At 63.1% G+C, this 54,706-nt stretch carries 56 protein-coding genes and 1 pseudogene (2 of these 57 cut by a window edge); 31 read left to right on the forward strand and 26 right to left on the reverse strand.

All coding sequences use genetic code 11. The features are described from left to right. Window positions 1-125: the 3' end of a DMT family transporter gene (locus C8N32_RS00280; protein ID WP_107890470.1), read on the forward strand. The gene continues 790 nt to the left of window position 1, outside the view; 125 of the gene's 915 nt are visible here — the last part of the coding sequence; the start codon falls outside the window, past its left edge; the stop codon is at window positions 123-125. A gap of 72 nt (window positions 126-197) precedes the next feature. Further along, on the forward strand, window positions 198-434 hold the full coding sequence (locus C8N32_RS00285; protein ID WP_107890471.1) for an HP1242/YdcH family protein: 237 nt from the start codon (window positions 198-200) through the stop codon (window positions 432-434). A gap of 3 nt (window positions 435-437) precedes the next feature. On the opposite strand, the gene C8N32_RS00290 is transcribed toward C8N32_RS00285, so the two are convergent. The 3 genes from C8N32_RS00290 to C8N32_RS00300 all read right to left on the reverse strand — a co-directional run bounded on the left by C8N32_RS00290 (window position 438) and on the right by C8N32_RS00300 (window position 3,657). Next, window positions 438-905, reverse strand: coding sequence for an SRPBCC family protein (locus C8N32_RS00290; protein WP_107890472.1), 468 nt, complete (start codon window positions 903-905; stop codon window positions 438-440). A gap of 52 nt (window positions 906-957) precedes the next feature. Next, window positions 958-2,361 (reverse strand): helix-turn-helix domain-containing protein, encoded by a 1,404-nt coding sequence (locus tag C8N32_RS00295; RefSeq protein WP_107890473.1) that lies wholly within the window; start codon window positions 2,359-2,361, stop codon window positions 958-960. 66 nt (window positions 2,362-2,427) lie between these two features. Then, complete coding sequence (locus C8N32_RS00300) at window positions 2,428-3,657, reverse strand: multidrug effflux MFS transporter (RefSeq protein ID WP_107890474.1); 1,230 nt, start codon at window positions 3,655-3,657, stop codon at window positions 2,428-2,430. 180 nt (window positions 3,658-3,837) lie between these two features. On the opposite strand from C8N32_RS00300, the gene C8N32_RS00305 reads away from it, so the two are divergent. The 7 genes from C8N32_RS00305 (at window position 3,838) to C8N32_RS00330 (ending at window position 9,497) form a co-directional block, all read left to right on the forward strand. Continuing rightward, complete coding sequence (locus C8N32_RS00305) at window positions 3,838-5,370, forward strand: acyl-CoA carboxylase subunit beta (protein ID WP_107890475.1); 1,533 nt, start codon at window positions 3,838-3,840, stop codon at window positions 5,368-5,370. Beyond that, complete coding sequence (locus C8N32_RS00310; protein ID WP_107890476.1) at window positions 5,370-5,717, forward strand: hypothetical protein; 348 nt, start codon at window positions 5,370-5,372, stop codon at window positions 5,715-5,717. Before C8N32_RS00305 ends, C8N32_RS00310 begins: the two co-directional genes overlap by 1 nt. Continuing rightward, the gene (locus tag C8N32_RS00315) at window positions 5,714-6,112 is read left to right on the forward strand and encodes a RidA family protein (RefSeq protein ID WP_107890477.1); all 399 of its coding nucleotides are present in this window, start codon (window positions 5,714-5,716) and stop codon (window positions 6,110-6,112) included. Before C8N32_RS00310 ends, C8N32_RS00315 begins: the two co-directional genes overlap by 4 nt. A 184-nt stretch (window positions 6,113-6,296) precedes the next feature. Then, window positions 6,297-6,425 carry a hypothetical protein gene (locus C8N32_RS15435; RefSeq protein ID WP_274610754.1) on the forward strand — a complete coding sequence of 43 codons (129 nt, stop codon included), beginning with the start codon at window positions 6,297-6,299 and terminating at the stop codon, window positions 6,423-6,425. A gap of 60 nt (window positions 6,426-6,485) precedes the next feature. Beyond that, the gene (locus C8N32_RS00320) at window positions 6,486-6,842 is read left to right on the forward strand and encodes a hypothetical protein (protein WP_107890478.1); all 357 of its coding nucleotides are present in this window, start codon (window positions 6,486-6,488) and stop codon (window positions 6,840-6,842) included. 325 nt (window positions 6,843-7,167) lie between these two features. Continuing rightward, window positions 7,168-7,365, forward strand: a complete 198-nt coding sequence (locus tag C8N32_RS00325; protein ID WP_107890479.1) for a hypothetical protein — start codon at window positions 7,168-7,170, stop codon at window positions 7,363-7,365. A 131-nt stretch (window positions 7,366-7,496) separates the two neighbouring features. Continuing rightward, entirely contained in the window at window positions 7,497-9,497 is a 2,001-nt protein-coding gene (locus C8N32_RS00330) for an acetyl-CoA carboxylase biotin carboxylase subunit (protein WP_107890480.1), read from the forward strand. 71 nt (window positions 9,498-9,568) lie between these two features. Here C8N32_RS00330 and C8N32_RS00335 read toward each other — a convergent pair whose 3' ends face one another. Next, complete coding sequence (locus C8N32_RS00335) at window positions 9,569-10,033, reverse strand: DUF4174 domain-containing protein (RefSeq protein ID WP_107890481.1); 465 nt, start codon at window positions 10,031-10,033, stop codon at window positions 9,569-9,571. Window positions 10,034-10,128: 95 nt separating this feature from the next. Between C8N32_RS00335 and scpA the strand changes: the two genes are divergently transcribed. From scpA to C8N32_RS00360, 5 genes are all read left to right on the forward strand, one after another. After that, the gene (gene scpA, locus C8N32_RS00340) at window positions 10,129-12,264 is read left to right on the forward strand and encodes a methylmalonyl-CoA mutase (protein WP_107890482.1); all 2,136 of its coding nucleotides are present in this window, start codon (window positions 10,129-10,131) and stop codon (window positions 12,262-12,264) included. A gap of 75 nt (window positions 12,265-12,339) precedes the next feature. Further along, a complete protein-coding gene (locus C8N32_RS00345; RefSeq protein ID WP_107890483.1) occupies window positions 12,340-12,957 on the forward strand; it encodes a VOC family protein in 618 nt (205 codons plus the stop codon). Window positions 12,958-13,024: 67 nt separating this feature from the next. After that, a complete protein-coding gene (locus C8N32_RS00350; RefSeq protein ID WP_107890484.1) occupies window positions 13,025-13,708 on the forward strand; it encodes a molecular chaperone DjiA in 684 nt (227 codons plus the stop codon). Continuing rightward, entirely contained in the window at window positions 13,705-14,724 is a 1,020-nt protein-coding gene (locus C8N32_RS00355; RefSeq protein WP_107890485.1) for an endonuclease/exonuclease/phosphatase family protein, read from the forward strand. Before C8N32_RS00350 ends, C8N32_RS00355 begins: the two co-directional genes overlap by 4 nt. A gap of 32 nt (window positions 14,725-14,756) precedes the next feature. Further along, the gene (locus C8N32_RS00360) at window positions 14,757-15,074 is read left to right on the forward strand and encodes a hypothetical protein (protein WP_107890486.1); all 318 of its coding nucleotides are present in this window, start codon (window positions 14,757-14,759) and stop codon (window positions 15,072-15,074) included. Here the strand turns inward: C8N32_RS00360 and C8N32_RS00365 are convergent. From C8N32_RS00365 to C8N32_RS00380, 4 genes are read right to left on the reverse strand one after another with little or no spacing between them, the layout of a single operon-like run. Continuing rightward, window positions 15,071-16,618, reverse strand: coding sequence for a Ppx/GppA family phosphatase (locus C8N32_RS00365; protein WP_107890487.1), 1,548 nt, complete (start codon window positions 16,616-16,618; stop codon window positions 15,071-15,073). The two genes, C8N32_RS00360 and C8N32_RS00365, sit on opposite strands and share 4 nt — an antisense overlap. 50 nt (window positions 16,619-16,668) lie before the next feature. Beyond that, on the reverse strand, window positions 16,669-18,837 hold the full coding sequence (locus C8N32_RS00370) for an RNA degradosome polyphosphate kinase (protein WP_107890488.1): 2,169 nt from the start codon (window positions 18,835-18,837) through the stop codon (window positions 16,669-16,671). 39 nt (window positions 18,838-18,876) lie between these two features. After that, on the reverse strand, window positions 18,877-19,563 hold the full coding sequence (locus tag C8N32_RS00375; RefSeq protein WP_107890489.1) for a P-loop NTPase family protein: 687 nt from the start codon (window positions 19,561-19,563) through the stop codon (window positions 18,877-18,879). 1 nt (window position 19,564) lies between these two features. Beyond that, window positions 19,565-20,641, reverse strand: coding sequence for an AI-2E family transporter (locus C8N32_RS00380; protein ID WP_107890490.1), 1,077 nt, complete (start codon window positions 20,639-20,641; stop codon window positions 19,565-19,567). A 122-nt stretch (window positions 20,642-20,763) separates the two neighbouring features. On the opposite strand from C8N32_RS00380, the gene proS reads away from it, so the two are divergent. After that, window positions 20,764-22,155: a proline--tRNA ligase gene (gene proS, locus C8N32_RS00385; protein ID WP_107890491.1), complete on the forward strand. Its 1,392-nt coding sequence runs from the start codon at window positions 20,764-20,766 to the stop codon at window positions 22,153-22,155. A gap of 7 nt (window positions 22,156-22,162) precedes the next feature. On the opposite strand, the gene C8N32_RS00390 is transcribed toward proS, so the two are convergent. Next, a complete protein-coding gene (locus tag C8N32_RS00390) occupies window positions 22,163-23,803 on the reverse strand; it encodes an ABC transporter substrate-binding protein (protein WP_107890492.1) in 1,641 nt (546 codons plus the stop codon). A 221-nt stretch (window positions 23,804-24,024) separates the two neighbouring features. Between C8N32_RS00390 and C8N32_RS00395 the strand changes: the two genes are divergently transcribed. Both C8N32_RS00395 and C8N32_RS00400 read left to right on the forward strand, forming a co-directional pair. After that, a complete protein-coding gene (locus C8N32_RS00395) occupies window positions 24,025-25,302 on the forward strand; it encodes a lipoprotein-releasing ABC transporter permease subunit (protein WP_244905880.1) in 1,278 nt (425 codons plus the stop codon). After that, window positions 25,295-25,987: an ABC transporter ATP-binding protein gene (locus tag C8N32_RS00400; protein WP_107890493.1), complete on the forward strand. Its 693-nt coding sequence runs from the start codon at window positions 25,295-25,297 to the stop codon at window positions 25,985-25,987. The genes C8N32_RS00395 and C8N32_RS00400 overlap by 8 nt, the downstream gene beginning before the upstream one ends. On the opposite strand, the gene C8N32_RS00405 is transcribed toward C8N32_RS00400, so the two are convergent. Further along, complete coding sequence (locus C8N32_RS00405) at window positions 25,969-26,907, reverse strand: phosphotransferase (protein ID WP_107890494.1); 939 nt, start codon at window positions 26,905-26,907, stop codon at window positions 25,969-25,971. The genes C8N32_RS00400 and C8N32_RS00405 overlap by 19 nt on opposite strands. Before the next feature lie 103 nt (window positions 26,908-27,010). On the opposite strand from C8N32_RS00405, the gene C8N32_RS00410 reads away from it, so the two are divergent. After that, window positions 27,011-27,403, forward strand: a complete 393-nt coding sequence (locus C8N32_RS00410; RefSeq protein ID WP_107890495.1) for a c-type cytochrome — start codon at window positions 27,011-27,013, stop codon at window positions 27,401-27,403. Here the strand turns inward: C8N32_RS00410 and parE are convergent. Then, entirely contained in the window at window positions 27,400-29,364 is a 1,965-nt protein-coding gene (parE, locus tag C8N32_RS00415) for a DNA topoisomerase IV subunit B (protein WP_107890496.1), read from the reverse strand. The genes C8N32_RS00410 and parE overlap by 4 nt on opposite strands. A 360-nt stretch (window positions 29,365-29,724) precedes the next feature. Between parE and ppk2 the strand changes: the two genes are divergently transcribed. Both ppk2 and C8N32_RS00425 read left to right on the forward strand, forming a co-directional pair. Then, window positions 29,725-30,705: a polyphosphate kinase 2 gene (gene ppk2 / locus C8N32_RS00420; protein ID WP_107890497.1), complete on the forward strand. Its 981-nt coding sequence runs from the start codon at window positions 29,725-29,727 to the stop codon at window positions 30,703-30,705. A gap of 41 nt (window positions 30,706-30,746) precedes the next feature. Then, the gene (locus C8N32_RS00425) at window positions 30,747-32,105 is read left to right on the forward strand and encodes an MATE family efflux transporter (protein ID WP_107890498.1); all 1,359 of its coding nucleotides are present in this window, start codon (window positions 30,747-30,749) and stop codon (window positions 32,103-32,105) included. On the opposite strand, the gene C8N32_RS00430 is transcribed toward C8N32_RS00425, so the two are convergent. Beyond that, window positions 32,106-32,519, reverse strand: a complete 414-nt coding sequence (locus C8N32_RS00430) for a hypothetical protein (protein ID WP_107890499.1) — start codon at window positions 32,517-32,519, stop codon at window positions 32,106-32,108. Window positions 32,520-32,524: 5 nt separating this feature from the next. After that, window positions 32,525-33,727 (reverse strand): pyridoxal phosphate-dependent aminotransferase, encoded by a 1,203-nt coding sequence (locus C8N32_RS00435; protein ID WP_107890500.1) that lies wholly within the window; start codon window positions 33,725-33,727, stop codon window positions 32,525-32,527. 87 nt (window positions 33,728-33,814) lie between these two features. On the opposite strand from C8N32_RS00435, the gene C8N32_RS00440 reads away from it, so the two are divergent. The 4 genes from C8N32_RS00440 (at window position 33,815) to C8N32_RS00455 (ending at window position 36,818) form a co-directional block, all read left to right on the forward strand. Further along, on the forward strand, window positions 33,815-34,222 hold the full coding sequence (locus C8N32_RS00440) for a helix-turn-helix domain-containing protein (RefSeq protein ID WP_107890501.1): 408 nt from the start codon (window positions 33,815-33,817) through the stop codon (window positions 34,220-34,222). Then, window positions 34,219-34,482 carry a succinate dehydrogenase assembly factor 2 gene (locus tag C8N32_RS00445; RefSeq protein ID WP_107890502.1) on the forward strand — a complete coding sequence of 88 codons (264 nt, stop codon included), beginning with the start codon at window positions 34,219-34,221 and terminating at the stop codon, window positions 34,480-34,482. The genes C8N32_RS00440 and C8N32_RS00445 overlap by 4 nt, the downstream gene beginning before the upstream one ends. Window positions 34,483-34,719: 237 nt before the next feature. After that, window positions 34,720-36,240 carry a succinyl-CoA:acetate CoA-transferase ScpC gene (locus C8N32_RS00450; protein WP_107890503.1) on the forward strand — a complete coding sequence of 507 codons (1,521 nt, stop codon included), beginning with the start codon at window positions 34,720-34,722 and terminating at the stop codon, window positions 36,238-36,240. Window positions 36,241-36,320: 80 nt separating this feature from the next. Then, the gene (locus C8N32_RS00455; RefSeq protein ID WP_107890504.1) at window positions 36,321-36,818 is read left to right on the forward strand and encodes a MarR family winged helix-turn-helix transcriptional regulator; all 498 of its coding nucleotides are present in this window, start codon (window positions 36,321-36,323) and stop codon (window positions 36,816-36,818) included. Here the strand turns inward: C8N32_RS00455 and C8N32_RS00460 are convergent. Both C8N32_RS00460 and C8N32_RS00465 read right to left on the reverse strand, forming a co-directional pair. After that, entirely contained in the window at window positions 36,815-37,486 is a 672-nt protein-coding gene (locus C8N32_RS00460; RefSeq protein WP_201132431.1) for a DUF1194 domain-containing protein, read from the reverse strand. The genes C8N32_RS00455 and C8N32_RS00460 overlap by 4 nt on opposite strands. 14 nt (window positions 37,487-37,500) lie before the next feature. Then, window positions 37,501-37,929, reverse strand: a complete 429-nt coding sequence (locus C8N32_RS00465) for a VOC family protein (protein ID WP_107890506.1) — start codon at window positions 37,927-37,929, stop codon at window positions 37,501-37,503. A gap of 110 nt (window positions 37,930-38,039) precedes the next feature. Here C8N32_RS00465 and thyX point away from each other — a divergent pair, with 110 nt between their 5' ends. Then, window positions 38,040-38,948: an FAD-dependent thymidylate synthase gene (gene thyX, locus C8N32_RS00470; protein WP_107890507.1), complete on the forward strand. Its 909-nt coding sequence runs from the start codon at window positions 38,040-38,042 to the stop codon at window positions 38,946-38,948. Between the two features lie 40 nt (window positions 38,949-38,988). Here the strand turns inward: thyX and C8N32_RS00475 are convergent, their stop codons facing one another. After that, the gene (locus C8N32_RS00475) at window positions 38,989-39,195 is read right to left on the reverse strand and encodes a cold-shock protein (RefSeq protein ID WP_107890508.1); all 207 of its coding nucleotides are present in this window, start codon (window positions 39,193-39,195) and stop codon (window positions 38,989-38,991) included. Between the two features lie 210 nt (window positions 39,196-39,405). Between C8N32_RS00475 and C8N32_RS00480 the strand changes: the two genes are divergently transcribed. Continuing rightward, window positions 39,406-39,747: an arsenate reductase family protein gene (locus tag C8N32_RS00480; protein ID WP_107890509.1), complete on the forward strand. Its 342-nt coding sequence runs from the start codon at window positions 39,406-39,408 to the stop codon at window positions 39,745-39,747. Window positions 39,748-39,765: 18 nt separating this feature from the next. After that, window positions 39,766-40,121 (forward strand): annotated as a pseudogene (locus C8N32_RS00485) (hypothetical protein). Here C8N32_RS00485 and C8N32_RS00490 read toward each other — a convergent pair. The 7 genes from C8N32_RS00490 to C8N32_RS00520 form a co-directional block, all read right to left on the reverse strand. After that, window positions 40,103-40,654, reverse strand: coding sequence for a DoxX family membrane protein (locus C8N32_RS00490; protein ID WP_107890510.1), 552 nt, complete (start codon window positions 40,652-40,654; stop codon window positions 40,103-40,105). The pseudogene C8N32_RS00485 and the gene C8N32_RS00490 sit on opposite strands and share 19 nt — an antisense overlap. Further along, window positions 40,651-41,391 (reverse strand): HvfC/BufC N-terminal domain-containing protein, encoded by a 741-nt coding sequence (locus C8N32_RS00495; RefSeq protein WP_107890511.1) that lies wholly within the window; start codon window positions 41,389-41,391, stop codon window positions 40,651-40,653. Before C8N32_RS00495 ends, C8N32_RS00490 begins: the two co-directional genes overlap by 4 nt. Continuing rightward, window positions 41,388-42,239 carry an MNIO family bufferin maturase gene (bufB, locus tag C8N32_RS00500; protein ID WP_107890512.1) on the reverse strand — a complete coding sequence of 284 codons (852 nt, stop codon included), beginning with the start codon at window positions 42,237-42,239 and terminating at the stop codon, window positions 41,388-41,390. Before bufB ends, C8N32_RS00495 begins: the two co-directional genes overlap by 4 nt. Window positions 42,240-42,286: 47 nt before the next feature. Beyond that, window positions 42,287-42,571, reverse strand: a complete 285-nt coding sequence (locus C8N32_RS00505) for a BufA1 family periplasmic bufferin-type metallophore (protein WP_107890513.1) — start codon at window positions 42,569-42,571, stop codon at window positions 42,287-42,289. 232 nt (window positions 42,572-42,803) lie between these two features. After that, a complete protein-coding gene (gene thrS / locus C8N32_RS00510; protein ID WP_107890514.1) occupies window positions 42,804-44,750 on the reverse strand; it encodes a threonine--tRNA ligase in 1,947 nt (648 codons plus the stop codon). 145 nt (window positions 44,751-44,895) lie between these two features. Next, window positions 44,896-48,048: a valine--tRNA ligase gene (locus C8N32_RS00515; protein WP_107890515.1), complete on the reverse strand. Its 3,153-nt coding sequence runs from the start codon at window positions 48,046-48,048 to the stop codon at window positions 44,896-44,898. Between the two features lie 66 nt (window positions 48,049-48,114). Further along, window positions 48,115-48,546 (reverse strand): Lrp/AsnC family transcriptional regulator, encoded by a 432-nt coding sequence (locus C8N32_RS00520; protein WP_107890758.1) that lies wholly within the window; start codon window positions 48,544-48,546, stop codon window positions 48,115-48,117. Window positions 48,547-48,664: 118 nt separating this feature from the next. On the opposite strand from C8N32_RS00520, the gene C8N32_RS00525 reads away from it, so the two are divergent. Both C8N32_RS00525 and C8N32_RS00530 read left to right on the forward strand, forming a co-directional pair. Beyond that, window positions 48,665-49,798, forward strand: coding sequence for a type III PLP-dependent enzyme (locus C8N32_RS00525; RefSeq protein WP_107890516.1), 1,134 nt, complete (start codon window positions 48,665-48,667; stop codon window positions 49,796-49,798). Between the two features lie 94 nt (window positions 49,799-49,892). After that, window positions 49,893-50,981, forward strand: coding sequence for a DUF2235 domain-containing protein (locus tag C8N32_RS00530; protein ID WP_107890517.1), 1,089 nt, complete (start codon window positions 49,893-49,895; stop codon window positions 50,979-50,981). On the opposite strand, the gene metF is transcribed toward C8N32_RS00530, so the two are convergent. Continuing rightward, window positions 50,948-51,814, reverse strand: a complete 867-nt coding sequence (gene metF, locus C8N32_RS00535; RefSeq protein ID WP_107890759.1) for a methylenetetrahydrofolate reductase [NAD(P)H] — start codon at window positions 51,812-51,814, stop codon at window positions 50,948-50,950. The genes C8N32_RS00530 and metF overlap by 34 nt on opposite strands. 99 nt (window positions 51,815-51,913) lie before the next feature. On the opposite strand from metF, the gene C8N32_RS00540 reads away from it, so the two are divergent. Beyond that, window positions 51,914-52,819: a LysR family transcriptional regulator gene (locus tag C8N32_RS00540; protein ID WP_107890518.1), complete on the forward strand. Its 906-nt coding sequence runs from the start codon at window positions 51,914-51,916 to the stop codon at window positions 52,817-52,819. Window positions 52,820-52,875: 56 nt separating this feature from the next. Next, window positions 52,876-53,667, forward strand: coding sequence for an inositol monophosphatase family protein (locus C8N32_RS00545; RefSeq protein WP_107890519.1), 792 nt, complete (start codon window positions 52,876-52,878; stop codon window positions 53,665-53,667). Here C8N32_RS00545 and C8N32_RS00550 read toward each other — a convergent pair. Further along, entirely contained in the window at window positions 53,661-54,593 is a 933-nt protein-coding gene (locus C8N32_RS00550) for a 2-hydroxyacid dehydrogenase (protein WP_107890520.1), read from the reverse strand. The genes C8N32_RS00545 and C8N32_RS00550 overlap by 7 nt on opposite strands. Window position 54,594: 1 nt before the next feature. Continuing rightward, on the reverse strand, window positions 54,595-54,706 hold the final stretch of the coding sequence (rodA, locus tag C8N32_RS00555; protein WP_107890521.1) for a rod shape-determining protein RodA. It continues 1,034 nt past the right edge of the window; only the last 112 of its 1,146 coding nucleotides appear in the window; its start codon lies beyond the right edge, outside the window — the gene reads right to left on this strand; its stop codon occupies window positions 54,595-54,597.

Here is a 54,706-nt window from a genome sequence, read left to right on the forward strand (position 1 = left end):
AGGTGGTGGATGGCTGGGTTCTGCTGGGTGGGGGGGTGATCCTTGCCGCGGTGGTGTTTCTGACATGGCGCGAGGCCGTGCTGAACCGCCGTGTCACGCCCGCAGCGGATGTGCCGAAGCTATAGCTTGATCCTGGTCAAGGGGTCTGGGGGGCAGGTCGGTTAAGCTCGTCGCGATAGCAACCAAAGGAGGCGCGCATGACGCATACACCCCACGGTCTCGCCGAGGATCTGCCCGATCTCGTGGACGCGATTCGCGAAAAGAAGGAGCAAGACGCCCATTTTGCCCGGCTGGTTGAGGACTATCAGAAGATCAACGAAGCCGTCCACCTGGCGGAAACCGATGTGGAACCCACCGACGATCTTCACATGAACGAGATGCGCAAGAAGCGCATGGCCCTGAAGGATGAGATCTTCCGGCGCGTCTCCGCCTGAGGCTCAGGCTTCGTCGGACGTCTCTCCGGCGGGACCTTCGATTGCGCTTTGCAGGTTGTCGAAGAACTTGTCGGCCAGCCGCCGCGCGGTTCCGTGCAGCAGGCGGGAGCCCAGTTGGGCGAGCTTGCCCCCGATCTCGGCGGTCACCGTATATGTGAGTTCCGTGCCCTTCGGCCCATCGGCGAGCGCGACATCGGCGCGCCCCTTGGCGAAGCCCGCGACGCCGCCCTTGCCTTCGCCGGCGATGGTGTAACTTTCTTCGGGCACGATGTCGCTGACCGTCACGGTGCCGTGGAAGGTGGCCTTGACCGGGCCGACCTTTTGCGTGACCTCGGCTTCGAAGCCATTCTCCAGGGTTCCCTCAAGCGATTCGCAACCGGGGATCGTCTGGCGCAGTACCTCCGGGCTGGTCAGGTGCGCCCACACGGTTTCCCGGTTTGCCGTGAGGGTGCGGCTGCCGGTCAGTTCCATGGTGTCCTCCCCTTTTTTGCAATTAGAGGAGAATCAGGAGCGTCCGTCAAAGTTAATCGGCGATTTCGTAAGGCAGGATGCCACGACGGTCGAAATCGACCCAGAGACGGCGTTCCAGGGGGGGAACGGACCGCTGATGGCAATTGCGCCGCTCACAGATCCGGCAGGAAATGCCGATGGGTTCGAATGCGGCGGTTTTGCTCAGGTCCAGATCGTCGGCGTAGATCATCTGTTCGGCATAGGCGATTTCACAGCCCAGCCCGATGGCGAACCGGCGCACCGGCGCGTTCCAGGCCCCGCCGGGCTTTGAAACATCGCGCGCGAGACACAGATACCGTACTCCGTCGGGGGTTTCGGCCAATTGCCGCAAAAACCGGCCCGGCGTTTCAAACGCCCGGTGCATGTTCCAAAGCGGACAGGCCCCTCCGAATCGTGCAAACTGCAACCGCGTTGCGGAATGGCGCTTGGTAATGGTGCCCGCCTGATCGACCCGGACAAAGAAGAAGGGAACGCCCTTGGCGCCGGGTCGTTGCAAGGTGGAAAGCCGGTGGGCGACCTGTTCGATCGAGGCGCCAAAGCGGTCGGCCATCCGTTCGAGGTCGTGCCGGGTCTCCCGCGCGGTTTCGAGAAACGCGCGATAGGGCAAAAGCGCGGCCCCTGCAAAGTAGTTGGCCAGCCCGATCCGGGCGATATCGCGGGCTTCCTCGGTATGGAACCGGGCGAAGTCCAGCGTGGCTTCCAGAAGTTTGCCCTGGGTCATCAGCGCCACCTGGTGAAGGATCTGGAAGCGTTGTGTGGCCGGGGCGGTGCGTGCCGAAAGCGCCAGCACCCCGGCCTTCGGGTCGAAGCCGCGCAGGGCCGGGGTGTCGACGGTTTCCACGGCGATGCCCGCACGCTCCAGGATTTTCAGGGCGCGGGGCAGCGGATCGGCGCGGGTACCATCGGGGCAGGCGAAATGTTCGGCGGCACGGTCCACGGCGTCGATATAATTGTCGCAGTAGTGAAAAAAATCGCGGACTTCCTCCCACGGCGAAGGCGTCAGCGCCGCGTCCTCGCGGCCCAGCGCCTCGTCGAGCGAGGCGAGCCGTTCCCGTGTTTGCCGGTAGGCCCGGTGGAGGTTCAGGAAGGCCCGTGCCAGGGCCGGGGCGTTCGAGGCCGCCAGCCGCAGATCCGCCACCGGTGGCGGCGCATCGCCGAACACCGCGTCGGCGATGGCTTCGCGCAGGTCGGAGACCAGCCGCTCCGTATCGCCGGATGTCAGTTCCGTGACGTCGAACCCGAATTCCTGTGCCAGCGCCAGAACCACGCCGGTAGAGATCGGGCGGTTGTTGTTTTCCATCTGGTTCAGGTAAGGCAGCGATATGCCCAGCCGGGTGGCGAAGTCCTTCTGTGTCAGGCCCAGCCGGGCGCGGATCTCGCGCAGCTTGACCCCGGCATAAAGTTTCTGGGTCGCCATCGGCCCCTCTGAGTTTGCAGGTTTGCTGTTGTCAGGGGTAGCCTTTGCAAATCTGCGCCGCAAGGGTCAGCTTGGGCCTGGAAGCGGCCCTTTCACCCGGGTCACATGCATTACGTAAAGGGCAGCCAGCACCGAGGCCGCCGAACTGGCCAGCATCAGCAGCAAAAGCGGCACCGCATCCGACCCCGGCCCAAGAAGCGCCCCGGCCAGGGCCGAAAGCCCCGCACCCCCGGCGATCATGATCGCCCCGCCCAGCCCGCTGGCGGTTCCCGCCAGATGCGGGCGTACCGACAGCATGCCTGAAGTTGCGTTGGGCAGCAACATTCCGTTGCCCACCCCTACCGTTATCATCAGCCCGAAGAAGGTCAGGGGGTGGGTTGCCCCGGCCAGTGCCAGCCCCAGGGCAAGGGCCAGGCCGGCGGTGGTCAGTGCGGTGCCGCCGAGCATCATCAGGTTCAGGCCCACCCGTACCGAATACCGCCCGGAGAGGAAGTTTCCGCCCATGTAGCCTAGCGCGGTCAGCCCGAAGTAAAGCCCCAGTTGCGAGGGCGACAGGCCGTAGACCTGCGTGCCGACGAAGGGCGCGCCGCCCAGAAAGGCGAAAAACACGCCCGACGCACAGCTTGCAGCCAGCACGTAGCCCCAGAACCGGCGTGAGCTGAACAGTTCCGGGTATTCGCGTATCTGGGCGCGCAGGCTGCGCCCTGTGGTGGAAGAGGTTTCCCCCATGTCGGCCCAGCAGATTGCCAGAACCATCCCCCCCAGGATCAGCAGCATCGCGAAATTGGCTTTCCAGCCGAAGGCTTCATCCAGCACGCCGCCGATGGCGGGGCCGATCATCGGCACCATGGCCATGCCCATGGTGACATAGCCCAGCATGGAGGCAGCCTGGGCCTCGTCCACCATGTCGCGTACCGCCGCCCGGCTGAGGACCATCCCCGCCACGATTACCGATTGTGCCATGCGGAACAGAAGAAACACCTCTACTGTCGGGGCCAGAAGGCAACCCAGCGTGGCCAGCAGGAAGCCCATGATCGCCCAGAGCAGAACCGGGCGCCGGCCATAGCGGTCCGAGATCGGGCCAATCACCAGTTGCAACGCCGCGTTCGTTGCCAGGTAGAGCGCTACTGAAAGTTGCATGACGCGGTATTCGGTGGCGAAATATGCCGTCATCGCGGGCAGGGAGGGCAGGAAGATGTTCAGCGACAGTGCTGCAAGCCCCGAAAGAAGGACGAGTGTCACGATATGCGGAGGGGTTGTGCGGTCGAAAAGGCGCACGGTCGGTTTTTCTGGCATGAGATTGACCTACGGCGCCGCGTCGGGCTTGTCCATGCGTGATGAAACCGGGCAACTTGATTTGCAGTTTTGCGATTTGCCTGAAATATTCTGCCAATATTTTGCAAATTTACGGAATTATGCTTTGCTCACGCGTCACGCCCCGATAGGTTGCGCCAAACTGAAACGGGGGCACGCGTCATGAAAGATATCCTGAACGAGCTTGAAAGCCGCCGCGGGAATGCCCGTCTTGGCGGTGGGCAGAAGCGGATCGACAGTCAGCACGCCAAGGGCAAGCTGACCGCGCGAGAACGGATCGAGCTGCTGCTGGATGAAGACTCCTTCGAAGAATTCGACATGTTCGTTGCCCATCGCTGCACCGATTTCGGTATGCAGGACAGCCGCCCCTACGGCGATGGCGTGGTGACCGGCTGGGGCACCATCAACGGTCGCCAGGTCTATGTTTTCAGTCAGGATTTCACCGTCTTCGGCGGGTCGCTTTCGGAAACTCACGCCCAGAAGATCTGCAAGATCATGGATATGGCGGTGCAAAACGGCGCGCCGGTGATCGGGCTGAACGATTCGGGCGGTGCGCGCATCCAGGAAGGCGTGGCCTCTCTGGCGGGCTATGCCGAGGTGTTTCAACGCAATATCATGGCCTCGGGGGTGGTGCCGCAGATTTCCGTGATCATGGGGCCCTGTGCGGGGGGGGCGGTTTACAGCCCGGCCATGACCGATTTCATCTTCATGGTGCGCGACACGTCCTACATGTTCGTCACCGGCCCTGACGTGGTGAAGACGGTCACCAATGAGGTCGTCACAGCCGAGGAGCTGGGCGGCGCCTCCACCCACACCCGGAAATCCTCTGTTGCCGACGGTGCGTTCGATAACGATGTCGAGACGCTTTACGAAGTGCGCCGGCTTGTGGACTTCCTGCCGCTCAACAATCGTGGCAGCGCGCCGGTGCGCCCCTTTTTCGACGATCCGGGCCGGGTCGAGGATAGTCTCGACACGCTGATCCCCGATAACCCGAACCAGCCCTATGACATGAAGGAACTGATCCTGAAAATCGCCGACGAAGGCGATTTCTATGAGATCCAGGCCGATTATGCCGGAAACATCATCACCGGCTTTATCCGCATCGAAGGGCGCACCGTGGGGGTTGTCGCCAATCAGCCGATGGTGCTGGCCGGGTGTCTCGATATCGACAGTTCGCGTAAGGCGGCACGTTTCGTGCGGTTTTGCGACGCCTTCGAAATCCCGATCCTGACGCTGGTGGACGTGCCGGGGTTCCTGCCGGGGACCAGCCAGGAATATGGCGGTGTCATCAAGCACGGTGCGAAACTGCTTTATGCTTACGGCGAAGCCACCGTGCCGAAAGTGACGGTCATCACCCGCAAGGCCTATGGCGGTGCCTACGATGTCATGTCGTCCAAGCATCTTCGCGGGGATATCAACTACGCCTGGCCGACCGCGGAGATTGCCGTGATGGGGGCCAAGGGCGCAACCGAGATTCTCTATCGCAGCGAGTTGGGCGATGCGGAGAAGATCGCGCAGCGCACCGCAGATTACGAGGATCGTTTTGCCAATCCCTTTGTCGCGGCCGAGCGCGGCTTTATCGATGAGGTGATCCAGCCCCACAGTACCCGCCGCCGGGTTGCCCGCGCTTTTGCCGCCCTGCGCGGCAAGAAGCTGCAAAATCCCTGGAAGAAGCACGACAATATCCCGCTCTGATGGCCCGTACCTGGCATATTCTGCGTGAAGAGGGCGCGCTGACCATGGCGCGTCGTCTGCCTGTGCGCTTCGATCTCGCCGTGGAGACGACGTTCCCGCAGGCAGGGAAGAGACGGTTGGCCGCACAGATTCGCCAGGATATGTGGCGTGCCTTGAAGGGTATGCGGGGCTTTTCGCCGGCCGTGCGGGTGGAGGACTGCAAAAGCGGTCTTCGGGTGGTTGCGGGGGGGCAGGTGTCTGCGCCGTTTCCCCGCGCCCTGGCAGAGGCCCGTGTATCTGCGCTGCTTGCGGATCCTGTGCAGCGGCTGCGCTGGCTACGCTGCGCCCGGACGGGAGAACGCCCATGATGCCGCTGTTTCACATGGTGCCCGGGGCCCCGCGCCCGGTTGCGCCTTTTTCCCACGCGGCAGAGGCGGCAGGCTGTATTTTCCTGACCGGCCAGATGCCGACTGACCCGGATGCCCCGGATGCCCCCTTGCCGGTGGGGATTGCCGCCCAGACCCACAGGGTGATGGCAAACCTTTCCCTGGTTTTGCGCGGGCTTGGGCTGGATCTGTCTCATGTGGTGCAATGTCGGTGCTACCTGGCGGCGTTCGATCGGGATTACGCCACGTTCAATGAAACCTACCGAACATACTTTGCCAGCGACCGTCTGCCGGCCCGGACCACGGTGGGCGTCAGTGGTCTGGCATTGGGCGCGCTGGTGGAAGTCGACTGCGTTGCAGTCCGTCCGGAGGAATAGGCATGTATGTCCGCTTGGGGATTTTGGGTGTGCCCGCGACAATTTGCGACCGAAAAACAGACTCATATGCAAGCCTGATGGAATGGAGTATTCTCACTCCGGGTCGATGCGATGTGACCCGTCACCAGTGGGGTATGGGCTGTGCAAGCGGCTCCGCTCCTCGCGAAAACAGAGGGAGTTTTGAATGTCCAGATCTGTCAAAGTCGTTCTTGCGCTGTCGCTCGTCGCGTTCGCAGCCGCCTGCGCCAAGCAGGAGCCCGTATATGTCGAGCCCGAGCCGGTACAGGCGGAACCGACTTACAACAAGCTCTGACTTTCGCTCGGGGCGGGCCTTCGGGGCCGCCCCTTGGCAGGGTCCCGCCGGGGGGCCCCGATGCTGAAGCACAAAGGGTTTCCCAGCCGTCTTCCCGGCACCGATTTCCAGTTCACCATCCGGCGCGCGAACAATCAGGGGGCAACCCGTCTTGTCGCGCGTGAACGATATGCCGACCGCCGCCCGGCGGATCGCCGTGCCGATGCCGGGTTCATGGCCGCACTTTGGCGTCATTTCGGAGAGGCGCCATTCGAGCGGGGGAACCTCGATGCCGGGCGCCTGTCGTGGCTGTTCGGGCGTGAGGTCGTCCCGGCCGAAGACCCTTTTGACCCGGAAAGTTACCATGCGCTTCTGCGGATCGATGCGGCCCGCGCCCGGACGACCTTCCCCGAAGTGTTCGAGGAGGCAGGCCGGTGACAAGCGGAACCTTGCCGTTCCTTTTTCGCCTTCGGCGGGAATTGGCCGAAACGCGCTTGTCTCAGGCGTGTGGGTTTGACAGCGGCTCTCCCCGTGACAATATCGTCTTGAGGATGCGCGCCTGTTCCCACTCTTGGCGGGCGTCCGTGGCACGAAGGTGTCAAACTTCCCCTGCTGCGTGGCCATGCCCTTCAAGGGGGTGGCCACGTTTTTCCATCCTGTTTGGTTTTGCCCGGCGATATCCTGCTCTGTCGCGCTGCGTCGCATTGCGCGGTGAGAAAGGGGGGGGTATGTCCTTTCGATCAGACAACTGGAGGATGGAAAAATGTCAAAGGCGATTGTCGCGATCTTGTGCGCGATTTCCGTGGCCGGCTGCAACATGTCGAATGACGGTGAGCGCGCAGTCACAGGGGCCGTGGCGGGGGCTGTCGTGGCCGACGTTCTGGATGAAAGCGTCGCGGCCGGGGCCGCGACCGGCGCCGCTGCCGGGGCGCTTTGTGACGACGTGGGTCTTTGCAACTGACGAAGTAACCGGGCGCGGGCCTTCCGTGCCTTGTGGCATGCACCCCCCATTCGCGGCTTTTCAGGCCGCGGGTGGGGGGTTTTCGTATTCCGGCCGGGATCGCGACCGGCCCAATTATGAAAGGGGCAGAAATGTTCGATAAGATCCTGATCGCAAACCGGGGTGAGATTGCTTGCCGGGTTATCAAAACGGCCCGCAAGATGGGCATCAGGACGGTCGCCGTCTATTCCGATGCCGACCGCAATGCCCTGCATGTTCAGATGGCAGACGAGGCCGTTCATATCGGACCCCCGCCGGCCAACCAGTCCTACATCGTGATCGACAAGGTCATGGAGGCGATCCGCAGGACCGGAGCGCAGGCGGTGCATCCGGGGTATGGCTTCCTGTCGGAAAACAAGCTTTTTGCCGAGGCGCTGGAGGCCGAAGGCGTGGCTTTTGTCGGTCCTCCGGCCAGTGCGATCGAGTCGATGGGCGACAAGATCACCTCGAAGAAGATCGCTGCGGAAGCGGGCGTCTCCACGGTGCCGGGCTATATGGGCCTGATCGCGGATGCCGAGGAAGCCGTCAGGATCAGCCGTCAGATCGGCTACCCGGTGATGATCAAGGCCTCCGCCGGGGGTGGTGGCAAAGGCATGCGAATCGCCTGGACCGACGAGGAGGCGCGTGAAGGCTTCCAGAGTTCGAAGAACGAGGCGGCGAGCAGTTTCGGCGATGATCGCATCTTCATCGAGAAATTCGTTACCCAGCCACGTCATATCGAGATCCAGGTTCTGGCCGACACGCATGGCAACTGCATCTATCTGGGGGAACGGGAGTGCTCGATCCAGCGCCGTAACCAGAAGGTCATCGAGGAGGCTCCCAGCCCCTTCCTTGACGAAGCCACCCGCAAGGCGATGGGCGAACAGGCTGTCGCGCTGGCCAAGGCCGTGGGCTATGCCAGCGCGGGGACGGTGGAGTTCATCGTGGACGGGGACAAGAACTTTTACTTCCTCGAGATGAACACCCGCCTTCAGGTCGAACACCCGGTGACCGAACTGATCACCGGGATCGACCTGGTGGAGCAGATGATCCGTGTCGCCAATGGTGAAAAGCTCAAGCCGGCGCAGGCGGATGTGAAGCTGACCGGCTGGGCCATTGAAAGCCGCCTGTATGCAGAAGATCCGTACCGCAACTTCCTGCCGTCCATCGGGCGTCTGACGCGGTACCGGCCGCCGGCGGAAACCGCCCACGAGGCGGCAGTGGTTCGCAACGATACCGGCGTTTACGAAGGCGGTGAGATCAGCATGTATTATGATCCGATGATCGCCAAACTGTGTACCTGGGCGCCGACCCGGGCGCAGGCGATCGAGGAAATGCGTACCGCGCTCGATGCGTTTGAGGTGGAGGGGATCGGCCACAACCTGCCGTTCCTGTCCGCGGTGATGGATCATCCGAAATTCTGCTCGGGGGAGATGACCACCGCCTTCATCGCCGAGGAATACCCCGAGGGTTTCGATGGGGTGAGCCTGTCGGAACCGGAACTTCGCAGGGTGGCGGCCGCGGCGGCGGCGATGTACCGCGTGATGGAAATCCGCCGGGCGCGCATTTCCGGCCGGATGGACAACCATGAACGCACCGTCGGCACGGATTGGGTGGTCGAGGCGCAGGATACCCGCTTTGCCGTGACGATCGAGGCGGACCAGGACGGTGCGACAGTCCATTTCGCGGAAGGTGACAGCCACCGTGTGACATCCGGCTGGGCGCCGGGGCAGACCCTTGCCCGGTTGGAGATCGATGGCGAGCCGCTGGTGCTGAAGGTGGAAAACGCCACCGCGGGCTTCCGGCTTCGGACCCGTGGGGCGGACATGATCGCGCGGGTCTACACGCCGCGCCAGGCGGAGTTGGCCTCTCTCATGCCGGAGAAGGTCGCCCCGGATACCTCGAAGCTGCTGCTGTGCCCGATGCCGGGCCTGATCGTGAAGATCAACGTCGAGGAAGGACAAGAGGTTCAGGAAGGTCAGGCGCTTTGCACGGTGGAGGCGATGAAGATGGAAAATATCCTGCGGGCCGAGCGCAAGGCCGTTGTCAGCAGGATCAATGCCGGTCCGGGCGACAGCCTCGCCGTGGATGAAGTCATCATGGAGTTCGAGTAACCCGTGCTGCCCGCTGGCCGGATACCGATATGCCTGCGCGACATGCGCAGACGGCGCCGGCCGGCGGGGGGTTACCGGCGGCCATGTTCATGGCGGATTTCCTGCTGGCGCAGGGGAAACTTGTCGATGGAGCGGGTGATCTCGCGCACGTCCCACGGGAAGGGTTTGCGCAGTTTGACCCCGCCATCCTTGCCGATTACCACCAGCATGAAGCCGCGCGGGCGCAATTTTTCCCGCAGGGGGGAGACCGGCTCCGGCCGGGTATCGGTCACGACGACCACATCGCGCCGGGCCAGTTCCCCGATCCGGGCGGTCAGCAGGTCCATCTGTTCCTGGAACAGAGGGTTGGCGGGGCTGTCGGCAAACACCACCACCGGGCGGGCCACCCACAGGAAGTCTTCCAGCGCGGTTTCGGATGCGTCCAGAACGGTGGTCTGGTCCGCCTGCCAGCGGGCCAGAGGTGTGGCATCGACGGCGTGCCCGGCTTGCGGGGCAAGGGCCAGGGCGATGGCCAGCGCAACAGACAGTTTTTTCATGCAACCTCCTGCTGCGCATCATATAGGCGGGGCGGGCAAGAAAGCGAAGGCCGGTCGGCGTATCGCACCGGTTTGAAAGCGAAGAGGACGATCCGATGACGGACAAGAAGGCACAATGGGCTGATCTCGCGGCGAAGGAGCTCCGGGGCCGCACGCTTGAGGACCTGACCTGGCAAACACCCGAGGGGATCGAGGTCAAGCCCGTTTACACCGAGGAGGACACCGAGGGCCTGGCCCACATGGGGGCGATGCCCGGCATGGCGCCGTTCACCCGCGGCCCGCGCGCCACGATGTACACGGGCCGTCCCTGGACCATCCGCCAGTATGCCGGGTTCTCTACGGCCGAGGAATCGAACGCCTTTTACCGAAAGGCGCTGGCTGCGGGGCAGCAGGGGGTTTCGGTCGCGTTCGACCTGGCCACCCACCGGGGATATGACAGTGATCACCCCCGCGTGGTGGGGGATGTCGGCAAGGCCGGCGTCGCCATCGACAGCGTCGAAGATATGAAAATCCTCTTTGACGGCATTCCGTTGGACAAGGTTTCCGTGTCGATGACGATGAATGGCGCGGTCATTCCGATCATGGCCAGTTTCATTGTCGCGGGTGAAGAGCAGGGCGTGGATCGTCAACAGCTTTCGGGCACCATTCAGAACGATATTCTGAAAGAATTCATGGTGCGCAACACCTATATCTATCCGCCCGAACCCTCGATGCGGATCATTTCGGATATTATCGAGTATACATCGACCGACATGCCGAAATTCAACTCGATCTCGATTTCCGGGTATCACATGCAGGAGGCGGGGGCGAACCTCGTACAGGAGTTGGCCTTCACCCTCGCCGATGGGAAGGAATACGTGAAGGCGGCGCTTGAGCGGGGGCTGGACGTGGATGCCTTCGCCGGACGGCTGAGCTTCTTCTTCGCGATCGGCACCAATTTTTTCATGGAAATTGCCAAGCTGCGTGCTGCGCGGTTCCTGTGGCACCGCATCATGAGTGAGTTCAACCCGAAGAAGGAGAAATCGCTGATGCTGCGCACCCATTGCCAGACCAGCGGTGTATCCCTGGCAGAGCAGGACCCTTATAACAATGTGGTCCGCACCGCATATGAAGCCATGAGCGCCGTTCTGGGCGGGACCCAGTCGCTGCATACCAACGCTTTTGATGAAGCCATCGCGCTGCCAACGGAGTTTTCGGCCCGCATTGCGCGGAACACCCAGTTGATTCTGCAAAACGAGACCAAGGTCACCAAGGTCGTGGATCCTTTGGCGGGGTCGTACTACGTCGAAAAGCTGACTGCCGATCTGGCCGGTGCCGCGTGGAAGATCATCTGCGAGATCGACGAGATGGGCGGCATGACCAGGGCTGTTGCCTCCGGCATGCCGAAACTGCGTATCGAGGAGGCCGCCGCGCGCTGGCAGGCCCGTGTCGACCGGGGCGAGGAAGTCATCGTCGGGGTCAACAAGTTCCGGCTGGAGAAGGAAGACGATATCGACATCCTCGATATCGACAACGTCAAGGTGCGCGAGTCTCAGATTGCGCGGATCGAAAGGATTCGGGCCTCCCGCGATCAGACGGCTTGCGACGCGGCGCTGGCCGCGCTTCAACAAGCCGCAAACAGCGGTATCGGAAACCTGTTGCGCCTGGCCGTGGAAGCCGCGCGCGCACGCGCCACTGTGGGGGAGATCAGCATGGCGATGGAAAAGGCGTTCGGCCGCCACCGGGCCGAGGTCAAGACGCTCTCGGGCGTTTATGGGGAGGCATATGAGGGTGACGATGGCTTTGCCGCAATCCAGAAATCCGTGGAGGATTTCGCCGAGGCCGAGGGGCGCCGCCCGCGCATGCTGGTGGTGAAGATGGGTCAGGACGGTCACGACCGTGGCGCCAAGGTCATTGCCACCGCTTTTGCCGATATCGGGTTCGATGTGGATGTGGGGCAATTGTTCCAGACCCCCGAGGAAGCCGCGCAGGATGCGGTCGACAACGATGTGCATGTAATCGGTGTGTCGTCGCTGGCGGCGGGGCACAAGACGCTGGCGCCGCAACTGATCGAGGCGCTCAAGGCCAAGGGGGCCGGGGATATCATCGTGATCTGTGGCGGCGTCATTCCGCAGCAGGATTACGAATTTCTCCACGGCGCCGGAGTCAAGGCGATCTTTGGGCCGGGTACGAACATTCCCGCCGCGGCCCAGAACATTCTGCGCCTGATCCGTGAGGCGCGCGGCGTCTGACGCGGCGAAAGGTGTCTCTACTTTTTTCGGCACCGGCGGTATTCCTGGTGCCGGGATATTCTTCGTGAGGCTGCGATGCTCGAACTTGACCACCTGGTCGTAAGCGCGAAAACCCTTGACGAAGGCGTCAGAGCCGTCGAGCGAACGCTGGGCGTACGGATGGCGCCGGGGGGTGCACATCCGGCGATGGGAACCCATAACCGGCTGCTGCATCTTGGGGCAGGGTTGTACCTTGAGGTTATCGCCGTCGATCCGGAGGCAAAGGCCCCGCCGCGCCGCCGCTGGTTCGGGTTGGATGGCTTTGGAGAAAAGGCGCGCCTGACCCATTGGGTTGCTCGCAGCGATGACCTGTCCTCCACCCTCGGCGCCGCGCCGGACGGCAGTGGTGCGCTGATGGATCTCACACGCGGGGAGTTGAGTTGGCAGATGGCGGTGCCCGAGGATGGGACGGTCCCGTTCGGCGGCGCGTTTCCGGCGCTGATCGGCTGGCAGGGGGCGGAGCATCCCTCGTCCCGGCTGCCCGATTGCGGGTGCCGGTTGCTGGGGCTCGATATTCAGCACCCGCAGGCCTCAGCCCTCGCCGGGGCGCTTGCGGGGCTGATCGACGACCCGCGTATCGCCGTGCAGCCCGGCCCGGCCCCGCGCCTGAGCGCAATGATCGAGACCCCTTCCGGCCGGAAGATTCTGGCCTGAGGCGGCATTTCGCGAATGCAGCATTTGCATCGCTGACAAGGGCTTCCGCCCGGTATACTCTGCCCGCATGTCGCTTTGGTCCCGCATATCCGATGCCCTTGCCGCTTTCACACATGGCGATTCGCTGGCTGCGGTTTTCGAACGTCTGCGCGGGGCGCCCGAACGGAGTGTCGCCTTCACCATCGCCGTGATTGCGCTGGGTGCGAAGATGGCCAAGGCCGACGGTCGTGTCACCCGCGATGAGGTGACGGCCTTCCGGGAGGTTTTTACCATTCCCCAAAATGAGGAAAAGGCCGCTGCGCGGGTGTTCGACCTTGCCCGTCAGGATGTTGCGGGGTTCGAGGAATACGCCCGCCGGGTCCGCCGCATGTTCGGGCCGGGACAAGGACCGATCTGTGACCTGATGGAGGGGCTGTTTTTCATCGCTTTGGCCGATGGCGCCTATCACCCGCGCGAGGATGCATTTCTTGCCCGCGTGGGGGAAATTCTTGGTCTGAGCGACCCGCAGTTCCGAACCTTGCGCGCGCGTTTCGTCCCCGATCTGGCACCGGACCCCTACACGGTTCTGGGTGTGTCGCCGGCGGATGATCTGGAGGCCATCCGGGCCGTCTGGCGGAACGAGGTGCGGGAGTCGCACCCGGATCGCATGATCGCCCGCGGGGTCCCCGAAGAAGCCGTGAAACTGGCCGAAAAACGCCTGGTTGCCGTCAATGCCGCGTGGGAGGCTATCCGGGGGGATCGCGCGGCATGAGGCTGGCCACCTATAACGTTGAGTGGTTCAATGCGCTCTTCGACGATAGCGGCGCGCTGATCAATGACCGCGGCTGGTCCGGGCGCAGGAATGTCCGCCGTCGAGACCAGATCGCCGCGCTGGGGATCGTGTTTACCGCGCTTGATGCCGATGCCGTAATGGTGATCGAGGCCCCGGATGAGAATGGCCGCCGGTCCTGTGTCGCGGCGCTGGAAGAGTTCGCCCGCGTCCACGACCTGCGTGCGCGTCGCGCCATCATTGGTTTCGGTAATGATACCCAGCAGGAAATCGCCCTGCTTTACGACCCGGATGTGCTGGACGTGCGCCACGATCCGCGCGGCGACCCGACCGGCAAGAAGGGTTCTGTCGATGCGCCGCGGTTCGATGGGGTCTTTCGTTGGGATATCGACGTGGATACGGCGCCGGAACTGATCCGGTTCTCCAAACCGCCGCTGGAACTGGAGGCGGAGGCCTCCGGCCGCCGGTTTCGCATGATCGGGGTGCATGCGAAATCCAAGGCGCCGCACGGGGCGAGCAATGCCGATCAGGCGATCCGTCTGTCGATCCAGAACCGGCGCAAACAACTGGCCCAGTGTATCTGGCTGCGCCAAAGGATTGAAAGCCACCTCAGGGCAGGCGACCCGCTGATCGTACTGGGGGATTTCAACGATGGTCCGGGGCTGGATGAGTATGAAAAGCTTTTCGGCCTGTCAGGGGTGGAGATCGTGATGGGCCACGCGGACGAGGCTGCGCTGCGCCTGTTCGACCCTCATGCGTTGCAGGTGCGGCTGGCCGCACAGCCGTCCACCGCGCGGTTTTACATCGCGCCCGAAGACCGGTACCTTTCGGCGTTGCTGGATTACATCATGGTTTCGCCCGATCTCAGGTCCAAGGCCCGGCGCTGGCGCATCTGGCACCCGTTTGACGACCCCGCGCTTTACCGCGTGCCGGAGTTGCGCGAGGCGTTGTTGGTCGCGTCCGATCATTTCCCCGTGTCCCTGGATATCGATCTCTAGCCGTGTCGGGGGCGCGGACCTATACTGGTCTCATGAAACATCTTGTCCTGATCCTGGCGCTGTGCGCCACCCCGGTTTCCGCCCAGTCAGAGGAGGGCGACGTGAACGAGGGCTTGAGCCTTCTGGAAGAGGGGGCGCGGCTTTTCTTCAGGGGGCTGAGCGACGAAATGGAGCCGATGCTTGAGGAGCTTGCCGAAAACATGCAGCCCGCCTTGCGCAGGTTGATGGAACTCATGGACGATTTCAACGCCTACGAGATGCCGGAAAAGCTGCCCAATGGCGATATCCTGATCCGTCGCAAGCCCGGCGTCCCGTCGCCGGATGCACCTTCCGGGGAAATCGAAATTTAGACCCGGCGCCGTTTGAGCGCGGTGTCAACCCCCAGCGCCTTGGCCAGGGATGCGAAACGTGCCTCGGCGACTTCGCCGAACAGGGGCTCGGCAATCGGGGCCAGCCAAAGTTGAAGGACCTTCTTCTTTGGAAAAAGGCGCATTTCGGCCAGCCGGTCCGGGGCCTGCGAAGAGAACATCGCGCCAAAGCGCATCGCCTTGCCCAGCACCTCGGCTTCTTTTTGCTGTGCATCGCTGAGCAGGTTCAAAAGCGGTTCATGGCGTGCGGCGGTGCGACTGTTCTTGTAGCGGTGCAGCAGTGCCAGTGCGAGAAATACGCGGCCCTCATGGTCCAGCCCGCCCAGATTGGAGCGCGTGGCCATGTCGAAACAGACCTCATGCCGATAGTCGGGGTGGGCGCGCCACGCCGTGTCATGCAAAAGGCAGGCGGCCTGGACCAGGCGCAGTTTCTCGGGCCGGGCCGGGCCGAAAAGCGGCTGCACGAACTGGTAGAGCTGTTCGCCAAAACCCGGCAGGCGGGCGCTGGTGGCCTCGGCAAAATGGCAAGCTTCGATCAGCGGGTCGGTAATGCGCAGGGCAAGGGGCATCTGTTCGTAAAGCAGCCCTTCGCGGATACCGTAGCTGGAGACGGCAATTTCGGACGGTTTGAACGTGGAAATCAATTGCCGCAGAACCTGGGCGGCATAGGGGACAAGCGACATCCGATCCGAGGAAACCCCGGTGCTGGCGCGCAGGCTTTCAAGGTCGTTTTCGCCGATCCAGTCGATCGTGGCGCGGGCGGATTTCTTCGTCATCCGGTACTCGTGCAATACCTTGAACGGATAATCCCGGCGTGCCATGTCGATCTTGGCAATGGCACGCCATGACCCGCCGACGAGAAACAGCCGGTCGTGATGTGTGCTGATCTGGCCGGTCATCTTCTCGATCTCGGTGGAGATATAGCTGGCCAGCCCCTTCTTGCCGCCCCCCACGTCGCGCAGTTTCAAAGGGCCGAGGGGGGAAGTCTGCCGCGTGCCGACCTTGCCGCCGGTCAACTCTGCCAGTTCCATCGACGAGCCCCCGATGTCGCAGACCAGCCCTTCGGCCTCGGGCCAGCCCAGCAACACCCCCTGGGCGGAAAGGCGTGCCTCTTCCTGGCCGTCGATCACCCAGATTTTCAGGCCGGTCTCCTGCTCCAGCAGAGTCCTGAACTCGGGTCCGTCGCGGGCTTCGCGCATCGCCGCCGTGGCGACGACGGTCAGCGGTGTGGCGCCCATGCCCTCGGCCAGCAGGGCGAAACGCTTCAGCGCCGCGCGCGCGCGCTCCCGCCCCCGCGGCGAAAGCCGCCCGGTTTCGCCCAAGCCCGCGCCCAGGCCGCACATTACCTTTTCGTTGAAAAAGTAGGCCGGGCTGCGGGCCGCACCGTCAAACACAACCAGGCGAACAGAGTTGGACCCGATATCCACCACCCCCACCCGCGACAGGGCGCGGGCGCTGGGGTTCTTGAAAATCGGGCGCCCGAATGGGCCGAAGCCTTCTGTTCGCTGCTCGGCCGTTCCATCCATGGTGCGACTCCCTTGCCGTGGGCGGAAAGTGCCAAATCAAGGGGGGTGCGTCAATCTTTCGGGATGGCGAGGTTGGGAACGTCCGCCGCTCCGGCCTTGCCGCGCCCCGAGAGCGAGGGGTTCTCCATGAAGAAGCTGTGGCAGTTGAAGGCGTTGTCTTCGAAGGGCGCACGTTCAAAGCTGCCATCGGCCTGCATGATCCAGCTCTGGCCGGAATCGGCCATGTTCGCGGCCATGATCTGGCCGACGATCTGGGCTTTCACGGTGGGGTTGGTGCATTCCACCAATGTTTCCACCCGGCGGTTGAGATTGCGCCCCATCCAGTCCGCCGAGGAGATGTAAACCCGCGCAGCCGGTGAGGGCAGACCATCGCCATTGCCAAAGCAGGCGATGCGGGAATGTTCGAGAAATCTTCCGATGATCGATTTGACCCGTATGTTCTCCGACAGGCCCCGGATGCCGGGCCGCAACCCGCAGATACCGCGCACGACGAGGCTTATTTTTACGCCCGCCTGGCTGGCGGCGTAGAGGCCGTCGATCACGTCGGGTTCGATCAGGGAGTTCATCTTGGCCCAGATTTCGGCCGGACGCCCGGCTTTTGCGTGTTCGATTTCTTCGGCGATGCGCCTGAGCAGCGTGGCCTTCAGATCGATCGGCGAAATCGCGAGGTTTTCCAGCGCCTCCGGCTCCGCATAGCCACCGACGAAGTTGAAGATCTTGGTGGCGTCGCGGCCCAGCGCCGGGTCGCAGGTGAAAAGCGACAGGTCTGTGTAGATGCGTGCGGTAATCGGGTGGTAGTTGCCCGTCCCGTAATGGGTGTAAGTCACGAGCTGGTCGCCCTCGCGCCGGACGACGGTGCTGATCTTGGCATGGGTCTTGTAGTTGAGAAAGCCATAGATCACATGCGCCCCCGCGCGCTCCAGCCGCCGGGACTGTCGGATATTGGCGGCCTCGTCGAACCGGGCCTTGAGCTCCACCAGCGCAGTCACCGATTTTCCGTCTTCCGCGGCTTCGCACAGGGCGGAAACGATCGGGCTGTCTTTCGAAGTTCGGTAAAGCGTCTGCTTGATCGCCAGCACGTTCGGGTCGCGCGCGGCCTGTTGCAGGAAGCGGACCACCATGTCGAAGGTTTCATAGGGATGGTGAAGCAGCATGTCCTTTTGGCGGATCGCGGCGAACATGTCGCCCTCATGGTCCTGCACCCGCTCGGGAACGCGGGGGGTGAAACTGGGCCAGAGCAGGTCGTGCCGCTCCTCCAGGACCAGTTCCTTGAGATCCGCGACGCCGATCAGGCCCCGTACTTCGATGACTTCGTCCTCGTTGATGTGCAATTCTTCCATGATAACGCGGCGCAACTCTTCCGGCGCCCCGGCGGAGAGTTTCATGCGCACCACCTCGCCACGGCGGCGGCGTTTGAGCGCCACCTCGAACTCCCGCACGAGGTCTTCGGCCTCTTCCTCCACCTCCAGGTCGCTGTCGCGCAGAACGCGGAAGGTGCAACTGCCAATGGCGCGATAGCCCGGGAAGAGCGAGCCGAGATGGATCAGCAGCAACTCCTCCAGCGGGAGAAAGCGGAATTCACCCTCCTTTGCGGGCAGGGCGATGAAGCGGGCGATCTGGTTGGGGATCGGCAGCAGCGCCTGCAACGGGCGCTGGTCCGAAATCCGCTCCAGTTGCAGGGCCAGGCAAAACCCGGTGTTGGGAATGAACGGAAACGGGTGCGCCGGATCGATCGCCAGAGGAGAGAGCACAGGGAACACCTTGTGCAGGAAATAATCGCTCATCTCGTCCCGGTCGGCTTTTGTCAGGCGTGAGCGGGTGAGAATGTGGATGCCCTCGGTTTCCATCTCGCGGCGCAGATGGTTCCAGGCCGCCTGCTGCGCCTGCAACAGTTTGCGCGCGTCGCGGTCGATCAGCACCAGTTGCTCTGCCGGGGTCAGGCCATCGGCGGCGGGGGTGGTGTTGCCTTCTTTTGCCAGTTCCCGCAGGCCCGCGACGCGGACGGTGTAAAACTCATCGAGGTTGGTGGCCGAAATCGAGACGAACCGCAGACGCTCCAGCAGGGGCACGCGTGGGTTCGAGGCCTCTTCCAGAACCCGCCAGTTGAAGCCCAGCCAGCTAAGCTCCCGGTTGAAAAACCGTTTCGGTCCGCAGATGTGAGGCTCGGGGATGTCGACGGGCTTGGGGAACGGGGCGGTCAGAAAGTTTGCGTGTGACATGGGAAGCTTATGATCAGTGAAAATGACAGTTATGTAAACCTATGCGGGGCGCGGTGTCCGCATGTCCAGCAATTCGGCGGCGAGCCGGATTCCGGGTTTTCGGCCTGTGGCGAGGGCCTCCCGGTCCAGTGCCGCCACGATGGCCTGCGCTTCGGCGAAAGAACGGTCCATCCGGCCCAAAAGATAGGTAATCAGGCCCGGGTCCACCGCAAGCTGACGGTCGGTAAAAAGTTTGACCAGCAGCGCGGCCAGAAGGGAATCGTCGGGCGGGGCCACTTGCGCGGTGGAGGCCGCCATGACCCGGCTGCGCAGATCCGGCAAGGCCAGCGGCCAGTCCCGCGGGCGGGCCCGCGCCGTAAACAGCAGCGCCCCGCATGAGGCCTGCAACAGGTTGTGAAGGTGAAACAGAGCCTCTTCCGCGGCGCGGTTCCCGGCAATCCTTTCGACGTTTTCCACCGCGACCGCCCCACACCCGGCGATCGGGTAGGGGTCTGTCCCTTCCAGGGCGGCGGCCTCTATCACTGCCGCGCCGCTCTGTCCGGCCCAGACATGGGCAAGGTGGGTCTTGCCCGCACCTTTTGGCCCGGTCAGCACCAGTTTTCCCTGAGGCCAGTCGCGCCAGGCATCGATTTGAGCGACCGCCATCTCATTGGCCGGGGAGACGAAGAAATCCTCGCGGCCTCGGGCGGGGCGTACAGGCAGATCGAAGATCAGCTGGCGGGGCATGTCACTCCTCTTCCGGAGGAGGCTTCCCGCTGAGGCCGCGGTAAAGCCTGCTGTTGAGGTACTGGGAGATAGCGAACCGTGTCAGCACCCCGATGGACGCCGCCACAGGTACCGCGATCAGCATCCCCACAAATCCGAACGCGGCTCCGAAGACCGACAGCGCGAAGATCAGCCAGACCGGATGAAGTCCGACCGATTTGCCCACCAGCTTGGGGGTGAGGAAGTTTCCCTCCACCAACTGCCCCGACAGGAAAACGCCTGCGACGGCGAGGATCATCCACCAATCCCCCCAGAACTGGAACAGTGCCAGCCCGAGGGCGAGCGCGCCGCCGAAGATCGAGCCGACATAAGGGATGAAAGAGATCAGGCCCGCGAACATCCCCACGATCAGGCCGAACTGCAATCCAAGGACGCCCAGCGCCAGCGCGTAGTACGATCCGAGAATCAGGCAGACGGTTCCTTGCCCGCGGATGAAACTGGCCAGGGTGGCGTCGATCTCTCCGGCGAGGCGGCGGATCACCGGCGCGTGGTCCCGTGGCAGCAGGCGGTCGATTTCGGCCACCATGCGGTCCCAGTCCATCAGCAGGTAAAAGGTGATGACCGGTACCAGAACCGAGATCACGACGATGTTGACGACCCCCGCCGCCGAAGAAGCGAGCCTGTTGAGAAGCTCTCCCCCCCGTGCCTTGATCGTTTCCCCGACCTGGACCAGTGCCGTGCGCAGGGCGCTTCCGTCCTGGTCGAGCGAGGGAAAATGTCTGGTCACGAAGGACTGGAAGTTGCGGGCCAGGTCCGGTGCGGCGTTGACCAGGGCGGTGGCCTGTTCCACCAGGACCGGCACCACCAGGGTCATCACGAGCGAAAAGACAACCAGCGCCCCGGCCGTGATCGTGACCGTTGCCCAGATCCGGCTGAGCCCGGCGTTTTCCAGCCGGTCGGCCACCGGATCGAGGACATAGGCGACCGCCATGCCCACGACGAAGGGCAGGATGACGTCACCCAGTACCCAGACAAGCGCCAGGAACACCGCCATGGCGATGCCCCAGTATTTGATCTGATCCCGAATCGGCAGGCCCATTGAGGCTCCCTTCTGCTTTTAGGTTTCATCCCTTACGGGCGCCCGGTTTGCAAGCGGCGTGCTTGTCTGGCCGTACGCAATCGCATAGACGGGGCAGAGTTCCAACGAGAGGCCCCGACGCCATGCGCCTGTCCCGCTATTTTCTGCCCGTTCTCAAGGAAACCCCCGCCGAGGCCCAGATTGCCAGCCACAGGCTGATGCTGCGTTCCGGTATGATCAAACAGTCCAGTGCGGGAATCTACTCCTGGCTGCCGCTGGGATTCAGGGTTCTCAGAAGGGTCGAGGCCATCGTTCACGAAGAACAGATCCGCGCCGGCCACATCCCGATGCTGATGCCGACCCTGCAATCGGCCGATCTGTGGCGCGAATCCGGCCGCTACGACGCCTACGGCCCGGAGATGCTGCGTGTACGCGACCGCCACGACCGCGACATGTTGTACGGCCCCACCAACGAAGAGATGATCACCGATATTTTTCGTTCTCATGTCAACAGTTACAAGGACTTGCCGCTGACGCTCTATCATATCCAGTGGAAGTTCCGTGATGAGATCCGTCCCCGCTTCGGCGTCATGCGCGGGCGTGAATTCTATATGAAGGATGGCTACAACTTCGACATCGATCGCGACGGTGCCCTCCATGCCTACAACCGCCACATGGTCAGCTATCTGCGGACCTATGAACGCATGGGCTTGCAGGCCATTCCGATGCGCGCCGACAGCGGTCCCATCGGTGGCGAGGACACGCATGAGTTTCTCGTGCTGGCCGATACGGGGGAGTCGGAGGTATTCTACGATGCCGCCATCACCGAACTCAGGCTGGGCGACCGGCAGGTGAATTTCGACGACCGTTCCGAATGCGCCGCCATCGTCGAGGAATGGACAGCCCCCTATGCCCGCACCGACGAAACCCATGATGCGGAAGCCTTCGCCCGGATTCCCGAAGCGCGCCGGCGCAAGTCCCGCGGGATCGAGGTGGGCCAGATTTTTTATTTCGGCACCAAGTATTCGGAACCGATGGGGGCCACCGTTACCAACGACAAGGGGGAGAAGGTGCCCGTCCACATGGGCAGCCATGGCATCGGCGTCAGTCGTCTCGTCGGTGCGCTGATCGAGGCCAACCACGATGAGAACGGCATTATCTGGCCCGAAGGCGTGACGCCGTTTCACTGCGGAATCGTAAACCTCAGGCAAGGCGACGGCGAAACCGATGCGGCATGCGAAAAGCTTTACAAGACGCTTGTCCAGAAGGGGCTGGAGCCGCTCTACGATGACCGGACGGAGCGCGCAGGCGCCAAGTTTGCCACGATGGACCTGATCGGCCTTCCCTGGCGGCTCACCGTTGGCCCGCGAGGCCTGGCCGCCGGCAAGGTGGAGCTGACCTGCCGCCGCACCGGCCAGAGCGAGGATCTGACCCCGGCCGATGCGGTGGCGAAAGTCGCGGAGATTTATGCCCCCCACCACGCTGCTGCCCATTGGGAACCGATGGCCAACCGTTCCTTCCACACGTGGTTATAGGGCCGCCTCAGGCTGCCCAGCCGATCTTGTAAAGGTGCATTTCGAAGGTGGGGTGCTGTTCGGCCCCCACCAGGCCCGGGACATGGTGGCGGTAGGTCGACCGCCAGTAGGGTTGGATGATGACACCCTCGTCACGCAGGATCTGCTGAAGCCGTGCCATCAGGATCCGGCGTTCGTCCGCATCGGCGATCGCCATCGCGCGGGTCAGGGTTTTATCGAACTCCGCGTTGGAAAACCCGGTTTCGTTCCATGTCTCGCCTGAGCGGTAGGCCAGTGCCAGCACCTGTACCCCCAGCGGGCGATGCGCCCAGTCGGTGGTGGAAAAGGGATATTTCGTCCAGTCGTTCCAGAAGGTCGCGCCGGGGATGATCGTGCGTTTCACCCTGAACCCCGCATCGCGCAATTGTGCCGCCACCGCGTCTGTCGTGGCGCGCCGCCAGGTATCGTCGATGGAGACCAGTTCATGCTCGAAATCGAGCATCCCGGCGTCTTCCATCAGGGCATGGGCCGCCGTGGGGTCGAAGGTCGGTGCGGGCATCTCGGCATATTCGGGGTGGATGGGGCAGACATGATGGTTTTCGGCCACATGCCCACGTCCTGCGTAGCCCAGCTCCAAGCATACGGCATTGTCGACCGCCATCGCCAGCGCCCGACGCACGCGGGCATCGGCGTAGGGGGTCTGGCCGTCGATCCGGGCTGGCTGGTGGGTGCGGGTCAGGACCGTTGCGGCCGTGACGGTCTGCGAGCGTTCCCAACCGATGGCGTCCAGAACCTCTATGAATTCGCCAAGACTTTCATAGAGCATATCCACCTCTCCCGCATCGGCGGCGGACACTGCGGTGGCCATGTCGGAGCCGTAGTCGAGAAACTCGATCCGGTCCAGATAGGCCCCCTGACCCCACCAGGCATGGCCGGTATTTTTTTCCAGCACCGCGCGGACGCCAACCTGGTAATCCGCAGGCAGGTAAGGCCCGGTGCCGATGGGGTTTTCCAGCGGGTCGCCGGTGAAGCCTTGCGGCACGATGGCGGCCGGGTAATCGGAAAACCCCGCGATCAGCGTGATGTCGGGCGCCGCGAGCCTCAGCCGTACGGTGTGTTCGTCGACCACGGCAATGGCGTCTTCGCGCGCGGTTCCGCTTTCGGGGTCGATCAGGGGTGTCATGCGGCTGGCCATCGAATTGCCCTCCACCCCTTTTTCGCACCAGCGGACGATGTTGAAGGCCACGTCCTGCGCGGTGAACGGCGTGCCATCGTTCCAGCTTACCCCCTTGCGCAGGTTCAGCACATATTCGGTCGCATCGGCGTTGATGTTCCAGCTTTCCAGCAGCATCGGGGCGATGGTGCCGTCGCGGTTATATTCCACGAGGTATTCCAGCCATCCCCGCGTGACGTTGGACATTTGCGGCCAGTCGTAGGTGCGGGGGTCTTTCAGGGCCATGACCTCTTGCTGGATGCGCAACGTACCGCCGGCCCGGGCGGTCGCCGCGCGTGCCGGGGCGGGCAGGCCAAGCAGCCCGTACGCCGCGGCCACCCCCACGCCCAGCGATGTTGCGCGGGTCAGGAATTCGCGCCTTGAAAGCGTGCCGCAGGCGACCTCCTTCGCATAAGAGATGGCAGCAAAGTGCACCGGTTTCGGGGCATTGGGCATGGGAAAACTCCAGCTTAATGGGAAAATATGCCTGCGCCGTCCTCCGTTCCGTGTGGCGCTGGCGGGCCGCGACCCTGTCTTGGCTTTTCTCCATGATGCGAGAGCAGGGTCGCCGGCGTCAACCTTTCGCAGACGGCGCCTTTCGGAGAAACCGTGCAAGGTGGCTTGACGGCGGGTACGAAAGTCCACACCTTGCGCCCGCAACTTGCGCAGGAGACTCCGTGACAGCCCCCTTTGCCTCTTTCGAATGGACAATCGCCTGGCGCTATCTGCGAGCGCGCCGTGCCGAAGGCGGTGTCAGCGTGATGACCTGGATCAGCCTTGTCGGCATCACGCTTGCGGTCTTCGCGCTGATTGCCACAATGGCCGTGCGCGCTGGCTTTCGTGCTGAATTCGTAGACACCATCCTTGGCGCGAATGCCCATGTCACGGTTTACAACTCCACCTATGACAGTGAAACCGGGGTGTCGTCACGCCTGATCGCCGACTATGAGAACATGGCCGCCCGCCTTGCCGGGCTGCCCGAAGTTACCCGCGCCGCGCCGTTGGTCCGGGGGCAGGTCATGGCCACTGCAAATGGTGTCAACGCGGGGGTCGAGATTTTCGGCCTCTCGCAGGCAGATCTGATGACCATCCCCCGCATCGCCGCCCCCGAGGAGGCATGGGGCGATATCGCGCGCTTCCGGGAGGGGATCGCCATTGGTTCCGGCATCGCGCGGGAGTTGCGGGTGGGCATCGGGGACCGGATCAAGCTGATTTCGCCCGATGGGGTGAAAACCCCATTCGGCACCAGCCCGCGGGTGAACGCCTATGAGATCGTCTATGTCTTTACCGCCGGGCGCTATGACATCGACCGGACACGCGCCTATCTGCCTTTCACCGAGGCACAGAGCTATTTCAACCGCGAAGGTGCGGCCGACGAGATCGAGGTCATGGTTGCCGCGCCGGAGGATGTGGATGCGCTCGCGCCGGCGCTGTTGGAGGCCGCAGGGGACAACGCGCTTTTGTGGACGTGGCGGGATGCTTCGGGCAGTTTCCTGCGCGCGCTGGATATTGAGGACAACGTGATGTTCATTATCCTGTCGATCCTCGTCCTGATCGCGGCGATGAACATCGTTTCCGGGCTGATCATGCTTGTAAAGAACAAGGGCCGCGATATCGGCATTCTCCGCACCATGGGGCTCAGCGAGGGGTCTGTCCTGCGAATCTTCTTTATCTGCGGTGCGGCGGTGGGGGTGCTGGGTACCGTCGCGGGCGTGGTTCTGGGATGCCTTTTCGTTGTTTATATCGATCCGATTTTCTCGGCGGTGAACTACATTTCCGGCGGCGGTGTGTGGGACCCTTCGATTCGCGGGATCTACGAACTTCCGGCCAGGCTGCAGGCGCGCGATGTCATCGCGGCGGTTGGTTTGTCACTGGGGCTTTCGTTCATCGTCACGATTTTTCCCGCACGGCGGGCGGCACGCCTGAACCCGGTGGAGGCGTTGCGCTATGAGTGATCCGGTGCTGGCCTTGCGCGACATCGCCAAAAGCTACAATCACGGGAATCCGAACGAGGTGGTCGTTTTGCGCGGCGCTTCTCTGGAAATCGCGCCCGGCGAAGCCGTGGCGCTGGTCGCGCCTTCGGGGGCGGGAAAGTCGACGCTGTTGCACATTTCCGGGCTGCTGGATACCCCGGACAATGGCGAAGTCTGGATCTCCGGGCAGGACATGGCCCGTCAGTCCGATCGTCGCCGCACCGCGGTGCGGTGTGCCGATGTCGGGTTCGTTTACCAGTTTCATCATCTCTTGCCCGAGTTCACGGCGTTGGAAAACATTGCGCTGCCACAACTGGCGGCGGGGCAAACATCTGCCGCCGCCGAGGCCCGCGCCCGGGAATTGCTGGAAGCCGTCGGGATCGGGGCGCGGGCAGATCACCGCCCCGCCGCGCTGTCGGGGGGGGAGCAGCAGCGCGTGGCCTTTTGCCGGGCGCTGGCGAACCGCCCGCGCCTGTTGCTGGCCGACGAACCCACCGGGAACCTCGATCCGGAAACATCCGACACTGTGTTTGCGGCGCTGATGACGCTGGTGCGGGAAACGGGGCTGGCGGCGCTGATCGCGACGCATAACCCCGACCTTGCCGCCCGGATGGACCGGGTGCTGCGGCTTGAAGGCGGGCGGCTGGATCAGACCGTTTCGAGATAGCGGTTGATCGCCCCGCGCAGGGCGGCGGCCCGTACATGGTCGGGGCGCAGGCGTGCCAGTTTGTCGACCATTTCCAGCCCGATGAAGAAGGGCAGCAGGGTTTGCCGTTCGTTTTCGGGCAGGGCCACGGTGCCCAGCATGACGTCGATGTCGCGCTCTGAAACCCCGAATTTCAACCCGCTGTCGCGCTGCGGGATAACGATATGAAGGTACAGCAGGAACCGCGCGATATCGCGGACCAGAGGTTGCGGCGCAACAGACTGGATATCCACCCCATAAAGTGCCGTTTCCGTCAGGATGAGGTTTGGCGGGGAAAAATCCCCGTGGATTTCGGCCTTGGTGACGCTATGCCCCCGCACATCGGGAATCAGGGCCTCCAGACGGGCCAGAAGTGCGCGTGCCAGCACCATGTCAGGCGGATACTGGATGCGCGGCAGGTCGTTGCGTTTGCGCGACAGCCAGAATTTTCCGGCGAAGGTGTCACGAAAGAGCGTCGGCCCGGCAAGCCGGGACAGCCAGTGCCCCGCTTCGGCGATGAGGTGATCGCGCTCCCCAAGGGAGGCCCGGATGAGAGCCTGGGCCAGGGTTTTGCCCTCGATCCGGGTGGTGACGGTAATGCCGAGATTGACCCACGCATCGAGCAGTTCCGGTGTGCGGTAGCGGCCCGTTGACATGAAGGTTGCGAGGCGCTCCATCTCCTGTTTCTGGCGGCGGGCCTTCTTCTTGAAGTTCGGGCCGCGGAAAAGCTTCAGGATCGCGGGCTGACCATCGTAGAGGCCTGCGTAAACGGCCGATCGTTCATGGGCGGCGAGCACGCTTTCAGCGGTGAACGCGGCGACGGCCTTCCGGCGGTTTTGCAGGTCGGTAAGTTCTTCGCTCGCCTCAAGGACTAGCGGCAGGGGGATGTTCTCGGCCGACATAGGCGCAGCATTTCCTCAAGCCTCCCTGACGTCAAGAAGATTGGCTGCGCAGGGAAGCAAATTATGCGATGATGCTTCAGGTTAAGCTGAATAGGGGCAGGATATGCGGTATTTGGCAGCTATTTTCGGGGTATTGGCGCTCGCGGGTTGTGCGCCCGACAGCCCGCAAACGGGGCGGGCGCTTTATGCGGATCTGTGCGCGGGATGTCACGGCCCGACCGGGCGCGGAGACGGCCCCGCCGCGGCAGGCCTTTCGCCTGTGCCGGCGGACCTGACCACCATTGCCGCGCGGAATGGCGGCGTGTTCCCGATGACAGAGGTCATGGCCACGATCGACGGTTACACCAAGGGGGCGCGCGACAGGGGCTCGATGCCGGCATTCTGGCCGCTTCTGGAAGGGGATACCGTTCTGGTCGAGACAGAGCCGGGTGTGATGACCCCCACGCCCGCGCGCCTGTTGGCGCTGGCGCGTTACCTGGAGCAGCTTCAGGGCTAGATGTCCAGTTCCTCTACGAAACGGGCGTTTTCCTGAATATACTGGAACCGTGTCTCGGGCTTTTTCCCCATCAGGCGTTCAACCAGGTCGGCGGTTTCGCCGGGCGTGTCCTCGTCGATCGTGACGCGGATGAGCTTGCGGCTGACCGGATCCATTGTGGTTTCCTTCAGGTCCTTGGCATCCATCTCGCCCAGGCCCTTGAAGCGGCTGACGTCGATTTTGCCTTTGCCGCCAAGACCCTTTTTCAGCCATGTCTGTTTTTCCGCCTCGTCCTGCGCGTAAACCCGTCTGGCGCCCTGTGTGAGGCGGAAAAGCGGTGGGCAGGCAAGATAAAGGTGCCCCTGATCGATCAACGGGCGCATCTGGGTGAAGAAAAACGTCATCAGCAGGCTGGCGATATGGGCGCCGTCCACATCTGCGTCCGTCATGATGATGATTTTTTCATAGCGCAGATCCTCGATGTTGAAGCGTGTTCCCAGCCCGGTCCCGAGGGCCTGCGTGAGATCGTTGATTTCGGTATTGCTGCCCAGTTTCGAAGAGGCTGCGCCCAGAACGTTGAGAATTTTTCCACGCAGTGGCAGGAGGGCCTGTGTCCGCCTGTCCCGCGCCATCTTGGCGCTGCCGCCGGCGCTGTCACCCTCGACGATGAACAGCTCTGTTCCGTTGCGGCTGCTGGCGGAACAATCCACCAGCTTGCCGGGCAGGCGTAACCGCTTGGTGGCGGATTTGCGCTGGGTTTCCTTTTCGGCCCGTCGGCGCAGGCGTTCCTCGGCCCTGAGGACAAGAAAATCGAGGATCGCGCCCGCGGATTTCGTATCCGATGCCAGCCAGTTGTCGAAATGATCGCGGACTGCGCCTTCGACCATGCGGGCCGCTTCGCTCGTGGCGAGACGGTCCTTGGTCTGGCCGACGAATTCGGGCTCCCGGATGAAGCAACTGACCAGCGCACACCCCCCGGCGATCAGGTCTTCGCGGGTGATGTTGCCGGCTTTGCGGTTGTTCACCAGTTCGCCGTAGGTGCGGATCCCTTTCAGGATGGCGGCCCAGAAGCCCGCCTCGTGGGTGCCGCCTTCGGGCGTGGGAATGGTGTTGCAGTAGGAATGGATGAAGCCGTCGCGCGACGGGGTCCAGTTGATAGCCCATTCCACGCTGCCGGGCCGGGCGAACTTGTCCTGAAAACTTACGCGCCCGGCGAAGGGCTTTTCAGCATAGGTGGCGGCCTTGCCAAGGGTCTCGGTCAGAAAGTCCGAAAGCCCGCCGGGAAAATGGAATGTGGCGTCCTGCGGTGTTTCTCCGTCATCCACGACCGATTTCCAGCGGATTTCCACCCCTGAGAACAGGTAGGCCTTGGACCGTACCATCTTGAACATCCGCGCGGGCTTGAAGCGGTGCTTGCCGAAGATGTCCGGGTCGGCGTGGAAGGTGACCGTCGTGCCCCGGCGGTTAGGGGCGGCCCCGATCTCCTGTACCGGGCCTTGTGGCAGCCCGCGCGAAAACTCCTGCGCGTAAAGCGTGCGGTTCCGGGCGACCTCCACCCGAAGACGGTCCGAAAGTGCGTTGACCACCGAAACGCCCACCCCGTGCAGGCCACCCGATGTCTCGTAAGCCTTGCCCGAAAATTTCCCGCCGGCGTGCAGGGTGCACAAGATCACCTCCAGCGCCGACTTGCCGGGGTATTTGGGGTGGGGGTCAATGGGGATGCCGCGCCCGTTGTCGCGGATGGTGACGGCGTAATCCGCATGCAGTTCCACCTCGATGCGGGAGGCATGGCCCGCGACGGCTTCGTCCATCGCGTTGTCGAGTACCTCTGCCACAAGATGATGCAGCGCCCGTTCGTCCGTCCCGCCGATATACATGCCGGGGCGTTTGCGCACGGGTTCCAACCCCTCGAGAACCTCGATCGAGGAGGCATCGTAGGACTCGGGGAGCGAGGCCCCTGAAAGCAGGTCGTCGGCGGGCATGGCTGCTCGTTTCTTGATTTTTGGTGCGACGTATTAGAGCAGGTGCCGCCCGCCGGGGCAATCGGTTTCACGGGGGCGTACAGGGGATCGGCGTGAAATCCTGCTAATGGGCGTACGGGTGGCCAATGCGTTTGTCGTCCAGCCGGTGCGGCCTGGATGCGGGCGGCAGGATATAGTGGGCGGCCATCAGGGGGAGGGGATAATCCCTGCCGGGTGCAATTTTGCGCGAACGTGTCGCCGGCTTCGCATGTTTGGCGGGCAGGGATCTGGGTCGCGGCGTTTGCAATGATTTGACATCGCTCAATGACGGAATGCCATCCAAATGTTAGAATTAGTAAATTTCCAGTGAAAGGAGTGCCCATGGCCGAGCTTCCTTCGACCCCCCCCGTCAAGCCGACCTCTTCCCCCAAGACCCCGAAACCCAATGGGCAGGCGACCCCCGCAACGGTCGATGCGCCTCCGCGCTGGGCACCTGATCCGGTCAGTATCGCGCATGCGTTCGAGAGTGGCGAATACCCCTATGACAAGAAGCTTTCCCGCCGTTCCTATGAGGCCCAGAAGGCCAAGTTGCAGGCCGAACTTCTCAAGGTTCAGAAATGGGTGGCCGAAACGGGGCAAAAGATCGTGCTTTTGTTCGAAGGGCGTGATGCCGCTGGCAAGGGGGGCACGATCAAGCGATACATGGAGCATCTCAACCCGCGGGAGGCGCGTATTGTCGCCCTGAACAAGCCCTCCGAAAAGGAAAAGGGGGAGTGGTTTTTCCAGCGTTACATCGAACATCTGCCAACCGCGGGTGAGATGGTGTTTTACGACCGGTCCTGGTACAACCGCGCCGGGGTGGAGCGCGTGATGGGGTTTTGCACCCCAAGTGAATATCTGGAATTCATGCGCCAGACGCCCGAACTGGAGCGGATGCTGGTGCGTTCGGGCATTCGCCTGTACAAGTACTGGTTTTCCGTCACGCAGGATGAGCAGCACCGCCGCTTTTCAAGCCGTGAGACCGACCCGCTCAAGCGTTGGAAGCTGAGCCCGGTCGACAAGGCCAGCCTGGACAAGTGGGATGACTATACCGAGGCGAAGGAGGCGATGTTCTTCTACACCGACACTGCCGATGCGCCCTGGACGATCATCAAGTCCAACGACAAGAAACGCGCGCGGTTGAATTGCATGCTGCATTTTCTGAACTCGCTGGACTATCCGGGCAAGGACCTGAAAATCGCCCATGCGCCGGATCCGCTGATCGTTGGCCGGGCCGAACATGTGATCCACAAGTCGGATCATATCCTCGGGAACTCCCTGCATCCGGACTTGCGCAAAACGAGGGAAAAAGAGGGCGGCTGAAGGCTCTTGCCCCGCCGGGGGCGTCGGGCTAAGCGGGGCGCATGCCTGCTTCGGAGACGCCTCTGACCCCGGCGCAGCATCTGCGCGCCATTCTTGTGCTGGGGCTGCCGTTGATCGGCAGCCACCTGGCCCAATTCGCCATCACGGCAACCGATGCGCTGATGCTGGGCCGGTACGATGTGGAGGCGTTGGCCGCCGAGGTTCTGGGCGGGGCGCTGTTTTTCATTTTTTTCATCATGGGGTCGGGGTTTGCCTGGGCGGTGATGCCCATGGTGGCCACTGCCGCCGCCGGAGGTGAAGAGGCGCAGGTGCGTCGCGTCACCCGCATGGGGGTGTGGATTTCGGCGGGGTTTGCGATTGTGACCTTGCCGGTTTTCCTGTTGGCGGAATCGCTGCTTCTTATGGGCGGGCAGGAGCCCCATATCGCCGCGCTGGCGCAGGATTACCTTGGTATCCTTGGCTTTGGCATGTTGCCCGCGCTGGTGGTGATGGTGCTGAAAAGCTACTTCGCCGCGCTGGAACGCACCCGCATTGTCCTGTGGGTGACGCTGGGTGCGGTGGCTCTCAACGTGCTGGGCAATTACGCGCTGATCTTCGGGCGGCTGGGCTTCCCGGAAATGGGCATTCGCGGGGCGGCGATATCCTCGATCGCGGTCCACCTGGTCTCAATGGCGGGGCTGGTGGTTTACGCCAGGGTTGCGACCCCGGAACACGCGTTGTTCCAGCGGCTCTGGCGCCCGGATTGGGAGGCTTTCTTTCGCGTGTTCCGTCTGGGCTGGCCGATCGGGTTGACCAATCTGGCCGAGGTCGGGTTATTCGCGGCATCTTCGGTGATGATGGGCTGGCTTGGGGCGGTGCCGCTGGCCGCGCACGGGATTGCGTTGCAGATTTCTTCGGCCACGTTCATGGTGCATGTGGGATTGTCGAATGTGGCGACGATCCGTGCCGGGCGGGCGCTGGGCCGGGGCTCTGAACAGGATTTGCGCCGGGGTGCGCAGGTCGTAACGGCGGTGTCGATGGCGATGGCGCTGGCGGCGGTCGTTTTGTTTCTGACTCTGCCCGGTTCGCTGATCGGGCTGTTCCTCGATGCGGATGAGCCCCAGCGCGCCGCCCTGATCGCCGCGGGCACCGGGATGCTGGCGGCGGCGGCACTGTTCCAGTTCGCCGATGCCGCGCAGGTGATTGCGCTGGGCCTGTTGCGCGGGGTGCAGGACACGCGTGTACCGTTGGCGATCGCCGCGATCAGTTACTGGCTGGTTGGTGCCCCTTCAAGTTATGCTCTGGGCTTTGGCCTGGGATGGGGTGGGGTCGGTGTCTGGCTGGGGCTGGCCTGCGGTCTGGCGCTGGCCGGTGTCTTCATGATGTCGCGGTTCTGGCTGCGCAGCGTGCGCCATCTCTGATCAGCCTTTGTCGGCGTCCTTTTCCGCCTGCGCGGCGCGTTTGCGGACCAAAACCGTGCGCAGGTCATGCATGGCCAGCAACAGCGTGTCGGTCAAAGCTTCCAGTTCGGCTTCGGTGGCGCGGCTTTGCGCCCAATGGGCGATGGTGTTCAGGTGATCGATCGTTCGGAGGATATCATCGAGGGTGCGCGACTCGATCTGGGTGAGCCGCGCATCCATCCATTTCCCGATCTCGGCCTCGTCGGCTTTCGTCAGCTTGCGTCCGCCCTGTGGTTTGATCTCACCGTTGCGGATATTAACATTGGCCAGCGGTTCGAGGTCCAGCCTGAGGTGGCGGTTTTCCGCGTTGACACGGAAAACCTGGGCCCCGTTCTCCCGCACCCGGAAAAAATATTTCGGGAGGCCGGCGCTCATGACGTTTACTTCAGCCCCGCGCAAAAGGCCTGAATACGGGTGCAGGCCTCCTTCAGCGCCTCGTCCGAGGTTGCGTAGCTGACCCGGAAGTTGGGCGACAGGCCGAAGGCCGCGCCGAACACGACGGCAACGCCTTTTTCCTCCAGAAGTGCGGTGGCGAAGGCCTCGTCATCGGTGATCTTCGTTCCGCCTTCGGAGGTCTTTCCGATGCACCCGGCGATGGACGGGTAGACGTAGAACGCCCCTTCGGGGACCGGGCAGGTGATGCCCCTGGCGGCGTTGAGCATCTCCACCACCATGTCACGGCGGCGCCGGAAGGTGGCGTTGTTGGCGGCGATGAAATCCTGCGGGCCGGTCAGGGCTTCGAGGGCCGCCCACTGCGCGACAGAGCAGGGGTTCGACGTGCTTTGCGACTGGATCTTTCCCATCGCCTTGATCAGGTCCACCGGCCCGGCGGCGTAGCCGATGCGCCAGCCGGTCATGGCATAGGCCTTCGAGACTCCGTTGCAGGTCAGCGTGCGGTCATAGAGGCCAGGCTCCACCTCGGCGGGGGTGCAGAACTCGAAATCGCCGTAGGTGAGTTGTTCATACATGTCGTCGGACATCACCCAGACATGGGGGTGACGCATCAGCACATCGGTCAGGGCCTTCAGTTCGGTCCGGGTGTAGCCCGCCCCGGTCGGGTTGGAGGGCGAGTTGAAGATGAACCATTTGGTTTTCGGCGTGATCGCACCCTCCAGCGCCTCGGCCGTGAGTTTGAAGCCGCTTTCCATCCCGGCCTCGACGATCACGGGCGTTCCGCCGGCCAACAACACCATGTCGGGATAACTGACCCAGTAGGGGGCGGGGACGATGACCTCGTCTCCGGGGTTCAGGGTCGCCATCAGCGCATTGTAAAGCGTCTGCTTGCCGCCCGCGCCCACGGTGACCTGCGCCGGGGTGTAGACCAGCGCGTTGTCACGCCTGAATTTGTCGCAGATGGCCTGCTTCAGTTCCGGCAGGCCGTCCACGGCGGTATACTTGGTTTCGCCCCGGTCGATGGCGGCTTTGGCGGCGGCCTTGATGTTGGCGGGCGTGTCGAAGTCGGGCTCCCCGGCGCCAAGGCCAATCACATCCTTGCCGGCGGCCTTCAGTTCGCGCGCCTTTGTCGTCACCGCGATGGTGGGCGAGGGTTTTACACGCGCGAGTGTCGCAGACAGAAAGGACATGGTCGTCTCCGGTTTGAAAGTGGTTTCGCCATCTTCTAGGGTGGGTCCGTGACCCGATCAAGCGGCTTTGCCGGAAAGGCCCGACCGATGAGCGAAGACATCTCCGCCGGTGGCGGCTGGTATTCCAACGATACCGCAACTTTCGGCGACCGTCTCGCCGGGGCGCGTGAGGCGGTCGGCATGACCCAAAGTGAACTGGCCAAACGCCTCGGCGTCAAGCTGAAGACCATTCGCAATTGGGAAGAAGATCTCAGCGAACCGCGTGCCAACCGGCTCCAGACGCTGGCCGGGGTGATGAACGTTTCGATCATGTGGCTGCTCAGCGGTCGGGGGGAGGGACTGGACGGCCCCGCCGAAGAGGTTGTGCTGAGCCCCGATCTGCGCGAAACCCTTTCGGATATCCGCCAGGTCAAGTCCGAGATCGGACAACTGGCAGACCGCCTTGGGGTATTGGAAAAGCGCCTGCGCCACGCGTTGAAGGAGCACGGGGAATGAACGGAGAATCGCGTGAAGTGCGTCTCAAGCGGATGCGGATGCGGGCCTGGCATCGTGGGACCAAGGAAATGGACCTGATTCTGGGCCGTTTCATCGATGACCGCCTGGGCGGGATGGATGCCGCCACGCTCGACCTTCTGGATGCGCTGATGGAGGAGAACGACCAGGATCTTTACCAGTGGGTTACAGGCCAGTGTCCGGCCCCGGCCCGGTTTTCCGCTCTGGTTGCGCAGGTTGCGGCTCATGCCGGTGTGCGCTGAACGGACGCAAGCCCGAAAATGCAGGGGAATAACCGCCATGCGCTGAATGCAAATGCCAGCTTCCGCCCGTGGCGCAAGGCGTGCGAATTCCTGAAAAACATATAATTTCCGGCACGATACCAGGTGGCGCAACTTTATTCTGCGCCGCAGCGCAAGTCCTTGTTCTGCACTGGTCTTTTCCGTGATCAGGCCGGTATCCTGTGCTGAAAATTTCGCCAGCCACGGAAGGAGACCTGCATGACGGCCTACGAGTCGCGCGTCCGTAACAGCGCCCTGAGAAACCGGGTGAGCAGCGCGGAGGAAGCCGCAGCCATGATCAGGGACGGCATGACGGTTGGCATGAGCGGTTTTACCCGTGCGGGAGAGGCCAAGGCCGTGCCCCTGGCGCTGGCCGAGCGGGCGAGGGCAGAACCGCTCAAGATTACGTTGCTCACCGGGGCCTCTTTGGGCAACGACCTGGACAAGACCCTGGCCGAGGCCCGCGTCCTGGCACGCCGCATGCCGTTTCAGGCCGATCCGGGTTTGCGCCGCGCCATCAACGCGGGGGAGGTGATGTTCATCGACCAGCACCTGTCCGAAACGGTCGAGATGTTGCGGACCGACCAGTTGCCGCCTGTCGACATTGCCGTGGTGGAAGCCGTCGCGATCACCGAGAGTGGCGGCATCGTGCCCACCACATCGGTCGGCAACTCGGCCAGTTTCGCGATTCTGGCGCAAAAGGTGATCGTGGAGATCAACCTCAGCCAGCCTGCCGCGCTGGAGGGGCTGCATGACATCTATATTCCCACCCACCGCCCGACGCGCCTGCCGATTCCCGTCGTCACGCCAGAAAGCCGCGTCGGTATGCCCTTCATTCCTGTCCCGCCCGAAAAGATCGCCGCGATCGTGATTACCGAGAAGAAGGACAGTACCTCCACGATCCACGACCCGGACGACGGGACCCGCCAGATTGCCGGCCACCTGAACGAGTTTCTTCTGGGCGAAGTCCGCAAGGGCCGCCTGGGCCAAAGCCTGCAACCCCTTCAGGCGGGGATCGGCACCATTGCCAACGCGGTGATGCACGGGTTTCTCGACAGCCCGTTTCACGATCTGAAAATGTATTCCGAGGTTTTGCAGGACTCGACCTTCGATCTGTTCGACGCGGGCAAGCTGAATTTTGCCTCCGGGTCGTCCCTGACACTGTCGGAAAATCGCTATCACCGGGTTCTGGAACGGCTGGGCGATTACAAGCACAAGCTGATCCTGCGCCCGCAGGAAATCTCCAACCATCCGGAAGTCGTGCGCCGGCTGGGGATCATCGCCATCAACACGGCGCTGGAATTCGACATTTACGGCAACGTAAATTCCACCCATGTCGCGGGCACACGGATGATGAACGGTATTGGCGGTTCGGGCGATTTTGCGCGCAACAGCTACCTGTCGATTTTCGTCACGAAGTCGCTGGCCAAGGGCGGGGATGTTTCCAGTGTGGTGCCGATGGTTTCGCATGTGGACCACTCCGAACATGACGTGGACATCCTTGTGACCGAGGTCGGGCTGGCGGATCTGCGCGGCCTCGCCCCGCGTGAGCGGGCGCACACGATCATTTCCAACTGTGTTCACAACAGCTACCGTGACGGGCTGCTGGAGTACTATCGCCGGGCCGAGTTGCGCGGCGGACATACCCCCCATATTCTGGAGGAAGCCCTGTCCTGGCATGTGGAGATGGAAAAAACAGGCCGGATGCCCGGTCGGAAACCAGAGACCATTCCCGCCTGACCTGCCTGTAAAGGACTGCTTTAAGACAATTTTCGGAACTTCCGCGCTATCCCGTACTGGCACACAACGCGGAGGTTCCGATGAACGCCTACAGCCCGGTCCCAAGGCAACCCTCCCCCGATTTTCTGGCGGGGCACCTTGAAACCGTTTCACTGATCGAACGGCTTCACCGCCTGTTGCTGGATGTCATCAAGGATGAGTTCGAGCGTCTGGGTGTAATTGATCTCAATCCGGTCCAGGCGCTGATGCTGTTCCACATTGCTGACAAGGAAGTCACCGCGGGGGAGTTGAAATCCCGTGGTTATTATCAGGGCTCGAATGTGTCGTACAATCTCAAGAAACTGGTGGACGCGGGGTACATGCACCACCAGAGATGCGAAGTGGACCGGCGCGCGGTGCGTGTGCGCCTGACGGAGAAGGGGCGCGCCGTCCATCGGGCGATTGGGGAACTCTTCGCCCGCCATGCCGACGGGCTGCGGACCCGGCCTGTCCTGGATCGGGATACGCAGGATACGCTGGTTGCCGGGTTGCGCCGGGTCGAACGGTTCTGGGGGGAACAGATCCGTTATATCTACTAGGGAATCGCCCGGTCGCCGATCCAGCCCAGAACGGGCGGCACCAGTTCCCGCAGCAATTTGCGCTGCATCGCATTTGCAAAGTCGTTGTAATCGCGCGCCTGTTCCACGAAGGCCCCCGGCCCCTTGATGACCTGATCTTGGAAATAGCCCAGAAGGGCGGCGCCGTTTTCTCCGACGCCGATGGCCAGCCCGTTTACGGTGGTGTTTTCCAGCGGGAAATGCGCATAAGCCAGCGCAGGGGGGAAACCGTCATTTGTGATCCCGTCGCCGGAGATATCGAGCGTGCGGAACAGGCAATCCGGCGCGCGGTCAAAAATTTGCGCGGCGTGGCCGATGGCATAGCCCATCGCGGTTGGAAAGTCCTCTGCCCGGCGGGAGGAATGGGCCACCTTCGCCGCCGCTGCACGCAGCGCGGCCGGACTGTCGACAAGGGTCCAGTCCAGTATCGTATGCTGCTGGTATCGTCCGCTCCATTCGTACACCGACAGCGCGACGGGGGTTCCCGGCACAGCCAGGAACGCGCGCTCCACCCTTGGGGTTGTCAGGGCCCGGGCAAGGCCGGCGCGCTGGAGGGCGTCCTCCCGCCCATCGACAGAGGATGAAACGTCAAGCGCCAGAAGCAGCGCCAGGCGACATGCAGCCTCTGCCGGGGCGGGCAGCAGGGCCATCAGCGACAGAAGCCTCACCAATGGCCTGTGTTTTCCATGCTGGCCCAGGGTTCGGCCGGGGACATGGCCTCGCCCATTTGCAGGAGTTCGACGGAGATGTTGTCGGGGCTGCGCACAAAAGCCATCCGCCCGTCACGGGGAGGACGGTTGATCGTGACACCGTTGTTCATCAGGTGCTGGCACATTGCGTAGATGTCTTCGACGGCATAGGCCAGGTGCCCGAAGTGGCGGCTGTCCGAGGGCAGGGCGTCGTCCCCGTCCCAGTTCCAGGTCAGTTCAATGGGGCAATCCTCTTGCCTGGGAGGGGCCATGAAAATCAAACTGAAGCGTCCGGCCTCACTGTCCATCCGGCGGGTTTGTCTCAGGCCGAGCAGTTCGTAAAAGGCAATGGATTTCTCCAGGTCTTTCACCCGAACCATTGTGTGAAGATATTTGATCTGCATTGTGCTTTCTCCTTTTTCCCGGTGTAGCATGGAATGGCAAGACGACGAGAGGGTTGGCGAAGCGGCCCGCGCGGGGTATTTCGAGGCGAACTCAACAGGAAGGATACCCGATGAGCCTGTCGCCGGAACAGCGTGCCGAGATCGAAGCCCAGCGCGCCACCATCGCATCCACCCGGCGCACCGTTGCCAACGGGATGGAGGCGCAGCTTTACACCGCCCACGAAGTCCTGGACCATGGTTTTGTCCGGGTCATCGATTATATGGGCGACGATGCTGCGATTTGTCAGGCGGCGCGGGTCAGCTATGGCAAGGGGACCAGGTCGGTCAGCAATGATGAGGGGCTGATCCGGTACCTGATGCGCCACTGGCATTCGACCCCGTTCGAGATGTGCGAGGTCAAGTTTCACGTCAAACTGCCGGTTTTCGTGGCGCGTCAGTGGATTCGTCACCGTACCGCCAATGTCAACGAATACTCCGCGCGCTACTCGATCCTCGATCGGGAGTTCTATATTCCCGCGCCGGATGCGCTTGCGGCGCAATCGACGGTCAACAACCAGGGGCGGGGTGCGCTTCTGGAGGGCGAAGAGGCCGCGCGCGTGCTTGAGGTGCTGAAAGGCGATGCCGCGCGCTGTTATGACAATTACGAGGCAATGCTCAGCCAGGACGGCCAGAAAGGCCTCGCGCGGGAGCTGGCGCGGATGAATCTGCCAGCCAATATCTACACCCAGTGGTACTGGAAGGTCGATCTGCACAACCTGTTCCATTTCCTCCGCTTGCGCGCGGATATGCACGCGCAATACGAAATCCGCGTCTATGCGGAAACCATCTGCCGGGTCGTGGCCGACTGGGTGCCGCTGGCCTATAAGGCGTTCGAGGATTACAGGTTGGGGGGTGTGGCCCTGTCTGCCACCGGAATGGCCTGTATCCGCCGGATGGTGAACGGCGAAACCGTCACGCAGGAAAATTCCGGCATGTCGAAGGGGGAATGGCGAGAGTTCGAGGCGCTTTTGAACGGGTAAGCGCAAAGCCCCCTGCGCCGTGCGCAGGGGGCAGCAGGGATCAGAGCGCCTGCAGGTCGCCGGCCGATTTGCGACCGTCGCGGCCTTCGATCATCTCGAAGGAAACTTTCTGATTGTCGGCCAAGCCGGTCAGCCCGGCGCGCTCAACGGCCGAGATGTGCACGAACACGTCTTTGCCGCCATCATCAGGCGCGATGAAACCAAAACCTTTGGTGGTGTTGAACCATTTTACGGTGCCGGTGGGCATATCCGCTACTCCTTTAAGTTGCCTACCCGCGGAATTGCGGCAGGTCAGGTCACAGCCAGATCTTCCAAGTCTTCCGGCTGCTCCTGAAGGAGGAGCGGTCGTCATGGTCGTAGGCGTCACGAAATCGACCATGGGGACCGAATCAGATAAAAAGCAAGTGAAAGCTGTGTATACTCTTTTGTCATTTGAAAAATTACATGCAGGGGGACAATGCGCTTCTTTGGCCTAAAGTCTTGCGATACATGCAGAAAAGCAAGGAAATCCCTGTCCCCCCATTACCAGATGCGCATTATTGATGTTCGCGACGACGGTGTAAGCCGTGGCGATCTGGCGCGCTTTTACCAGGTGTTCGGGGATCGGCTTGTCAACCGGCGCTCCACCACATGGCGGGAGATCGACGAAGCCATGCGGTCATCGAACCCGGTGGACCTTTTGGCGGCCTGTCCGACGCTGATGAAGCGTCCGGTGATCGAACATCGGGGCCTGGTCTACCTTGGCTGGGGGCAGGATGTTCAGGCGGCATTGCTTGACAGGATTCAGGCGTCCAAATAACCCGGCAGGAGGTTCCTTATGCGCAACGCAGCCCTTACCCTTGGGGTGATCGCCGGAATGATCGGCTTGATCGTGGGCTTTTCAGCTATGGCTATACGGTCGTCCTCGATGAGTTTGGCGAAATGGGCGATGCCCTGCCCCAGGTCGATAACCCGCAACTGATCCGTGCCGTGGCGCTTGTTTCTCCGATCCTTGCGATTGCCGGGGGGGCCATGGCGCGGGCGCGCAATGTGCCGGCCGGCGTTTTGCTGTTCTTCTCGGCGGCGGGCATGTATTGGGGCTTTGGGTTCAATGTATTCACGATGTTCCCCATCGCGATGGCTGCGCTGGGTGGCTTGCTGGCGATCCTGGCGACTCAACCGGATGCGGCCTGACGGCGCAGCAGCGCATCCACGGAAAACGGCCCGCCCCCTTTCAGGACAAGTATGCCCAATACCACGAGCCACAAAAGCCGCTGGTCAAGGACAGGGCTGTCAGGGATGCGGTCGAACCACGCACCAAGGGTTTCCGGCTGGCCGAGAGCCCCATGCCCGAACACATCCGTCCATGTTTGCACCACCACGAAGCCGATCATTCCCAGCGCTGCCAGCCGTGTTGCCAGACCCAGAAGCAGCAGAAGCGGGAGTACAAATTCGGCCCATGTCCCGACCATCACCACCAGCGTATGGCCGGCATTCAACTGGGTGATGTCGTAGCCCACCGCCTCCATCTTGCGGGGGAAGATCTGGGCATAGGCCCCCAGGGCGGGTTGGAACAACCCGTCCCCCAGCTTGGTCATTGCCGATGCCCAGTAATAGACCAGCAGCGTTGCGACAAACGCCAGCCGGGCGAGCGAGGCGAGGATCGGCGTTGCCAGCGGTTCAAGGGTGTCGAAGGCGGTATCGTGCAGGGTTATCAGGTGTTTCACGGCGCAGGCTCCACAGAGATCAGGGCATGTCCGGCCAGTAACCGGGAAAGAACCGGGGCGGGGGTGAAGCGGGGCGCCTCGGCCTCGCCGGCCAAGACCGCAGCCCCGAGGGGGGCGCCCTCCAGAAGGGTCGCGACGAAGGCCGCCCCACCCGGCGGCAGGGCCTGTGGAACCGGGTCGAATAACGGGCGGCAGATCAGAACATCATGCGTGGCGTCGGAAATGTCCGTCTGGTCCTGATGGGCTTTCCAGATGCGCAAGACAGGCCATCCCGCGCGCAACACCCGTACTGAGGGCGCCAGCCGCAGGATCGCGGTTGGAAGGTTTTGTGCCGGGATTGCCGCCAGAGCTTCGGGGCGTATCGGCTCGGTGTCTGCGGCGTGGTAACTCTCCCTCAGGGCAAGCTCCAGCCGGGCGACGTCGGGCAGGTAGGGCAGGCCCTGCACCGGGGGGAAGCGCTCCAGAAAACCGGGCAGTTGCGCGCCATAAAACATCAGGCGGGGGGAACGCGGTGGATGCGCGCGGGCGAACTCGGCCGCCATGGCTGCGAAGAATTCCTCCCCGACCAGGGCCCGGACCACGGGAAAACCGGTTTCCAGGGCGCGGACGAGGCTGCTGATGATGTTATTGCGGTAGATATCGAACCGCTTTCCGGCCGGTCGGCCTTGCGGGTCCGTCAGGCCGGGTGGAACCGGGCGCTTCGGATCCAGGAGCGCCAGCGTGAATGCGTGGCTCATGGGGTGGCCTGTTGCAGCCGGGCTGCCGCGCGGGCGGCCTCGGCGGACAGTACGGGCCAGTCTGGGATGTCCGTATCCCATTCGATCAGGGTCGGGCAGGGGCCGGTGCGGGTCAGGGCGTGGGTGTAAAGTGCCCAGACCGGGTCGGCCACCGGGGTGCCGTGGCTGTCGATCAGAACAGGGGCGCCGTGTTCGTCTTGGTCGGCGTCGTGCCCGCCGAGGTGGATTTCCCCCACGACATCGACGGGGAACGTGTCGATATACGTGCGGGGGTCGATCTGCTGGTTGGTGGCGGAAACGAAGACATTGTTCACATCCAGAAGCAACCCACAGCCGGTGCGGCGGCTGATCTCGGCCAGGAATTCCGTTTCCGGCATTTCGCTTTCGGCAAAGCGCAGGTAGGTTGAGGGGTTTTCCAGCAGCATTGTGCGGCCCAATGTCTCCTGTACCTCGTCGATATGGGACGCGACGCGGGCCAGCGTGGCATGTGTATACGGCAGTGGCAGGAGATCGTTCAGAAAATGGCTGTCATGGGTGGACCATGCCAGGTGCTCGGAGAAACCGGCGGGGCGCAACCAGTCGACAAGATGAGCCAGCCGCGCAAGGTGATCCTTGTCCAGAGGCCCGTCTCCACCGATGGACAGGCCGACCCCGTGGACGGAAATGGGAAAACGTTCGGCCAGTGCCCGCAACTGCGCAAGCGGGCGGCCGCCGTCGCCCATGTAATTTTCGGCGTGGATTTCCAACCAGCCGACAGGGCCGGGGGTCTCCATCAGGCTGTTGAAATGCTGCGGTTTGAAACCGACGCCCGCACGGGCGGGCAAACTGTTGAAAGGTTGATCAAACATCGGGTCCTCCCAGGGGACATCCCCGGCCCGAAGGCCGGGGAGACGGCTCAGGCGGGGAGGTCGCGGTCAAGCGCTTCAAGCGCGCCCATGCGGCCCTCGGGCAGTTCCATGGTTTCGCAGGTTCCCGCCGGCACAAGCTTCCACGCGTTGCCTTGGTAGTCGACGGTCGACGTACCGGCGCAGGTGGTGCCCGGCCCGGCCGCGCAGTCGTTTTCTCCGGCCAGTGCAACGCCGAAGCATTTTTCCTGTGTTTCCGCCTGTGCGGTCCCGTGGGTTGCCAGGGCGGCGGCAACGGCCCCGGCAAGGGCGAGCGTCTTGGAATGGGTCGTCATGTTGAAGCTCCCTGTTGTGTTTTCAACAATCACAGAAAAGCCGGGGGAGGCGTTCAACTGCCAGTCACAGGGTGGTGTTGCACGGGGCTGTGACGAATTGTAATAATTATAATCTTTTCGCAGCGTGTCCGTAACCGATTGTGCAAAAAAGAGAAACCTTCCTGAGGGGGAAGGTTTCTTGCCAGGTTCATACCCTTCTGAGACCCCTGAATGTTTCAGAAACTCTTACGCATCAGCGCAAATCCGGGGGGGTGGCCTCTGCCCGCAAGCCGGTCACCAGCGTGTCCAGATCCATCACTTCGGTCTGCTTTTGTCCGAGGCGGCGGACGGAAACCGTGCGGTTTTCGACCTCTTTCTGGCCGATGGCCAGAATCACCGGCACCTTTCCGACAGAATGTTCCCGGACCTTGTAGTTGATTTTCTCGTTTCGGGTGTCGGCTTCTGCCCGCACGCCGGCGGCTTTCAATGCGGCGGTGACTTCATGCACATACGCATCCGCATCGGACACGATCGAGGCCACGACGACCTGGCGCGGTGCCAGCCAGAAGGGCAGCCTGCCGGCAAAATTCTCGATGAGGATGCCGATGAAACGTTCAAAACTGCCAAGGATCGCGCGGTGCAGCATGACCGGACGGTGCTTGGCCCCGTCTTCGGCGATATAGGCGGCTTCCAGGCGTTCCGGCAGAACGAAATCCACCTGAAGCGTCCCGCATTGCCAGTCCCGCCCGATGGCGTCGGTCAGCACGAATTCCAGCTTCGGCCCGTAGAACGCCCCTTCTCCGGGGTTCAGGGTGTAAGTGTACCCGGCTGCATCGGTTGCGTTTTTCAGGGCGGTTTCCGCCTTGTCCCAGACGTTATCGCTGCCGGCGCGCATTTCGGGCCGGTCAGAGAACTTGACCTTGAACTCTTCAAACCCGAGGTCCCTGTAAACGGCGCTCAGCATTTCGATGAAGCGGCGGGTTTCTTCCTCGATATGCGCTTCGCGGCAAAAGATGTGCGCGTCGTCCTGGGTGAACCCCCGCACCCGCATGATGCCGTGTAGTGCGCCGGAGGGCTCATACCGGTTGCAGGCACCGAACTCAGCCATGCGCAGGGGCAGTTCCCGGTAGGATTTGAGGCCCTGCTTGAAGATTTCGACATGGCAGGGGCAGTTCATCGGTTTGAGCGCATTGATTGATTTTTCGCGCGCATGTTCTTCATCGACCTCGACGACGAACATGTGCTCCTGGTATTTTTCCCAGTGGCCGGAGGCTTCCCACAGGCGACGGTCCACCACCTGGGGGGTGTTGACCTCGACATAACCGTTCCGATTTTGCTGGCGGCGCATGTAATCTTGCAAAGCCGTGTAGATGTTCCAGCCGTTCGGGTGCCAGAATACCTGTCCGGGGGCCTCTTCCTGCATGTGGAACAGGTCCATCTCGCGGCCGAGGCGGCGATGGTCCCGCTTTTCGGCCTCCTCGAGGAAGGTCAGGTGGTCTTTCAGGTCCTGTCGTGTCCTGAAGGCGACGCCATAAATCCGCTGAAGCATCGGGCGGCTGGACTCTCCGCGCCAGTAGGCCCCGGCCACCTTCATCAGCTTGAAGGCGTCGGCCGGGACCTGGCCGGTGGTCTGGAAATGCGGCCCGCGGCACAGATCCTGCCAGTCGCCGTGCCAGTACATGCGGATCGGCTGTCCTTCGGGGATCATGCCGACCAGTTCCACCTTGTAGGGTTCGTTGGTGTCCTCGTAATGCCTGACGGCGCGGGCGCGGTCCCAGATTTCGGTGGTGACGGGGTCACGCAGGTTGATGATCTCGCGCATCTTCGCCTCGATCGCGCCGAGGTCTTCGGGGGTGAAAGGTTCCTCCCGGTCGAAATCGTAGTAAAAGCCATTCTCGATGACCGGGCCGATGGTAACCTTCACGCCGGGCCACAGTTCCTGTACCGCGCGGGCCATGATGTGGGCACAATCGTGGCGGATGAGTTCCAGCGCCTGCGCGTCATCCTTCATCGTGTGGATGGCGATGGAGGCATTCGCGGTGATGGGCCACTGCATATCCCAATGCGTGCCGCTTACCGTCGCGGAAATGGCCTTTTTCGCCAGGGAGCCGGATATACCTGCCGCCACCTCGGCCGGGGTGACGCCGGCGGGAAAGCTGCGCGATGTACCATCGGGGAATGTCAAGGAAATTTCGGCCATGAATGGCTCCTCGTCGGTTTGGCGCCCACGGAACGCCCGGTTGCGGGTATGGTTGGCAGGTTCTTTCGCGCCGCATGCAAGGTGTGTCAAGGGCGGACGGGAAAAAGGCGCGGGAGAAGCCCGCGCCTTTCAGATGGCGCACCGCTCAGGCGACTTCGGCCAGACGTGCCAGCGCGGCGCGCAGTTTCCCGGCCTCTTCGGCCTTCACCGCGGCAAGGTCACGGGTTTCCTCAACGATGTCTTCGGGCGCGCTTTCAAGGAACCTGGCGTTGTTGAGGCGCCCGTGCAGGCCGCCCAGTTCCTTTTCCAGCCGGGCCAGGGTCTTTTCCAGCCGGGCCTTTTCCGCGGCGACATCGACGATCTCCGCCAGGGGCAGGCCGAAGGTGCCGCCCTCCACCGCGATGGTGATGGCGCCCTTGGGCAGGGTGGCGGATTCGGCCAGGCTGTCGATGCGGGCGAGTCGCTTGATCAGCGTCTCCGAGCGCGCCCATGCGTCGCGCCCGGACTCGTCGAGATCGGTGAACAGGACCGGGATGTGCAACCCCGCCGGCACCCCCATCTGCGCCCGGGCGGAACGGATTTCCTCGATCAGGGTGATGACCCAGTTCATCTCGCGGTCGGCCCCGGCGTCGATCAGCGCCGTGCCGTAGGTGGGCCAGTCCGTGTGCACCAGCATCTTCTGGCGCTGGCCCAGCGTGCCCCAGAGTTCCTCGGTGATGAAGGGCATGATCGGGTGCAGCAGGATCAGGCACTGGTCGAGCACCCAGGCCATGGTGGCGCGGGTTTCCTTTGCAATGGAGGTGTCGTCGGAGGCCAGCAGCGGTTTGGAGAACTCCACGTACCAGTCGCAGACCTTGCCCCAGACAAACGCATAAAGCGCCTGCGCCGCGTCGTTGAAGCGGTAGGTGGCCAGCGCCTCATCCACGGTTTCCCGCAGACGGGCGGTTTCCCCGATGATCCAACGGTTCACGGTGGCCTGTGCCTGGGGCACGGATCCGTCGGGGGCGTGGCCTTCGAACACGCCGTTCATCTCGGCGAAGCGGGCGGCGTTCCACAGTTTGGTCGAGAAGTTGCGGTTGCCCTTGATCTTGTCCACGCTCAGCTTCAGCACCCCGCCGATGGCCGCCATGGATGCGACGGTAAAGCGCAGGGCGTCCGCACCATATTCGTCGATGATTTCCAGCGGGTCGATCACGTTGCCCGTGGTCTTGGACATTTTCTTGCCCTTTTCGTCACGCACGAGCTGGTGCAGGTACACGGTGTGGAAAGGCACCTCTTTCACCACGGCAAGCTGCATCATCATCATTCGGGCCACCCAGAAAAACAGGATGTCGAACCCGGTGATCAGGACGTTGGTGGGGAAGTATTTCTTCAATTCCCCGGTCTGTTCCGGCCAGCCCAGCGTCCCGATGGGCCACAGCCCGGACGAGAACCATGTGTCCAGCACGTCAGGGTCCCGCCAGACGGGGTAGACGAGATGCGTGGGGTCCTGGCTGGCAGTGTAATCGGCCAGAGCGGCGGCGAGGGTGTGGATGGCCTCGGCGCGGTCATGCACCTCGACGATCCGGGAGGCGGAGATCGGTGTCGGCGTATCGGCCAGTTCCTCGCGGAAGGCCGGCATCACGGCCTCGAAATCATGGGCGCAATGCATCACCTCGCCGGTCTGGACCATGCCTTCGCCGATCAGCAGGCGCAACATCTCGACCAGATCGATCGAACCGTCGCCCTCGTCGTCGCGGAATCCCGGGGCGGAAAGGTCCAGCCCATACCACACCGGGATCTGGTGCCCCCACCAAAGCTGGCGGGAGATGCACCACGGTTCGATATTTTCCAGCCAGTGGTAATAGGTCTTCTCTCCCGACTCGGGGATGATCGTCACCTTGCCGGATTTCACCGCGTCCAGCGCCGGGCCGACGACCTTTTGCGCATCGACGAACCACTGGTCGGTGAGCATCGGTTCGATCACGACCCCGGAGCGGTCCCCGAAAGGCTGCATGATCGGCTTGGCCTCGACCAGCGGCACGGCCTTCTCCGCGCCTTCGCTGTCATCCGGCAGCGCGGCCTTTCCAAGGCGCGGATCGTCCGCGCGGGTCGTCATGGTCAGGCCCTCTGCGGTGATTTCTTCCACGACCTTTTCGCGGGCGTCGAACCTGTCCAGCCCGCGCAGATGATCGGGGACGAGGTTGAGCGCGTCGATCTCTCCCTCGGTGAAGGTGCCCCCGCGCGAGATTTCCATCGCGCGCGCGGCGGCCTCGGCATAGGGCAGCCCGTCGTCGCGCATCCGGCCGCGGGTGTCCATCAGGCGGTACATCGGGATGCCGCCGCGCCTGGCCACCTGGTAGTCGTTGAAGTCGTGGGCCCCGGTGATCTTCACCGCGCCGGAGCCAAAGGCCGGGTCCGGATAGGGATCGGTGATAATGGGAATGAGGCGGCGGTGTTCTTTCGGACCCACGGGGATTTCGCACAGCTTGCCGACGATGGGCGCGTAGCGCGCATCGGAGGGATGGACCGCCACAGCGCCATCCCCCAGCATGGTTTCAGGCCGGGTCGTGGCGATGGAGATGTAGTCACGCTCCTCCTCGAAAAGGACGTTACCGTCTTCGTCCTTCTCGACATAGGTATAGCTCTGCCCCCCGGCCAGCGGGTACCTGAAATGCCACATGTGGCCCGCGACCTCGATATTCTCCACCTCGAGATCGGAGATCGCGGTTTCGAAACGCGGATCCCAGTTGACCAGCCGTTTGCCACGGTAGATCAGGCCCTTCTCATACATGTTCACGAAGACCTTGAGGACCGCATCGTGAAAATCGGGGGAGTTTTCGTGCCCGGTGCGCGGATCGCCCGGCGCGCCCGCCATGGTGAAGGCGTTGCGCGACCAGTCGCACGAACAGCCCAGCCGCCGGAGCTGATTGACGATCGTGCCGCCGTACCGGCCCTTCCATTCCCAGACCTTTTCAAGAAAATCCGCACGCCCCATGTCGCGCCGGCCCGGAAGCCCCTGGGCGGCCAGCATCTTTTCCACCTGTAGCTGGGTGGCGATCCCCGCGTGGTCCTGGCCCGGTTGCCATAGCGTGTCAAAGCCGCGCATCCGGTGCCAGCGTACAAGAATATCCTGCAACGTGTTGTTGAAGGCGTGTCCCACATGCAGGGCCCCGGTCACGTTGGGCGGCGGGATCATGATGCAGAAGGTTTCAGCCCGCGAGGCGTTGGCCCCGGCGGTAAAACAACCGGCTTTTTCCCACGCATCGTAGAGGCGGGCCTCGGCCGCGGCGGCGTCGAATGTCTTTTCCATCGGCATCGGGGTGTCCTTCGCATCGGGTATCGGGGGTTGGTCTAGCGAATGCCCGGCCCAAGGCCAAGCCCTTCAGACGGTTCGGTCGATCCGGGTGGACAGGTGGATCAGGCTTTCGGAGGATTTCACCCCGTCGGTTTCCCCGATGATGTCCAGCACCTTGTCAAGCGCGCTGGCCGTGTCGGCGGCGACATGCACCATCAGATCGAACCGGCCCGACGTGGTATGGGCGCTCTGGACTTCCGGCGTTGCTTTCAGCCGGGCCAGAACGGCGGGCTGGGCGCGAGGTTCAAGCGTCAGAAGAATCGTGGCGCGCAACCGCCCGCGCGCGGCCGCATCGCCCAGACGGACGGTATATCCCGCGATGACGTCGTCGCGCTCCATCCGCTCGATCCGGGTTTGCAGGGTGGACCGGGCCATACCCAGCTTGCGCGCCATGACGGCGACGGACATGCGCGCGTCCTGCCCCAGAAGGCTGAGAATCCGTTGGTCGACCTTATCCATCATTTTGCCACTCTTTTCGTCATTATGCCGGCTTTCAGGGCTGAAACAACACTTCTGACCGGTGAAACCGGCGATTATCTGCGGCATTCTGTTTCCACGCCCAAGGAGGGAGGACACGTTGAACATCACCCGGCAAATCTGGCCCGATCTTTCAGGCTTCCTGGCCCATTCCCAACCGGACCATCCGGTTCTTTTCGCCGCTCCGGAGGCGGTGCAGTCACGGGCGCAGAGATTCATTTCCGGGTTCGACGGTCTCGTGACCTACGCGGTGAAGGCGAACCCTTCGCCGCTGGTTCTGTCCAACCTGGTTGCGGCAGGGGTGCGCGCATTCGACGTGGCTTCACCCGATGAGATGGTCCTGGTGCGCGACCTGATGCCCGATGCGGTGTTGCACTACAACAATCCGGTACGTGGGCGCCGCGAAATCGCGGAGGGCGTACGCCTTGGCGTGGCCTCGTGGTCGGTGGACTCGCGCAGTGAGCTTGAAAAACTGGCCGGCCGGGTTCCCGCAGGGGCCGAAATCGCCGTCCGCTTCAAGCTGCCCGTGCAAGGGGCCGCCTATGATTTCGGTGCCAAGTTCGGCGCGACCGAGGCCGATGCCATCACGCTTTTGCAAGAGGTCGCCGCGCTGGGCATGACGCCTGCGCTGACCTTTCACCCCGGCACTCAGTGCACCGATCCGGTTGCGTGGCGCAGCTATATCGCTGCGGCGGCCCGGATTGCCGAAGGCGCCGGGGTGCGCATTGCGCGGCTGAACGTTGGCGGAGGATTCCCGGCCGGGCGTACCGGCAACGAGCCGCCGCTGGAACTGTTCTTCGCCATGATCCATGAGGCCACGGCCCATGCTTTCGGGGCCGGTCGCCCTGCTCTGGTTTGCGAACCCGGCCGCGGCATGGTGGGGGATGCTTTCGCGCTCGCGGTGCGGGTCAAGGCAATCCGTGACGATGCGCATGTGTTCCTTAACGACGGTATCTATGGGGCGCTGGCGGAGTTTCCGCTGATCGGTCTGCCCGCGGCACCTCGGGCGCTTTCGCCTGCGGGCACGCCGCGCACGGGCCGTGCGGTGTCACGTACCGTTTTCGGGCCGACCTGCGACAGTCTTGACCGGTTGCCGGGCACGGTCAGTCTGCCCGCTGATCTGCAGGAAGACGATTACCTCGTCTTTCCCGCGATGGGCGCCTATTCCAGCGCCACGGCAACCCGTTTCAACGGCTATGGGGCACTGGAGACGGTAACCGTTCTGACGCTCTGATACGCGTCTTGGCGAATGTGCCGCTTGCCCCTACCATGGAAACGAGGTGAGGGGGCAGGCGTGCGCGATATGTCGGGATCGGGAAAGGTAAAGCATGCGGGTGAATGAGCGTGTTGCCCGTCTGCTGCGCCGCCCCCGTGAAGAGGCGGCGCGCCCGAGGCGTGCGTTGCGCAGCGCCACCGATCACGTCATCTTGCTGGACGGGACGCTCGGGGGGCTCGATGCCGGGGACCTGACCCATGTCGGGCGCACCTATCAACTGTTGCAGGAGCTTCCGGCCAGTGCGCCGGTTTCGGTTTATTACGAGGCGGGAATCCAGTGGCCGGACTGGACGCGGGCGCATCACGTCGCCTCGGGACGCGGAATCAATGAGCAGATCCGCCGCGCCTATGGGTATCTTGCCTCACGCTATCGGGTCGGCGATAGAATCTTCCTGATGGGGTATTCGCGTGGCGCCTTCGCGGCACGGTCGCTGGCCGGTGTGCTGGACAGCGTCGGGCTGTTGAAAGCCGCCCATGCCACCGAACGCAACCTGACCCAGGCGTGGCGGCACTATCGCGCCGGGGGCGACAGGGACGCCGCGCAGGTTTTCCGGGAAAAATACTGTCTGCCGGATGTTTCCGTGGAGATGATCGGGGTCTGGGATACGGTCAAGGCTCTGGGTTTGCGGTTGCCGCTTTTGTGGATGCTGACCGAGCCGCGCCATGCCTTTCACAACCATTCCCTTGGGCCTGTGGTCCGCCACGGGTATCACGCGCTGGCGCTGGACGAGACCCGAGAGGCGTTTGAGCCGGTCCTGTGGGAATGCCCTGCCGGGTGGCACGGGCATGTGGTGCAGATGTGGTTCCGCGGCACGCATGGGGATGTTGGCGGGCAGGTGGGCAATTCCACGCAGGCTTTGCCGTTGGCGCATATTCCGCTGGTCTGGATGCTGGAACGGGCCGCCCATCACGACCTTCCCCTGCCGGAAGGCTGGCGCGCCCGCTTCCCTTGCGACGTGACGGCGCCCTCGGTCGGGATGATGCGGGGGTGGGGCAAGTTTTTCTGGCTGCGCCACCGTCGCCGTATCGGGCTGGATGTCTCAGAGGCGTTGCACCCCACCGCGCGCCGTAGCGATGATCCGCCGGGCAGCACGCCGCGCAGCGTGGATCAGGCGACCTTCTCCAGCCGCGCGCAGGGCTGAACCCCAAGGGCGTGGCAGACATCGCGGGTCAGTGCCGCCTTGTTGAGCGTGTAGAAGTGAAACTCCCCCACGCCACCTTCGATCAGTTTGGTGCAAAGCTCCGTCGCCAATGAGACGGCCAGCAGATCCTCACGTTGGTCGCGGCGGGCGGTTTCGAAAGCGTCATCCAGCCACGCTGGCACATGGGCCCCGCAGTTCCTGGCGAACTTGCGCACCCCGGCCCAATTGTCGATCGGCAGGATGCCGGGGATGATCTGACCGGTGATCCCTTCCTTTTCGCAGGCGTCGCGAAAACGGAAAAAGGTGTCCGCCTCGAAGAAAAACTGGGTGATCGCAGAATGTGCCCCGGCGGCGAATTTGCGCTTGAGCCAGCGCACATCGTCGCCCGGCGCACGGGCCTCGGGGTGAGGATCCGGATAGGCCCCGACACGAATCCTGAAGCGTCCAGTTTGCGCAAGTGCGGAAATCAGGTCACAGGAATTGGCAAAGCCATCGGGGCGGGGGGTGAAGCCGCCTTCCCCACGCGGCGGGTCGCCACGCAGGGCAACGATTTCGCGCACGCCGACTTCGGCAAAGCCGTCCGCCACGCGCAGGGTGTCCTCCCGGCTGTCGCCCACGCAGGTCAGGTGCGCGGCCACGTTCAGGCCGAAATGCTTATGGAGCGCCTTTACCGCGTCATGGGTCAGGGCCCGTGTGCTGCCTCCCGCGCCATAGGTGACGGAGACGAATTCCGGTTCCAGCGTAGCGAGTTTTTGTGCGGTGTCCCACAGGCGAAATCCGGCCTCCAGCGATTGCGGGGGGAAGAATTCAAAGGAGACACGCGGGGCGGACATGGGAAAACTCCGGCTCAGAAGGGTTTCACGACTTGTCGCATAGGAAATTTTGTGAAACAAATTCATACTTCTCAAGAAGAATATGAGCGGCGCGACAATATGCATCTGGAATTGCGCCACCTGCGCACGATCAGGGCGATCCACGAAACCGGCGGGCTGGCCCGCGCGGCGGACGTGCTGAACATCACGCAATCGGCGTTGTCACACCAGATCAAGGCGCTGGAGGAGCAGGTCGGATTGGAGCTGTTCGTGCGTCGCACCAAGCCCCTGCGCCTGTCGCCGGCGGGCATGAAACTGTTGCGCCTGGCGGAACGGGTGTTGCCGGAAGTCGCCGCCCTGCAAGAGGAATTCGAGGGGCAGAAAGCCGGGAAGTCCGGCCGGCTCCACATTGCGCTGGAATGTCATGCCTGTTTCGACTGGTTGCTTCCGGTGCTGGAATTATACCGCAAGGCGTGGCCGGAGGTGGACGTTGACATTCGCCCCGGCCTGTCTTTCGACGCACTGCCGGCGCTGGGCCGGGAAAAGGTGGATCTTGTCGTTTCTTCCGATCCGCAGGATCTGCCCGGCGTTACCTTCGTGCCGCTTTTCGATTATGAACCCGTCTTTGTTTGTGCGGCCAGCCATCCTCTGGCCGCGCAGGACCGAATCGTCGCGGAGGATTTTCGTGACCAGACGCTCATCACATACCCGGTGGAGCGCAGCCGGCTGGACGTGTTCACCAGCCTCCTGACCCCCGCGCGGGTAGAGCCCCGCGCCTTGCGCGGTGTGGAACTGACCGCCGTGATCCTGATGCTGGTTGCGTCGGGGCGCGGGGTGACGGTGTTGCCCGACTGGGTGGTGCGCGAGATCCGCGACCACCCCGATTACGCCATCCGTCCGCTTGGTCCGCAGCCGGTGACGCGCCGCATGTATGCCGCGACGCGGGAAGAGGACGCCGCCAAACCCTTCATGGCCCATTTCATTCGTCTCGCCCGCAACGAACCCGTGAAACTGCAACGCGCCTGACCCCTTGGCATGGGCGCCGCAGCCGCGTATAGCGCCCCCAGGCTAGGAGTCCGGACATGCAAGGCAGCGCAAACCTCAACATTATGGTCAAGGCGGCTCGGAAGGCGGGGCGCAGCCTCGTGAAAGATTTCCGCGAGGTCGAGAATCTTCAGGTTTCGATGAAAGGCGCGGGCGATTTCGTCAGCCGCGCCGACATGGCCGCCGAACGCATTCTCAAGGAAGAGCTTCTCGGGGCGCGGCCCACCTATGGCTGGTTGGGGGAGGAAACCGGCGAAGATGCGGGCGAAGACCCGACCCGCCGCTGGATCGTGGATCCGCTGGACGGCACCACCAATTTCCTGCACGGGTTGCCGCACTGGGCAATTTCCATCGCGCTGGAACACAAGGGCGAGATCGTCTCCGGCGTCGTCTTTGACGCCGCCAAGGATGAGCTTTTCTATGCGGAAAAGGGGGCGGGCGCGTGGATGAATGACAGCCGTCTGCGGGTCTCGGGCCGGTCGCGGCTGAACGAGGCCATCTTTGCCACCGGCGTGCCCTTCGGAGCCAAACGAACCCTGCCCGCAACCCTGCGCGACCTTGGTCGCCTGATGCCCGAATGCGCGGGGGTCCGGCGTTGGGGCTCTGCGGCGCTCGACCTCGCTTACGTGGCTGCCGGTCGCTACGATGGGTACTGGGAACGTGAACTGAACGCCTGGGATCTTGCCGCGGGGCTGATACTGGTGCGGGAGGCCGGCGGCCTTGTCGGCCCTGTGCGGGAGGGGCACGACCCGGTTGAGCATGGTGACGTGCTGGTGGCGAACGAGGCGATCTACAGCAAGTTTGCCGCCATCATCCGCGCCGATCAGTAACCCTGCGCCCGGTCCACGCGAAACAGCAGGGCTTCCCCCGCTTCGCTGCGACGGATGTTTTCAACAATCACCTGTGCGGCCGTTTCCGGTCGCGTGGCAGACGCAATGTGCGGCGTAACCGTCACTTGCGGATGGGCCCAGAAAGGGTGAGCGGCGGGCAGGGGTTCGGTGCGGAAGACATCCAGCGTGGCATGGCTGAGACCGCCTCTTCCCAGGGCCGCCAGCAGGGCCTCATCGTCGACCAGCGCGCCCCGGCCCGGATTGATCAGCACCGCCCCCTCGGGCATCCAGCCGAGGCGCTCATGGTTCAGCAGGTTTTCGGTTTCGGCGGTCAGGGGCAGCAAAAGCACCGCGATCTCGGCCCGGGCCAGAGCGGGGCGCAGGCCATCGGCCCCGTGCAGGCAGGGGATCCCCTCAAGGCTGTGATGGGTGCGCGCCCAGCCTGCTACGGCGAAATTGAGCGCCCGCAGCGCCTGTGCGCAGGCCCGGCCCAGTTCCCCCAGGCCCAGAACCGTCACCTTTCGGTCCCGTGCCAGCGGGGGGACCGCCGGGTCCCAATTGTGCAGGGGGTTCACGATATGCCTGTCCATGCTCAGGTGATGGCGCAGGACGTGGCCGGTGACCCATTCGACCATCCCTTCCTGCAAGCCGGAATCGACCATCCGGCAGAGCGGCTGTGTCAGGGTCGGGTTCAGAACGATGGTTTCGACCCCGGCCCAAAGGCTCAGCACGGCTTTGCAACGGGAAAACGGCGTGAAGTCAGACACCGGGCCAGCGGGGGCATAGACGATGTAATCGACCGTCTCCGGTGCGGCGTCAGGGTCGGTGTGCAGGGTCGCTTGCAGGCCGGCTTGGTCAAAGGCACGGAAAAGGGGCGCGCGGTAGGTTTCCCAGCTTGTGGCCGGGGCGGCGAACAGGACGTTCATGTCAGCGGCTCCTGGGGCGGTGGATATGTGCGCTCTGAATCAGGCCGAAGGCGGCCATCAGGACCATCATGGCCGACCCCCCGTAGGAGACAAGCGGCAGTGGCACCCCCACC

Origin of the sequence: Rhodovulum imhoffii (assembly GCF_003046545.1) — a bacterium.
Taxonomy (GTDB): domain Bacteria; phylum Pseudomonadota; class Alphaproteobacteria; order Rhodobacterales; family Rhodobacteraceae; genus Rhodovulum; species Rhodovulum imhoffii.

Bases quoted from the DNA above. Each gene is read 5' to 3' on its own strand.
- C8N32_RS00285 (WP_107890471.1), top strand. From the start codon at position 198: ATGACGCATACACCCCACGGTCTCGCCGAGGATCTGCCCGATCTCGTG.
- C8N32_RS00290 (WP_107890472.1), bottom strand. From the start codon at position 905: ATGGAACTGACCGGCAGCCGCACCCTCACGGCAAACCGGGAAACCGTG.
- C8N32_RS00295 (WP_107890473.1), bottom strand. From the start codon at position 2,361: ATGGCGACCCAGAAACTTTATGCCGGGGTCAAGCTGCGCGAGATCCGC.
- C8N32_RS00300 (WP_107890474.1), bottom strand. From the start codon at position 3,657: ATGCCAGAAAAACCGACCGTGCGCCTTTTCGACCGCACAACCCCTCCG.
- C8N32_RS00305 (WP_107890475.1), top strand. From the start codon at position 3,838: ATGAAAGATATCCTGAACGAGCTTGAAAGCCGCCGCGGGAATGCCCGT.
- C8N32_RS00310 (WP_107890476.1), top strand. From the start codon at position 5,370: ATGGCCCGTACCTGGCATATTCTGCGTGAAGAGGGCGCGCTGACCATG.
- C8N32_RS00315 (WP_107890477.1), top strand. From the start codon at position 5,714: ATGATGCCGCTGTTTCACATGGTGCCCGGGGCCCCGCGCCCGGTTGCG.
- C8N32_RS15435 (WP_274610754.1), top strand. From the start codon at position 6,297: ATGTCCAGATCTGTCAAAGTCGTTCTTGCGCTGTCGCTCGTCGCGTTC.
- C8N32_RS00320 (WP_107890478.1), top strand. From the start codon at position 6,486: ATGCTGAAGCACAAAGGGTTTCCCAGCCGTCTTCCCGGCACCGATTTC.
- C8N32_RS00325 (WP_107890479.1), top strand. From the start codon at position 7,168: ATGTCAAAGGCGATTGTCGCGATCTTGTGCGCGATTTCCGTGGCCGGC.
- C8N32_RS00330 (WP_107890480.1), top strand. From the start codon at position 7,497: ATGTTCGATAAGATCCTGATCGCAAACCGGGGTGAGATTGCTTGCCGG.
- C8N32_RS00335 (WP_107890481.1), bottom strand. From the start codon at position 10,033: ATGAAAAAACTGTCTGTTGCGCTGGCCATCGCCCTGGCCCTTGCCCCG.
- scpA (WP_107890482.1), top strand. From the start codon at position 10,129: ATGACGGACAAGAAGGCACAATGGGCTGATCTCGCGGCGAAGGAGCTC.
- C8N32_RS00345 (WP_107890483.1), top strand. From the start codon at position 12,340: ATGCTCGAACTTGACCACCTGGTCGTAAGCGCGAAAACCCTTGACGAA.
- C8N32_RS00350 (WP_107890484.1), top strand. From the start codon at position 13,025: ATGTCGCTTTGGTCCCGCATATCCGATGCCCTTGCCGCTTTCACACAT.
- C8N32_RS00355 (WP_107890485.1), top strand. From the start codon at position 13,705: ATGAGGCTGGCCACCTATAACGTTGAGTGGTTCAATGCGCTCTTCGAC.
- C8N32_RS00360 (WP_107890486.1), top strand. From the start codon at position 14,757: ATGAAACATCTTGTCCTGATCCTGGCGCTGTGCGCCACCCCGGTTTCC.
- C8N32_RS00365 (WP_107890487.1), bottom strand. From the start codon at position 16,618: ATGGATGGAACGGCCGAGCAGCGAACAGAAGGCTTCGGCCCATTCGGG.
- C8N32_RS00370 (WP_107890488.1), bottom strand. From the start codon at position 18,837: ATGTCACACGCAAACTTTCTGACCGCCCCGTTCCCCAAGCCCGTCGAC.
- C8N32_RS00375 (WP_107890489.1), bottom strand. From the start codon at position 19,563: ATGCCCCGCCAGCTGATCTTCGATCTGCCTGTACGCCCCGCCCGAGGC.
- C8N32_RS00380 (WP_107890490.1), bottom strand. From the start codon at position 20,641: ATGGGCCTGCCGATTCGGGATCAGATCAAATACTGGGGCATCGCCATG.
- proS (WP_107890491.1), top strand. From the start codon at position 20,764: ATGCGCCTGTCCCGCTATTTTCTGCCCGTTCTCAAGGAAACCCCCGCC.
- C8N32_RS00390 (WP_107890492.1), bottom strand. From the start codon at position 23,803: ATGCCCAATGCCCCGAAACCGGTGCACTTTGCTGCCATCTCTTATGCG.
- C8N32_RS00400 (WP_107890493.1), top strand. From the start codon at position 25,295: ATGAGTGATCCGGTGCTGGCCTTGCGCGACATCGCCAAAAGCTACAAT.
- C8N32_RS00405 (WP_107890494.1), bottom strand. From the start codon at position 26,907: ATGTCGGCCGAGAACATCCCCCTGCCGCTAGTCCTTGAGGCGAGCGAA.
- C8N32_RS00410 (WP_107890495.1), top strand. From the start codon at position 27,011: ATGCGGTATTTGGCAGCTATTTTCGGGGTATTGGCGCTCGCGGGTTGT.
- parE (WP_107890496.1), bottom strand. From the start codon at position 29,364: ATGCCCGCCGACGACCTGCTTTCAGGGGCCTCGCTCCCCGAGTCCTAC.
- ppk2 (WP_107890497.1), top strand. From the start codon at position 29,725: ATGGCCGAGCTTCCTTCGACCCCCCCCGTCAAGCCGACCTCTTCCCCC.
- C8N32_RS00425 (WP_107890498.1), top strand. From the start codon at position 30,747: ATGCCTGCTTCGGAGACGCCTCTGACCCCGGCGCAGCATCTGCGCGCC.
- C8N32_RS00430 (WP_107890499.1), bottom strand. From the start codon at position 32,519: ATGAGCGCCGGCCTCCCGAAATATTTTTTCCGGGTGCGGGAGAACGGG.
- C8N32_RS00435 (WP_107890500.1), bottom strand. From the start codon at position 33,727: ATGTCCTTTCTGTCTGCGACACTCGCGCGTGTAAAACCCTCGCCCACC.
- C8N32_RS00440 (WP_107890501.1), top strand. From the start codon at position 33,815: ATGAGCGAAGACATCTCCGCCGGTGGCGGCTGGTATTCCAACGATACC.
- C8N32_RS00445 (WP_107890502.1), top strand. From the start codon at position 34,219: ATGAACGGAGAATCGCGTGAAGTGCGTCTCAAGCGGATGCGGATGCGG.
- C8N32_RS00450 (WP_107890503.1), top strand. From the start codon at position 34,720: ATGACGGCCTACGAGTCGCGCGTCCGTAACAGCGCCCTGAGAAACCGG.
- C8N32_RS00455 (WP_107890504.1), top strand. From the start codon at position 36,321: ATGAACGCCTACAGCCCGGTCCCAAGGCAACCCTCCCCCGATTTTCTG.
- C8N32_RS00460 (WP_201132431.1), bottom strand. From the start codon at position 37,486: ATGGCCCTGCTGCCCGCCCCGGCAGAGGCTGCATGTCGCCTGGCGCTG.
- C8N32_RS00465 (WP_107890506.1), bottom strand. From the start codon at position 37,929: ATGCAGATCAAATATCTTCACACAATGGTTCGGGTGAAAGACCTGGAG.
- thyX (WP_107890507.1), top strand. From the start codon at position 38,040: ATGAGCCTGTCGCCGGAACAGCGTGCCGAGATCGAAGCCCAGCGCGCC.
- C8N32_RS00475 (WP_107890508.1), bottom strand. From the start codon at position 39,195: ATGCCCACCGGCACCGTAAAATGGTTCAACACCACCAAAGGTTTTGGT.
- C8N32_RS00480 (WP_107890509.1), top strand. From the start codon at position 39,406: ATGCGCTTCTTTGGCCTAAAGTCTTGCGATACATGCAGAAAAGCAAGG.
- C8N32_RS00495 (WP_107890511.1), bottom strand. From the start codon at position 41,391: ATGAGCCACGCATTCACGCTGGCGCTCCTGGATCCGAAGCGCCCGGTT.
- bufB (WP_107890512.1), bottom strand. From the start codon at position 42,239: ATGTTTGATCAACCTTTCAACAGTTTGCCCGCCCGTGCGGGCGTCGGT.
- C8N32_RS00505 (WP_107890513.1), bottom strand. From the start codon at position 42,571: ATGACGACCCATTCCAAGACGCTCGCCCTTGCCGGGGCCGTTGCCGCC.
- thrS (WP_107890514.1), bottom strand. From the start codon at position 44,750: ATGGCCGAAATTTCCTTGACATTCCCCGATGGTACATCGCGCAGCTTT.
- C8N32_RS00515 (WP_107890515.1), bottom strand. From the start codon at position 48,048: ATGCCGATGGAAAAGACATTCGACGCCGCCGCGGCCGAGGCCCGCCTC.
- C8N32_RS00520 (WP_107890758.1), bottom strand. From the start codon at position 48,546: ATGGATAAGGTCGACCAACGGATTCTCAGCCTTCTGGGGCAGGACGCG.
- C8N32_RS00530 (WP_107890517.1), top strand. From the start codon at position 49,893: ATGCGGGTGAATGAGCGTGTTGCCCGTCTGCTGCGCCGCCCCCGTGAA.
- metF (WP_107890759.1), bottom strand. From the start codon at position 51,814: ATGTCCGCCCCGCGTGTCTCCTTTGAATTCTTCCCCCCGCAATCGCTG.
- C8N32_RS00540 (WP_107890518.1), top strand. From the start codon at position 51,914: ATGCATCTGGAATTGCGCCACCTGCGCACGATCAGGGCGATCCACGAA.
- C8N32_RS00545 (WP_107890519.1), top strand. From the start codon at position 52,876: ATGCAAGGCAGCGCAAACCTCAACATTATGGTCAAGGCGGCTCGGAAG.
- C8N32_RS00550 (WP_107890520.1), bottom strand. From the start codon at position 54,593: ATGAACGTCCTGTTCGCCGCCCCGGCCACAAGCTGGGAAACCTACCGC.